At 72.2% G+C, this 56737-nt stretch carries 55 protein-coding genes (1 of these 55 only partly in view); 24 read left to right on the top strand and 31 right to left on the bottom strand.

Annotation, left to right across the window (positions count from 1 at the left end):
• Positions 1–48: 48 nt before the first annotated feature.
• The 6 genes from OG811_RS17050 (at position 49) to OG811_RS17025 (ending at position 2909) form a co-directional block, all read left to right on the top strand.
• Positions 49–933 carry a helix-turn-helix domain-containing protein gene (locus tag OG811_RS17050; RefSeq protein WP_406067036.1) on the top strand — a complete coding sequence of 295 codons (885 nt, stop codon included), beginning with the start codon at positions 49–51 and terminating at the stop codon, positions 931–933.
• Positions 926–1120 carry a DUF397 domain-containing protein gene (locus tag OG811_RS17045; protein WP_406067035.1) on the top strand — a complete coding sequence of 65 codons (195 nt, stop codon included), beginning with the start codon at positions 926–928 and terminating at the stop codon, positions 1118–1120. The genes OG811_RS17050 and OG811_RS17045 overlap by 8 nt, the downstream gene beginning before the upstream one ends.
• Positions 1121–1207: 87 nt before the next feature.
• Positions 1208–1468 (top strand): hypothetical protein, encoded by a 261-nt coding sequence (locus OG811_RS17040; RefSeq protein ID WP_406067034.1) that lies wholly within the window; start codon positions 1208–1210, stop codon positions 1466–1468.
• Positions 1465–2175, top strand: coding sequence for a hypothetical protein (locus OG811_RS17035; protein ID WP_406067033.1), 711 nt, complete (start codon positions 1465–1467; stop codon positions 2173–2175). The genes OG811_RS17040 and OG811_RS17035 overlap by 4 nt, the downstream gene beginning before the upstream one ends.
• Positions 2123–2554, top strand: coding sequence for a hypothetical protein (locus tag OG811_RS17030; protein WP_405426603.1), 432 nt, complete (start codon positions 2123–2125; stop codon positions 2552–2554). Before OG811_RS17035 ends, OG811_RS17030 begins: the two co-directional genes overlap by 53 nt.
• A 91-nt stretch (positions 2555–2645) precedes the next feature.
• Complete coding sequence (locus OG811_RS17025; protein ID WP_405426605.1) at positions 2646–2909, top strand: hypothetical protein; 264 nt, start codon at positions 2646–2648, stop codon at positions 2907–2909.
• 284 nt (positions 2910–3193) lie between these two features.
• Here OG811_RS17025 and OG811_RS17020 read toward each other — a convergent pair whose 3' ends face one another.
• From OG811_RS17020 to OG811_RS17000, 5 genes are all read right to left on the bottom strand, one after another.
• Positions 3194–3730, bottom strand: a complete 537-nt coding sequence (locus OG811_RS17020) for a hypothetical protein (protein ID WP_406067032.1) — start codon at positions 3728–3730, stop codon at positions 3194–3196.
• Positions 3731–3867: 137 nt separating this feature from the next.
• The gene (locus OG811_RS17015) at positions 3868–4323 is read right to left on the bottom strand and encodes an RNA-guided endonuclease InsQ/TnpB family protein (RefSeq protein WP_406075767.1); all 456 of its coding nucleotides are present in this window, start codon (positions 4321–4323) and stop codon (positions 3868–3870) included.
• A gap of 41 nt (positions 4324–4364) precedes the next feature.
• Complete coding sequence (locus tag OG811_RS17010) at positions 4365–6050, bottom strand: SulP family inorganic anion transporter (RefSeq protein ID WP_406067031.1); 1686 nt, start codon at positions 6048–6050, stop codon at positions 4365–4367.
• The gene (locus OG811_RS17005) at positions 6047–6385 is read right to left on the bottom strand and encodes an ArsR/SmtB family transcription factor (RefSeq protein ID WP_406067030.1); all 339 of its coding nucleotides are present in this window, start codon (positions 6383–6385) and stop codon (positions 6047–6049) included. Before OG811_RS17005 ends, OG811_RS17010 begins: the two co-directional genes overlap by 4 nt.
• A 208-nt stretch (positions 6386–6593) precedes the next feature.
• The gene (locus OG811_RS17000) at positions 6594–9044 is read right to left on the bottom strand and encodes a glycoside hydrolase family 2 protein (protein WP_406067029.1); all 2451 of its coding nucleotides are present in this window, start codon (positions 9042–9044) and stop codon (positions 6594–6596) included.
• Between the two features lie 125 nt (positions 9045–9169).
• Here OG811_RS17000 and OG811_RS16995 point away from each other — a divergent pair, with 125 nt between their 5' ends.
• Positions 9170–10189, top strand: a complete 1020-nt coding sequence (locus OG811_RS16995) for a LacI family DNA-binding transcriptional regulator (protein WP_406067028.1) — start codon at positions 9170–9172, stop codon at positions 10187–10189.
• A gap of 18 nt (positions 10190–10207) precedes the next feature.
• On the opposite strand, the gene OG811_RS16990 is transcribed toward OG811_RS16995, so the two are convergent.
• A complete protein-coding gene (locus OG811_RS16990; protein WP_406067027.1) occupies positions 10208–12592 on the bottom strand; it encodes an EAL domain-containing protein in 2385 nt (794 codons plus the stop codon).
• A 221-nt stretch (positions 12593–12813) separates the two neighbouring features.
• Here OG811_RS16990 and OG811_RS16985 point away from each other — a divergent pair, with 221 nt between their 5' ends.
• Complete coding sequence (locus OG811_RS16985; RefSeq protein ID WP_406067026.1) at positions 12814–13206, top strand: PH domain-containing protein; 393 nt, start codon at positions 12814–12816, stop codon at positions 13204–13206.
• On the opposite strand, the gene OG811_RS16980 is transcribed toward OG811_RS16985, so the two are convergent.
• On the bottom strand, positions 13200–14126 hold the full coding sequence (locus OG811_RS16980; protein WP_406067025.1) for a 2-hydroxyacid dehydrogenase: 927 nt from the start codon (positions 14124–14126) through the stop codon (positions 13200–13202). The genes OG811_RS16985 and OG811_RS16980 overlap by 7 nt on opposite strands.
• A 186-nt stretch (positions 14127–14312) precedes the next feature.
• Between OG811_RS16980 and OG811_RS16975 the strand changes: the two genes are divergently transcribed.
• The 3 genes from OG811_RS16975 (at position 14313) to OG811_RS16965 (ending at position 19039) form a co-directional block, all read left to right on the top strand.
• Positions 14313–16130, top strand: coding sequence for a GAF domain-containing SpoIIE family protein phosphatase (locus OG811_RS16975; protein WP_406067024.1), 1818 nt, complete (start codon positions 14313–14315; stop codon positions 16128–16130).
• Positions 16131–16222: 92 nt separating this feature from the next.
• A complete protein-coding gene (locus OG811_RS16970) occupies positions 16223–17395 on the top strand; it encodes a PQQ-dependent sugar dehydrogenase (RefSeq protein ID WP_406067023.1) in 1173 nt (390 codons plus the stop codon).
• A 60-nt stretch (positions 17396–17455) separates the two neighbouring features.
• Positions 17456–19039, top strand: coding sequence for a metallophosphoesterase (locus OG811_RS16965; protein WP_406067022.1), 1584 nt, complete (start codon positions 17456–17458; stop codon positions 19037–19039).
• 22 nt (positions 19040–19061) lie between these two features.
• Here the strand turns inward: OG811_RS16965 and OG811_RS16960 are convergent, their stop codons facing one another.
• The 6 genes from OG811_RS16960 to ligA all read right to left on the bottom strand — a co-directional run bounded on the left by OG811_RS16960 (position 19062) and on the right by ligA (position 30067).
• Positions 19062–21425 carry a transketolase-like TK C-terminal-containing protein gene (locus OG811_RS16960; RefSeq protein ID WP_406067021.1) on the bottom strand — a complete coding sequence of 788 codons (2364 nt, stop codon included), beginning with the start codon at positions 21423–21425 and terminating at the stop codon, positions 19062–19064.
• A gap of 87 nt (positions 21426–21512) precedes the next feature.
• A complete protein-coding gene (gene gatB, locus OG811_RS16955) occupies positions 21513–23012 on the bottom strand; it encodes an Asp-tRNA(Asn)/Glu-tRNA(Gln) amidotransferase subunit GatB (RefSeq protein ID WP_406067020.1) in 1500 nt (499 codons plus the stop codon).
• Positions 23013–23025: 13 nt separating this feature from the next.
• Positions 23026–24501, bottom strand: coding sequence for an Asp-tRNA(Asn)/Glu-tRNA(Gln) amidotransferase subunit GatA (gene gatA, locus OG811_RS16950; protein WP_406067019.1), 1476 nt, complete (start codon positions 24499–24501; stop codon positions 23026–23028).
• A 76-nt stretch (positions 24502–24577) separates the two neighbouring features.
• Positions 24578–24883 (bottom strand): Asp-tRNA(Asn)/Glu-tRNA(Gln) amidotransferase subunit GatC, encoded by a 306-nt coding sequence (gene gatC / locus OG811_RS16945; protein WP_406067018.1) that lies wholly within the window; start codon positions 24881–24883, stop codon positions 24578–24580.
• 158 nt (positions 24884–25041) lie between these two features.
• Positions 25042–27774: an EAL domain-containing protein gene (locus OG811_RS16940; RefSeq protein WP_406067017.1), complete on the bottom strand. Its 2733-nt coding sequence runs from the start codon at positions 27772–27774 to the stop codon at positions 25042–25044.
• A gap of 157 nt (positions 27775–27931) precedes the next feature.
• A complete protein-coding gene (gene ligA / locus OG811_RS16935) occupies positions 27932–30067 on the bottom strand; it encodes an NAD-dependent DNA ligase LigA (RefSeq protein WP_406067016.1) in 2136 nt (711 codons plus the stop codon).
• Positions 30068–30298: 231 nt separating this feature from the next.
• Between ligA and OG811_RS16930 the strand changes: the two genes are divergently transcribed.
• Positions 30299–30907: a type II toxin-antitoxin system PemK/MazF family toxin gene (locus OG811_RS16930; protein ID WP_406067015.1), complete on the top strand. Its 609-nt coding sequence runs from the start codon at positions 30299–30301 to the stop codon at positions 30905–30907.
• A gap of 272 nt (positions 30908–31179) precedes the next feature.
• Here the strand turns inward: OG811_RS16930 and OG811_RS16925 are convergent, their stop codons facing one another.
• From OG811_RS16925 to OG811_RS16905, 5 genes are all read right to left on the bottom strand, one after another.
• The gene (locus OG811_RS16925) at positions 31180–32190 is read right to left on the bottom strand and encodes an ADP-ribosylglycohydrolase family protein (RefSeq protein WP_406067014.1); all 1011 of its coding nucleotides are present in this window, start codon (positions 32188–32190) and stop codon (positions 31180–31182) included.
• A gap of 30 nt (positions 32191–32220) precedes the next feature.
• Positions 32221–32586, bottom strand: coding sequence for a VOC family protein (locus OG811_RS16920; RefSeq protein WP_406067013.1), 366 nt, complete (start codon positions 32584–32586; stop codon positions 32221–32223).
• Between the two features lie 36 nt (positions 32587–32622).
• The gene (locus OG811_RS16915; RefSeq protein ID WP_406067012.1) at positions 32623–33627 is read right to left on the bottom strand and encodes a methionine synthase; all 1005 of its coding nucleotides are present in this window, start codon (positions 33625–33627) and stop codon (positions 32623–32625) included.
• A 48-nt stretch (positions 33628–33675) separates the two neighbouring features.
• Positions 33676–34749, bottom strand: coding sequence for a tRNA 2-thiouridine(34) synthase MnmA (gene mnmA / locus OG811_RS16910; RefSeq protein ID WP_406067011.1), 1074 nt, complete (start codon positions 34747–34749; stop codon positions 33676–33678).
• A 321-nt stretch (positions 34750–35070) separates the two neighbouring features.
• Positions 35071–36246, bottom strand: a complete 1176-nt coding sequence (locus OG811_RS16905) for a cysteine desulfurase family protein (RefSeq protein WP_406067010.1) — start codon at positions 36244–36246, stop codon at positions 35071–35073.
• A gap of 100 nt (positions 36247–36346) precedes the next feature.
• Here OG811_RS16905 and OG811_RS16900 point away from each other — a divergent pair, with 100 nt between their 5' ends.
• Entirely contained in the window at positions 36347–36481 is a 135-nt protein-coding gene (locus tag OG811_RS16900) for a hypothetical protein (RefSeq protein ID WP_406067009.1), read from the top strand.
• A 263-nt stretch (positions 36482–36744) separates the two neighbouring features.
• Here OG811_RS16900 and OG811_RS16895 read toward each other — a convergent pair whose 3' ends face one another.
• The 4 genes from OG811_RS16895 to OG811_RS16880 all read right to left on the bottom strand — a co-directional run bounded on the left by OG811_RS16895 (position 36745) and on the right by OG811_RS16880 (position 39892).
• Positions 36745–37704 carry an electron transfer flavoprotein subunit alpha/FixB family protein gene (locus OG811_RS16895; RefSeq protein ID WP_406067008.1) on the bottom strand — a complete coding sequence of 320 codons (960 nt, stop codon included), beginning with the start codon at positions 37702–37704 and terminating at the stop codon, positions 36745–36747.
• Between the two features lie 14 nt (positions 37705–37718).
• Positions 37719–38498 carry an electron transfer flavoprotein subunit beta/FixA family protein gene (locus OG811_RS16890; protein ID WP_406067007.1) on the bottom strand — a complete coding sequence of 260 codons (780 nt, stop codon included), beginning with the start codon at positions 38496–38498 and terminating at the stop codon, positions 37719–37721.
• Between the two features lie 186 nt (positions 38499–38684).
• Complete coding sequence (locus OG811_RS16885) at positions 38685–39092, bottom strand: hypothetical protein (RefSeq protein ID WP_406067006.1); 408 nt, start codon at positions 39090–39092, stop codon at positions 38685–38687.
• Positions 39093–39094: 2 nt separating this feature from the next.
• Positions 39095–39892 carry a GNAT family N-acetyltransferase gene (locus OG811_RS16880; RefSeq protein ID WP_406067005.1) on the bottom strand — a complete coding sequence of 266 codons (798 nt, stop codon included), beginning with the start codon at positions 39890–39892 and terminating at the stop codon, positions 39095–39097.
• Between the two features lie 42 nt (positions 39893–39934).
• On the opposite strand from OG811_RS16880, the gene OG811_RS16875 reads away from it, so the two are divergent.
• The 3 genes from OG811_RS16875 to OG811_RS16865 are packed head-to-tail and all read left to right on the top strand — an operon-like array spanning position 39935 to position 41070.
• Entirely contained in the window at positions 39935–40327 is a 393-nt protein-coding gene (locus OG811_RS16875; RefSeq protein WP_406067004.1) for a YidH family protein, read from the top strand.
• Positions 40324–40629, top strand: coding sequence for a DUF202 domain-containing protein (locus OG811_RS16870; protein WP_406067003.1), 306 nt, complete (start codon positions 40324–40326; stop codon positions 40627–40629). Before OG811_RS16875 ends, OG811_RS16870 begins: the two co-directional genes overlap by 4 nt.
• Positions 40630–40656: 27 nt before the next feature.
• Positions 40657–41070 (top strand): PLD nuclease N-terminal domain-containing protein, encoded by a 414-nt coding sequence (locus OG811_RS16865; RefSeq protein WP_406067002.1) that lies wholly within the window; start codon positions 40657–40659, stop codon positions 41068–41070.
• Between the two features lie 43 nt (positions 41071–41113).
• Here the strand turns inward: OG811_RS16865 and OG811_RS16860 are convergent, their stop codons facing one another.
• Positions 41114–42736, bottom strand: a complete 1623-nt coding sequence (locus OG811_RS16860; protein ID WP_406067001.1) for an acetolactate synthase — start codon at positions 42734–42736, stop codon at positions 41114–41116.
• Between the two features lie 120 nt (positions 42737–42856).
• The gene (locus tag OG811_RS16855) at positions 42857–43630 is read right to left on the bottom strand and encodes an enoyl-CoA hydratase/isomerase family protein (RefSeq protein WP_406067000.1); all 774 of its coding nucleotides are present in this window, start codon (positions 43628–43630) and stop codon (positions 42857–42859) included.
• Positions 43631–43728: 98 nt separating this feature from the next.
• Here OG811_RS16855 and OG811_RS16850 point away from each other — a divergent pair, with 98 nt between their 5' ends.
• Both OG811_RS16850 and OG811_RS16845 read left to right on the top strand, forming a co-directional pair.
• Positions 43729–44208 carry a DUF6232 family protein gene (locus OG811_RS16850; protein WP_406066999.1) on the top strand — a complete coding sequence of 160 codons (480 nt, stop codon included), beginning with the start codon at positions 43729–43731 and terminating at the stop codon, positions 44206–44208.
• Between the two features lie 433 nt (positions 44209–44641).
• Entirely contained in the window at positions 44642–45124 is a 483-nt protein-coding gene (locus tag OG811_RS16845; protein WP_406066998.1) for a DUF6232 family protein, read from the top strand.
• Positions 45125–45174: 50 nt separating this feature from the next.
• On the opposite strand, the gene OG811_RS16840 is transcribed toward OG811_RS16845, so the two are convergent.
• Both OG811_RS16840 and OG811_RS16835 read right to left on the bottom strand, forming a co-directional pair.
• Positions 45175–46071: a ribokinase gene (locus OG811_RS16840; protein WP_406066997.1), complete on the bottom strand. Its 897-nt coding sequence runs from the start codon at positions 46069–46071 to the stop codon at positions 45175–45177.
• Between the two features lie 24 nt (positions 46072–46095).
• Positions 46096–46938 carry an ABC transporter ATP-binding protein gene (locus OG811_RS16835; RefSeq protein ID WP_406066996.1) on the bottom strand — a complete coding sequence of 281 codons (843 nt, stop codon included), beginning with the start codon at positions 46936–46938 and terminating at the stop codon, positions 46096–46098.
• Between the two features lie 131 nt (positions 46939–47069).
• On the opposite strand from OG811_RS16835, the gene OG811_RS16830 reads away from it, so the two are divergent.
• Together OG811_RS16830 and OG811_RS16825 are read left to right on the top strand one after the other, a co-directional pair.
• Entirely contained in the window at positions 47070–48077 is a 1008-nt protein-coding gene (locus OG811_RS16830; protein WP_406066995.1) for an ABC transporter ATP-binding protein, read from the top strand.
• Positions 48074–49087 carry an ABC transporter permease subunit gene (locus tag OG811_RS16825; protein ID WP_406066994.1) on the top strand — a complete coding sequence of 338 codons (1014 nt, stop codon included), beginning with the start codon at positions 48074–48076 and terminating at the stop codon, positions 49085–49087. Before OG811_RS16830 ends, OG811_RS16825 begins: the two co-directional genes overlap by 4 nt.
• Positions 49088–49207: 120 nt before the next feature.
• Here OG811_RS16825 and OG811_RS16820 read toward each other — a convergent pair whose 3' ends face one another.
• Positions 49208–50383 (bottom strand): ROK family protein, encoded by a 1176-nt coding sequence (locus tag OG811_RS16820; protein ID WP_406066993.1) that lies wholly within the window; start codon positions 50381–50383, stop codon positions 49208–49210.
• A gap of 169 nt (positions 50384–50552) precedes the next feature.
• Here OG811_RS16820 and OG811_RS16815 point away from each other — a divergent pair, with 169 nt between their 5' ends.
• On the top strand, positions 50553–52007 hold the full coding sequence (locus tag OG811_RS16815) for a glycoside hydrolase family 3 N-terminal domain-containing protein (protein ID WP_406066992.1): 1455 nt from the start codon (positions 50553–50555) through the stop codon (positions 52005–52007).
• Positions 52008–52302: 295 nt separating this feature from the next.
• Here the strand turns inward: OG811_RS16815 and OG811_RS16810 are convergent, their stop codons facing one another.
• On the bottom strand, positions 52303–52965 hold the full coding sequence (locus OG811_RS16810) for a GNAT family N-acetyltransferase (protein WP_406066991.1): 663 nt from the start codon (positions 52963–52965) through the stop codon (positions 52303–52305).
• A 171-nt stretch (positions 52966–53136) separates the two neighbouring features.
• On the opposite strand from OG811_RS16810, the gene OG811_RS16805 reads away from it, so the two are divergent.
• Positions 53137–53331, top strand: coding sequence for a DNA repair protein (locus tag OG811_RS16805; RefSeq protein ID WP_406066990.1), 195 nt, complete (start codon positions 53137–53139; stop codon positions 53329–53331).
• 182 nt (positions 53332–53513) lie between these two features.
• The gene (locus tag OG811_RS16800; RefSeq protein ID WP_406066989.1) at positions 53514–54029 is read left to right on the top strand and encodes a hypothetical protein; all 516 of its coding nucleotides are present in this window, start codon (positions 53514–53516) and stop codon (positions 54027–54029) included.
• A 10-nt stretch (positions 54030–54039) separates the two neighbouring features.
• On the opposite strand, the gene OG811_RS16795 is transcribed toward OG811_RS16800, so the two are convergent.
• Positions 54040–54765, bottom strand: a complete 726-nt coding sequence (locus tag OG811_RS16795) for a Clp protease N-terminal domain-containing protein (RefSeq protein ID WP_406066988.1) — start codon at positions 54763–54765, stop codon at positions 54040–54042.
• A gap of 146 nt (positions 54766–54911) precedes the next feature.
• The gene (locus OG811_RS16790) at positions 54912–55376 is read right to left on the bottom strand and encodes a carboxymuconolactone decarboxylase family protein (RefSeq protein ID WP_406066987.1); all 465 of its coding nucleotides are present in this window, start codon (positions 55374–55376) and stop codon (positions 54912–54914) included.
• A 151-nt stretch (positions 55377–55527) separates the two neighbouring features.
• Here OG811_RS16790 and OG811_RS16785 point away from each other — a divergent pair, with 151 nt between their 5' ends.
• Positions 55528–56391: a sigma-70 family RNA polymerase sigma factor gene (locus OG811_RS16785; RefSeq protein ID WP_406066986.1), complete on the top strand. Its 864-nt coding sequence runs from the start codon at positions 55528–55530 to the stop codon at positions 56389–56391.
• Between the two features lie 3 nt (positions 56392–56394).
• On the opposite strand, the gene OG811_RS16780 is transcribed toward OG811_RS16785, so the two are convergent.
• Positions 56395–56737, bottom strand: the 3' portion of a protein-coding gene (locus tag OG811_RS16780) for a glycosyltransferase (protein ID WP_406066985.1). Its footprint extends 674 nt past the window's final position; only the last 343 of its 1017 coding nucleotides appear in the window; its start codon lies beyond the right edge, outside the window — the gene reads right to left on this strand; it ends in the stop codon at positions 56395–56397.

Raw genomic sequence — 56737 nt, 5'->3', positions numbered from 1 at the left:
AGAACGGCCGTCGGGATGTTGCAAAACTCAACACGAAGGAGGAGCCGCATGGCCGATGACATGGGCTCGACGGTGCCCCGACGACAGCTCGGCAGGGCACTGCGTGACCTGCGCACCGAGGCGGGGATAACCCTCGACGCCGCCGCCGAGGCGCTGGAGTGCAGCCGGCAGAAGGTGTGGCGGATCGAGAGCGGCCTCGGCTCGGTGCGCGGCGTCGACGTCCGAGCCATGTGCGAGCTGTTCGGGGCGGCGGGCGAGCTGACCCGAGCGCTGATGTCCCTGGCCGGCGAAACCAAAGCCAAGGGCTGGTGGCACGCGTACGGCGATGCCGTCCCCGAATGGTTCGAGCTGTACGTCGGCCTCGAATCCGCCGCGTCGAGAATTCGGTTCTTCAAGAACAGTCTCGTGCCGGGCATTCTGCAGAGCCGCGACTACGCCCGAGGCATCTACCGCATCGATCAGCCCGACATGAGCGAGGACGACCGGGAGCGCGCGGTCGAGCTTCGTCTGCAACGGCAGTCCCTGCTGACCCGCCGCCTGCCGAAGGCCCCGCAGGTGCAGGTGGTGCTCTGCGAGTCGGCGCTCCTCAGGCCGGTCAGCGACTCGGCAACCATGGCAGGGCAACTGCGCCACCTACTGACGACGACCAGCATGCCGAACGTGTCAATTCGGATTCTGCCTCTCGCCGCTGGTCCGCATCATGGCGCTGTCGGCGGTGAGTTCGTCCTGCTCGGCTTCCCGCCCGGCAACAGGAGCACCCCTGAGCCGGACGTGGTCTACAGCGAGTCGTGGACGGGCTCGCTATACCTCGACAGGCCCGCGGAGGTGGCTGCCTACGAAAAGGTCTGGTCGGGGCTGCTTTCGCTTGCCCTTGATGAGGGACAATCGAAGCAACTGATCAATAAGATCACCGGGGAGGTCCACCATGACTGATCTGACCAGCGCCCGTTGGCGCAAGAGCACCCGCAGTGGCGGCAACGGCGGCGAGTGTGTCGAGGTTGCCGACAACCTGCCCAACGTCGTCGCCGTACGCGACAGCAAGGACCCGCACGGCCCGGCCCTCACCTTCACCCCCACCGCATGGGCCACCTTCGTGCGAACGACCCGCATCTCCCTCTGAGGCTTCGGTGGGTGTCTTTGGGCCACCTGGGACACCCACCCGTCGCGGGGGCTGCGCTCGATGACCGGGGTCGGCTAACGTGCGGCAGTGACCATCGGCGATGTCAAGGTGACGATCCGGAAGGGCGATCAAGCGCTCGACAACGCTCGGATGAGCATCGAGAAGGCCAACGCCAGGCTCGCCGATGCGTCAGCGCTGGCAATTGCCACCCTGCATGACAGTAAACGCGGCGAGGCGCAGGAGTCCCGCACAGCACTCCGTGAAGCTGCGGACGAGGTCGAGTTGGTGCTTCGCCGAATCAAGGCGGCCAAGGACCATGCTGCCGCCTACCTCGCCATCATCGGGTGAGCGGAAGCCTCGGCGATGTCGTCGCCCAACTACGTGGCGCCATCGACACCCTCCACAGCGCCGCGGTTGTCGCGCGACGCGCTCAGGCTGACGCGGAAGAAGCCAACGCGCACTACACCCGGGGAGCGCAGGGCAGCGGTCATCCCGAGCTCACCGGCGCTGTGACAGAAAGCAAAACTGCCGCTGAGAAAGCCGGCAGACTCGCCCGCCTGATCAGCGAGGCGGCTGACCGCGTAGGTGCCTATTCCAACGCGGTCGCTCCCGGCTCTGCCCCGAACACGCGACCATCAGACTCAGCCACACCGTCCGGTGAGGATCTACTCGCCGAGACAGTCGAGCGTGAATCCGCACGGAAGAACGTCGCCTCCTTCCTGAGTACGATGACCAGGAAGGCTGAGGACGTCCAGGACAACACCCAGAAGTCGGTGGCGGCGGCCAGGGAAGCGTTCACAATCATCCGAGGCCCACAGGGGCCGTCCGGGGCTCAGCAAGCCGGCACCACAGCTCCGACGGTCGGCCCTACGTTAGGTCAACGCCTCATCAACGAAGCACCGGACGTGGCGGGCCATCTCGTCGTGGTGGGGCTGGTGGCGAGCATCGCCGTCCACCGTTCTGTTCAGTCGATCCGCAAGGGAATAGCGAGGTTACGAGATCGTGAGCGTACGGACCGAGTTCGGCGACCTGATTCGCGCGATGGCACGGCGTGACTGGGGCACGGTAGACCAACTCCTGGACGGGTTGGAGGCTTCCGGATGGCACGGCGGAAATCAGGTGATCGGCGCGGCGTTCGCCATCGCGATCAACGAACGCTTCACCACTGCCCACTCCCCCACCGACGTGGCCCGCTTCGTTAACGAGACGCGCTCGCAGTTCCCCGGCGCGGAGTCGCTGCCCACTCTGGAGATGGAAGGGCTCGTCCGTGCGGCCCTCGGTGAGGTCGGGCTGATCGACAATCTCAGCCCCGAGACCGCCCTCCAAATGCAGATCGTCTTCCTCGGCAAGCTGCTTCAAGACAGTGATCCCACTGAGTTGCAGCTTGAAGAGTTCATCGCCGACGTGGAACGGACGGCCGCCGAGTACCTGTAGCCAGCGGGGCTGCGTACCACCCCCATCTCCGATAGTGTCCGTCCGACCACGCAAACGTGAACTCGTTGCGCGATCGTCAGACGGGGGCGGCATGGCCAGCATCGAGGAAGTCAAGGCGGCGTTGATGCAGGCCGCCGAGCAGGGCAATGCCACGATCAGTCAGATCCGGGCCGCCGCCGAGAACACCGAACAGATGCTGGCCCGACTGCGGGCCATTGCCGCCGGCACCGGCCATCCGACGATCGCCGAAGCCATCGCCCGAGGCGAACAAAGCAAGCAGCGCCTGGCCGAAGCCATGACCCTCGTGCAGGGCAGCTCGGAGGCGGCACGTCGCTACATCAGCGTCCTCGGCTGAGCACCGACCACCACGATGAGCGTTGACGAGGTCGAGGCTTAGTTTCCGCTTCGCCAATCCGCCCGGTGTCGGCGGCCCTGCACACGTACACCTCAATGGCCACCTCAGCCAGCGACAGCGCTTACCGTCGCGTCCCGGAGTAACGATCCGCGCCCGCGGCCCCTCGGGTGCCCTGGTCGGTCAGGTGCTGGCCGCCGCCCGCGCCTGACCCGCCGCGCGCTCAGACGAGCGGTGGGCCTGGAGGAGCCTTTCCTCTCCCTTCAGGTCCGCCGCTCGTGCCAGCCTCAGTAGGCGACCAGGGCGATGAGCAGCGAGGACACCGCGAAGATCAGGAGCACGCCGCCGGTGCCGAGCCCGACCACCGCACTCACCGCCACGGCGCGGGCCCGGGCCACCGGGACCGCCGCGACCGCCACCACGGTGACCAGCGCGGCGACCACGTGAATCAGTGGGTAGTCGATCAGCGCCGCCACCGGGAAGAGGTGCACGCCCACGACAAGGGCAATCCAGGGGGCGGTCAGCTCAGGGCGCTTCAGCAGGGCGAGCAGCCCGGCGCCGACGGCGGCAGCGCCGAACTCGATGCCGACGACGATGCCGAAGGTCGGGCTGGTGTCGGCATCGAACGCCGTACCGTCCGACCAGTGACGCCAGGCGAGGAGGCCGCCGGCCGCCGCCGTGAGTAGCGAGAGAACCGAACCGGCGATCAGCACCGGCCGCCACGGCTTCGGGGGCGCTTCCTGGGCCCAGCCGAACCAGGTGGTGGCGAAGAACCCGAAGACGAACGCCGTCGCCGCCGCGTCTCGGACATGTTCGGTGATCATTTGCGCTCCCCGGGGTGCCGCCTGGGCTCGACGTCTGTCTTCGCCTCTTCGGTCGGCCGCGCTGTGAAGCGACGGCCACGGCGGTAGATCATGCCTTGACGTCCTCTCCGCCCTGAAGGGCGGGGGATTCCGGTCTGCTACACCCCCGAAGGGGCAAGCTCCCGGCGGGTTACCGCTTCCCTGCGCGGTGCCGGCACGGATGCCGGTCTTACCTGCGCTCCACGGTCGTTGAGGTCCGCCCGTCCGGCGGCCCTGATGTTCCTGGCGGCGTTCACATCCCGGTCGTGACGGCTGCCGCACGGGCAGACCCACGTCCGGACGTTGAGCGTCATCTTGTCGTTTACCCGCCCGCAGTCCGAGCACATGCGGGTCGACGGGAACCACCTGTCCACCCTGGCGAAGGTTCGCCCGTACCGGGTGGCCTTGTACTCCAACATCGCCGTGAACTCAGCCCAGCCAGCGTCGTTCACCGACTTCGCCAACCGTGTCCGACCAAGACCGGACACACACAGGTCCTCGACGTACACCGCTTGGTTGTCGCGGATGATCGCCGTGGACGGCTTATGCTGCCAGTCCCGCCGAGTGTCGGCCACCTTCGCATGCGCGCGGGCGACCTTCACGCACTTCTCAACCGTTACGTCCGGCCAGCCGGGCCGCCGGTCACGGAGAGCGCAGCCGTGCGGGCGTGCCGGATCGCGGTCGGGGTGTCGGGAAAGACCAGCCCCTCGCGGCGTAGGTCGGCAGCCACTCCGAGGGTGGCGAGCACCTGGTCGTGGGCGGGGGTGACGCCGGAGAGCAGGACGGTGATCCCACGTCCGCGCAGCCGTCGGATCGCGTCGCCGAGGACGTGTGCGCCGGTGGCGTCCATGGTGGTCACCCGGGACATCCGCAGGATGACCACTCGAACGTCGGCGACCTCGGAGAGTTCGAGCAGAAAGGTGTGCGCCGCGGCGAAGAAGAGCGGTCCGTCCAGCCGGTACGCGACGATGTGTTCGGTGAGCAGCGCATATTCCTCGGCGCTGTGTGCCCCGGGGTCGAGGGGCACCTGTTCCAGCCGGGCGCTGCGGGCCACCGCGCGCAGGGCGAGGACCACGGCGACGCCGACGCCGACCGCGACGGCGGTGACGAGATCCCAGATCACGGTGACGGCGAAGGTGAGAACCAGCACGACCGCGTCGCCCCGGGTGGCGCGGGCCAACGCCCACAGCGAGCCGGCCTCCACCATTCGGACCGTGGTGGCCAGCAGCACACCAGCCAGGGCGGCGAGCGGGATCCGACCGACCAGCGGCGCGGCGGCCAGCACGATCGCGGCGAGGGCGACGGCGTGGGTGAGGGCGGACAGCTTCGAGGCCGCGCCAGCGCGGACGTTCACCGCCGTACGGGCGATGGCGGCGGTCGCCGGAATGCCACCGAAGAGCGGGGCGGCGAGGTTGGCCAGCCCTTGACCGAAGAGTTCCCGGTCCGGGTCGTGCTGCTCGCCGACGGTCATGCCGTCGGCGACGGTGGCAGAGAGCAAGCTCTCCAAGGCGGCGAGCGCGGCGACCGCGAGCGCACTGGGCAGCAGCACGCCGAGCGCGCCGAGGTCGAGGAAGCCGAGGGACGGTGCAGGCAGGCCCTGCGGCAACGCGCCGATCCGAACCAGTTCGACCGGGACGACCTCGGCGAGGACGGTGGCAGCCCCGACGCCGAGCAGCGAGAACGGCAGGCCGGGCCGCCACCGGGCGCCCAGCAGCATCAGCGCCGCGACGGCGAGGGCCACCGCGAGCGCGGCCGGCCGCGGGTGTACGACGAAACGGACGACCGCGTCGGCGGCGACGGCCCAGACCTTCTCCCCGTGCGCGTCGGTGACGCCGAGCGCGGCGGGCACCTGTTGCAGGGCGATGACCACGGCGATGCCGGCGGTGAAGCCCTCCAGCACCGGGGTGGGCAGGTAGCGGACATATTTGCCCACACGGGCCAGGGCGAGCGCGATCAGCACCAGACCGGCCATCGCCCCGACCATGAGCACCCCGCTGGCTCCGAATTGCTGCACCACCGGCACCAGCACCACGGTCATGGCCCCGGTCGGCCCGGAGACCTGGAGGTTGGAGCCGCCGAAGACGGCGGCCACCGCGCCGGCGATCACGGCGGTGATCAGCCCGGCCTGGGCGCCCAACCCGGAGGTGACGCCGAACGCCAGGGCCAGTGGCAGCGCCACCACCGCCACGGTGAGCCCGGCCAGCAGGTCCCGGCGTGGTGAGCGGCGGACGGCAGCCCAGTCGGCCCGGCCGGGCAGCAGCCCGAGGAGCCGCTCGCCGGCGACAGGAATGGCGCCGCTCACCGGTCCCCGCTCGTCGCACGCAGCTCGTCGAGGAGGGCGTCCCGGTTGGTCAGAACCGCGCCGAGGATCCGTCGACCGGCGGCCAGCAGGTCGGCCACATCCGGGGTGCTGAGCGCGTACATAACGAGGGGACCGTCACGGTGTGAGGTGACCATGCCGGCGCGGCGCAGCACGGCGAGCTGCTGGGAGAGATTGGAGGCCTCGACCTCGATCACGGCGAGCAGGTCGCGGACCGGCTTCGGGCCGTCCTGGAGCAGTTCGAGGACCCGGATGCGCACCGGGTGCCCGAGGGTGCGGAAGAGTTCCGCCTTCGCCTGGTACAGCGGGACTGACATGAGCACCCCTCCCAATCGATACGAAGACTTTAGCACTTGAAGAAGTCTTCAACACGATGCCAAACGGTGACCCGGGTCGGTCCAGCGATCTTGCAGGTTCGGTCGCCGTTTTGCGTGACATGCCCCTTAGACGGGGGCAGAAAGTGCAAGATCGCGCAGGGTGCGCGGTATTGCGTGCGGTGGCACGCTCAGCGCACTTTCTGTGCGGCTAGCAACGTCTGATGTCGTTGACGCAGCGCAGCACCGGTCGGGCGGTGAGAGCTGCGGCGTCCAGCGGGGCGTCGGCACGCACGGTGAAGGTCGTCGACTCGCCTGGCAGCAGGGTGACCAGGGCGTTGTCGACGGAGGCCGTCGGGTCCAGCCGGTCGGCGAAGAGGATCAGGTCGCGCAGCACCGTGCGGGCGGTGACCCGGACCTGCTGCCCGCCGTCGACCCGCTCGACCGCCGCGTCCCAGGCCGCCGACGGCCAGTCCACGTCCCGATCCTCGGCAAAGAACCAGAGCGCCCGCTCGGCGCTCTGGCCCGCCTCGGCGACCAGCAACTCACGCCGGGCCTGCTCCGGCCGGCTCAGCTCCGCCGGCAGCGCCAGCGTCACCGCCGAGTACGCCGGAACGGCCAGCTCCATCGTCGTCTTCGCCCGTGGTTCACCGGTGAGGGTCAGCCGCGTCACCGAGACCGACGCCCGCCAGGCCGCGCCGCCGTCGTTGACCGCGACAAGGGCCAGGCCGCCGGCGCGGGGCTGCACGGTGAGCAGCCGATCGGCGTACGCGTGGCGCAGCGCGTACCACAGGGGTTTGCGGCGGCCGTCGCCGTCGACGGCCGACCAGGAGGTGACCGGCCAGCAGTCGTTGAGCTGCCACACGATGGTGCCCGCGCAGACGCCCCGGTGTGAACGGAAGTGCTCCACCCCCAGCTGGATCGCTCGGGCCTGGTTGAGCTGCGTCAGGTAGTGCCAGTCGTCGAAGTCCGCCGGGGCGGGCAGATGCGCGTCCAGGCCCCGCTGGAGCTTCGCGTCACCGTCGGCTGCTTTCTGGTGGTGGGCCATGCCCGGCGAGTCGTGCGCCAGGGGTTCGTCGCTCAGTGCCCGACGCAGGGTCGCGTACGCCGGTGGGCCCTGATAGCCGAACTCGGCGACGAAACGCGGCACGTGTTCGCGGTACCTGGTGTAGTCGTCGGTGTTCCACACGTCCCAGATGTGGGTGGTGCCGTGCGCCGGGTCGTTGGGGTGGATCGCCTCGGTGCCCGACCAGGGGCTGCCCGGCCAGTACGGGCGGGTCGGGTCCAGCTCGCCGACGATCCGGGGCAACACGTCAAGGTAGTAGCCATGTCCCCAGGTGCGCCCGGCAAGGGGCGCCTGCCAGTCCCAGTCGTGCCAGCCCCAGATGTTCTCGTTGTTGCCGGTCCAGAGCACCAACGACGGGTACGGCGCCAGTCGGGTCACCTGCTCGGCGGCCTCGGCGGCCACCTCGCTGCCGAACGGCCCCTCCTCCGGGTAGGCCGCGCAGGCGAACAGGAAGTCCTGCTGAACCAGCAGTCCGCGCTCGTCGGCGAGGTCGTAGAAGTCCGCCGACTCGTACCGGCCACCGCCCCAGACCCGCAGCAGGTTGATGTTGGCCGCTGCGGCCTGGTCGAACCGCTCGGCCAGCCGGTCCCGCGTGATCCGGGTGGGGAACACGTCGTCCGGGATCCAGTTGACCCCGCGTACGAAGACCGGGACGTCGTTGACCGACAACACGAACGGGGTGCCGTGCTCGTCCGCTGTGGTGTCCAGTCGCACCGAGCGGAAGCCGATCCGGTGCGACCAGCTGTCGAGGGTGTCGCCGTGCGGTGCGCGCAGGGTCACCTCGATCGGGTGGCGCACCTGTTCGCCGTACCCCCGAGGCCACCACAGCGCGGGCTCGCGGACGGTGAGGGTCAGAACGGCCCTGCGCTGCCCGGCTGGGATGACCACGTCGGCGCGGGCACCGGCGACGGCGGCCCGGACGGTCAGCGGGACGTCCGCGACCCGCTCGACCTCGACGTGCAGCTCGACACGGCCGTCACGGCCGTCCAATGTGACCAGTGGGCGGACGGTGGCCAGCCGGGCGGTGGACCAGGCATGCAGGCCGATCTCCTGCCAGATGCCGGCGGTGACCAGGGTCGGCCCCCAGTCCCAGCCGAAGTTGCAGGCCATCTTGCGGATGAAGTGGAATGGCTCCGGGTAGGCGTTGGGCCGGTCGCCGAGCCGCTCCTGCTGCGCCTCGGCGTAGCGGTACGGGGAGTCGAACGCGACGACCAGGTCGTTGTCGCCGTCGCGCAGCAGCGACCGGACGTCGAACCGGTAGCCGCGGTGCATGTTCTCGGTGCGACCGACCTCGACGCCGTTGATGGTGAGCGTGGCCACGGTGTCCAGGCCGGCGCAGACCAGGTCGACCCGGTCGTGGTCGCCGGGCGGGCGCCGGAAGCTCGTCCGGTAGTTCCAGTCGGTGCGCCCGATCCAGGCCAGTGCCAGCTCGTTGTCGTCGAGGTAGGGATCGGGGATCAGCCCGGCGTCGAGCAGGTCGGTGTGCACGCAACCGGGCACGGTCGCCGGCACAGCCTGCCCGGCGATCTCGACCGGCACCAGCGCTCCGGGTGCCGCCCGCAGGGTCCAACCGTCGTAGAGTGCCTGTCGGCTCAAGATTTCACCGCACCTTCTGCATCGAAAGACGTTGACTGAACCGAATAAGCTAAGCCACCGTACGGTTCGACTTCAGGACTGTCAACGGTCGGTTGACGCCCCCGCGCCAGCAAAGGAGCACGCCGGTGAAGCGGCCGACCATCGCCGACGTGGCCCGACGCGCCGGGGTGTCCAAGGGCGCCGTCTCGTACGCGCTGAACGGGCAGCCCGGCGTCTCCGAGGCCACCCGGCAGCGCATCCTGAGCATCGCCACGGAGATCGGGTTCAGCCCGAGCAGCGCCGCCCGCGCCCTCTCCGCCGCCACCGCCGGGGCGGTCGGTCTGGCCCTGTGCCGACCGGCCCGGATACTCGGCATCGAGCCGTTCTTCATGGCGCTGATCAGTGGTGTCGAGGCCGAACTCTCCGCCCGCTCGTACGCGCTGACCCTCCAGGTGGTGGCCGACCACGACGCCGAGATCGCGGTCTACCGGCGCTGGTGGGGCGAACGTCGGGTGGACGGCGTGCTCGTCTGCGACCTGCGTACCGACGACCGACGCATCCCCGCACTCGAGCAGCTGCAACTGCCGGCGGTGGTGATCGGCGGGCCCGGTGGCACCGGTGAACTGGCCAGCGTCTGGTCCGACGACACCGCCGCGCTGACCGAGACGGTGGAATACCTGGTCGCGCTCGGGCACCGGCGGATCGCGCGGGTCGCTGGCCTGCCCGACCTGCGGCACACCAAGATCCGCACCGACGCCTTCGCGGCGGTCTGCCAGCGGCTCGGCCTGGTCGACGCGGCCACCGTCTGGTCCGACTACACCGGCGAGGAGGGCGGTCGGGCCACCCGCCGGTTGCTCAGCTCCACCCACCGGCCCACCGCGGTCATCTACGACAACGACGTGATGGCCATCGCCGGGCTGTCCGTAGCCCAGGAGATGGGGCTCACCGTGCCGGGCAATCTGTCCATCGTGGCCTGGGACGACTCGCCGCTGTGCCGCCTCGTGCATCCGCCGCTGACCGCGCTGGGCCGAGACATCCCGGCGTACGGCGCGCACGCCGCCCGGCAACTGCTCGCCGTCATCGCCGGACAACCCGCGAGCCGGGTGCAGGACGAGACGCCCCACCTCACACCGCGCGGCAGCACGGCACCACCCCGGGAAAGGTGAACCGGTTAACCTGTCAGCTCAGCGGGACGCCGACGGAAACTCCTCGAAGTACGCCTCGACCCGCTCAGCGGTCGCCGGGCGGGCCAGCGCGAACCCCTGCCCATACCGGCAGCCGCCCCGACGCGCCCCCTCGACCTGGGTCGACGACTCCAACTCCTCGGCGACGATCTCGACGCCCAGCCGCTCGCCGACGTTGACCACCACGTCGATCAGCGGCGGCTGCCCGTCCGGCCGCACGCCCACCAACTCCGGGCCCACCTTGAGCAGGTCGATCGGCAACCGGCGAAGCTGAGCCAGCGAGGCGTGCTCGGCCCGGAAGTCGTCCAACGCGGTGCGTACGCCCAGCGACCGCAGCCCGGCCAGCCGGGCCACCACGGTCGGCAGGTCACCCGCGACCCTCGGCTCGCTCACCTCCACCACCAGCCGCTCCGGCGGCACCCCGTACGCGGCCAGCACCGCCGCGGCCCGCTGGACGAAATCGGGGGTGATCAACTCCCGGGTCGTGACGTTGACCGCCATCCACAACTCCCGGGCACCCACCGACCAGTTGGACAACTGCCGGCAGGCCCGATCCAGTACCCACCACTCCAACTCGCCGACCAGGTCCAGGTCCTCCGCGACCGGCAGCAGCTCGGCCGGGAGCACCGTGCCGAGCACCGGGCTGCGCCAGCGCAGCAGCGCCTCCGCCCCCACCGGCTGCCCGTCGGCCAGGTCGACCACCGGCTGGTAGACGAGATCCAACTCGCCGCGCGCCACCGCACCGGGCAGCTCGCGTTCCAGATCGAGTCGGCGAACCAGCTGTTCCTCCAGGAACGCGTCGTACCACTCGACCCGATCCCGGCCCAGCTGCACGGCCCGTCGTCGGGCCAGCTCGGCCTGACGGAGCACGTCCGCCGGCCCAGCGCCGCTCACCTCGGCCAACCCGATGCTCGCCTGGACTCGCAGCTCCGCACCGGCCAGCCGGTAGGGCGGGGTGAGCGCGGTCAACAGCCGGGTGCCCAGCGCGTACGCCAGCATCGGGCTGGCGGCGGTGACCACGGCGAAGCCGGCAGCCGTGCACCCGGTGACCAGGTCGTCGGATGCGATGACCGCGCGGGCGCGATGCACCGCCTCGGCCAGCACGTCCTCCCGGGCCGTCGGGCCGATCCCGTCGGTGCCGTGCAGGTCCACCAGCAGCAGCGCACCGGTCGGCTCCGGCACGTCGCCGATCGCGGCGAGGGCGTCCAGCAGGGCCGCCCGGTCGCCCGGACCACCGCCTCCCGCCGGAACGGGCCGCTGGTTGAGCGCCGACCAGGCGGCGTCGTCATCAGACGACCAGGTCGAGCCGCCACCGTTCGCGGTGGCCAGGTCACCGGCACGGCCGGCATGGCCGTGTTCGGGCGGCGGGGGTGGAGGATCCGACGTACCCAGCCAGCGTGGTTGCGCCGCACGGCGATGCCGGATCGCGGCGCCGGCACGTCGGCGATGCGCCGCGCGCCGTTCGGGGATGCGCGGATCACCTGCGCGCAGCAGTTCGCGCAACACCAGCGGTGGCACCGCCGCCAGGGCCAACAACACGCTCGTCCGATCCGGGGCGTGGCCGGCGCCCAGGTGCAGACCCGTCGCCAGCAACAGCACCGCCGCTGGCAGCACCGACCGGGGCCAGGCCGCCGCGATCGGCTCCGCCGGCTCCGCGTCGCCCACGTCCGCCGCGTCGGCCGCACCGACCGCGACGAGCAGCATCCCGAACACCAGCGGGGGTACGGCCAGCAGCGTCGCCCGCCCAGCCGGCAGCGTGGCCAGCAGCACCAGCCCGCCCAGGGTGAGCAGGACGCCGCCCCGGCACACCGCCGCGCCCGAACGTCGCCGTGGCCCCGCGAACGCGTTGAGCGCGGCCATGCCCAACCCGCCGAGCGCCAACGCGGCGACCAGCCGGGCCGGGACCGGCAGGCCGTCACGGGGCAGCAGCAGCCAGCCGGCGAGGGCCAGACCGACGGCCGGGCCGGTCGACTCGACCAGCCAGCGCAGCCGGACCCCGGCCGACGACCGCGCCCGGCCGGGGAGCCGGCACAGGCCGGTCACGGAGAGAGCCGCCACGACCAGCGACCCGGCCAGCACGGCGACGGTGTGCCCGATGTCGGCGAGGGGCAGCACGACGGCGGCGAGACCAGCCGCCACCACCGCCGTGTCGAGCAGCACGCCCGCCGCACGCGGTGACGGATCGGCGGGGCGCCGGGTGGCCAGCCGGGAGAGTCGCACCCCGGCGAGCGTGGCGCCGGCCCCGGCGGCCAGCGCGATCACCACCGAGGTCGGGATCAGGCCGGCGGCACCAGCGAGCAGGAGCAGCGCCACCGCCGTGGACGTGGCGGCCTCCGGTGCCGCACGGCGGGGGACGAGGACGCGGAACGGATACGCGAGGAGCACGGCGGTCGCCTTCGTGAGGGGGCACGGGGGCGGTGCGACGGTGCGGGACATCGGACGGTGCGGGTCCGCTGTTCCCCAAAATTGGGTAACGATCGACGGCCGAATCGGTTACTTGTCGGTCAGCTGGAGGAGACAACGACCTGTGTCACTGTACGGCGTACCGCACGCTCGCGGCACCGCCCGCCGCGAGCCGAACCGGCCGGGGGTGGGATCATCGGAGGGTGAGTAAGCCCGACACGGTCCGCTTCCGGTACAACCAAGCCATCCTGGTCGCCGCGGTCATCGCCTTCTTCGGTGCCCTGCCGCTGGCCAACGCCCGGACCTACCTGCTGCCGGTGCTGCTCGTACCGCTCGCCGTCGCGGTGTGGGCCTGGCGGGCCGGCACCGACGCCGACGCGCGGGAGCTGCGCGTACGGGCGCTGGCGGGGCAACGCCGGATCGACTGGGCCCAGGTCCTCGAGCTGGCCACCGACGCGCGCGGACGGGCGGTCGCCCGGCTCGACGACGGCCAGCAGCTCACGCTGCCGGCCGTCCGCGGGGAGGATCTGCCCCGGCTGATCTCAGTCACCGGCCAGGCGCTGCACCACGACGCGGCCGAGTCCCCCGGTCAGTAGCCGTCGACCACCGTGTTGATCAGCGGCTGCCCGGCGGCGAACCGGCGTACCTGATCGCCGACCAGTCGGTAGGCCCGCGGCAGTAGGCCGCGCACCGACCCGGCCACGTGCGGGGTGAGCAGCACGTTCGGCATCGCCCAGAGCGGCGAGTCGGCGGGCAGCGGCTCCGGGTAGGTGACGTCCAACGCCGCCGAGATCCGACCGGTGCCCAGCTCGGCGACGAGCGCCTCGGTGCGCGCCACCGGCCCCCGGGCGGCGTTGACCAACAGCGCCCCGTCCGGCATCGCGGCCAGGAAATCCTTGTCGATCAGACCGCGGGTCTGGTCGGTGAGCGGCACCAGCACCACCACCACGTCCGCCTCGGGCAGCAGCCGGGGCAGTTCCTCGACGGCGTGCACCCCCTGCTTGGGGCGGGCCGACCTCGCGACCAGGGTGAAGCTCACCTCGAAAGGCGCGAGCCGGTCGCGCACCGCGGTGCCGATCGAACCGGCTCCGATGATGAGCACCCGCTTGCCGGTCAGCTCGTCGGTCGGGGCGTTCCCCTCGAACGCCCAGCGCCGCTCGGCCTGCGCCCGGACGAACGCCGGGAACGCCCGCAACTGAGTGAGGATCGCGGTGACGACCCACTCGGCAGTCGACGGGTCATGCACACCACGGGCGTCGCAGAGCGTGACACCCGGCGGCGTGCGGCCGGCCCACGCGTCGGCCCCGGCGGAGAGCAACTGCACCACCGCGAGGTCGGGCAACTGATGGAGCAACGCCGTCGCGTCCGTCCCGCTCAGAAACGGTGGCACCCAGACGCGGACGTCGGTCACGTCCGACGGCAACTGGTCGGCACGCTCGACAACCTCCACCGTCACGTCCGGGGGCAGCTCGCCCAGGAGGTTCAGGCCGGCCTGGTGCGGGATCCATACCTTCACGTCCGCCGACGATAGTCCCCGACGCGGCAGCTGGCGCGGGCACGGCGGCGAACCGACGTCCCGGGGGATGGCGTGCCGAGCCGGGGCGGGCGAGACTCAGCACACCGATGTTCGACCCGGGCCTGGACGAGGTATAACGAAGGGTCGTAGGGCCGGTCGGCCTCCGCCCCGGCAGACAGGTGCTCGATGACCGACGGCTCCCCCGCCACCGCCCGGCGTCCGATCGCCCCACCTGCGGCGCTCAGCGACCCGGCGCGGCTGCGCGCGCTCGCCGACACCGGGCTGGACGCCGCCCCGGACGAGGCGTTCGACCGGTTCGCCCGGCTGGTCAGCGACCTGCTGGACGTGCCGGTCGCGCTGGTGTCCCTGGTCTCTGCCGACCGGCAGTTCTTTCCGGGCGCGGTCGGGCTGCCGGAGCCCTGGTCGGAGCGACGGCAGACCCCGCTGAGCCACTCCTTCTGCCAGCACGCGGTGGACACCGAGGTGCCGATGGTGCTGCCGGACGCCCGGCTCCACCCCCGCGTCCGGGACAACCTGGCCATCGACGACCTCGGCGTGGTCGCGTACGCCGGGATGCCGCTGACCGACCTCTCCGGCCGGGTGCTCGGCTCGCTCTGCGCCATCGACAGCAAGCCCCGCGCCTGGACCGCCGCGCAGCTGCGGACACTGGCCGACCTGGCAGCCGCCTGCTCGTCGGAGCTGCGACTGCGGATCGCGCTCGACGGCGCGCAGGAGGCACGGCGCCGGGTCGTGCAGGCGCATGAGCGACTGGAGCTGCTGGCCGGGGTGAGTGAGACGCTGGCCGGCACACTGGACGTGGGCACCGCGCTGCGCCGGCTCGCCGCCACCATGGTTCCGTTGCTCGCCGACTGGTGCCTGCTCACCCTGATCGGGCCGACCGGCCTGCCCCGCGAGGTGGTCTCGGTGCACCGCGACCCGACCCGGGCGGCGGACGTCGACCGCTTCGGTGAGCTGCTGCGCACCGGGCTGAGCCCAGAGTCGATGATCCGGGCGGTGCTGCGGACCGGCCAGCCCCGGCTCGGCGGCGTGGCGTCCCTGGCCGACGTGACGAGGGGCACCACGCACCCGGAGATGGCGTCGATCGCCGGTCGCCTGGGCATCGCCTCCTACCTGAGCGTGCCGGTGCCGGGCGCCGGCGGCACCGTGCTGGGCGCAATCACCCTCGTCAACGGCTCGCTACGTCAGCAGTTCGACGACCGCGACCTGCTCACTGCGGTCGACATCGGCCGCCGGGCCGGCCAGGCCATCGGCAACAGCTCGATGTACGGCGAGCAGCGGCACGTCGCCGAGGTTCTGCAACACAGCATGCTGCCGCGGCTGCCGGCCCTGAGCGAGCTGGAGCTGGCGGCCCGCTACCAGCCGGCGGCCGACCGGGTGGAGGTGGGCGGTGACTGGTACGACGCCTTCGTCCAGCCCGACGGCGACGTGATCGTGGCAATCGGGGACGTGGCCGGTCACGACATTGAGGCGGCGGCGAGCATGGGCCAGCTGCGCAACCTCGTGCGGGGCAACGCCTTCGGCCGGCCGGACACGGTCGGGGCGCTGATGAGCAACCTGGATGGTGCGATCCGTGGCCTGCGGCTGCCGATCGCAGCCACCGCGACCCTGGTCCGGATCTGTCCGCAGAGCGCCGGTGTCCACGCGGTGACCTGGTCCAACGCCGGGCACCCGCCGGCCCTGGTGGTTCGCGCCGACGGGGCGGTCGAGGCCCTGGAGGCGACGCCGGAGCCGCTGCTCGGCCTGGCCCGGCCGTCGCCGCGGACCAGCCAGTCGACCAGCCTGGCCACCGGCGACACCCTGCTGCTCTACACCGACGGGCTGATCGAGCGACGGGACCGATCCATCGACGAGGGGCAGGCCGAGCTGGCTGACCGGCTGACCGGCGCCGACACGCTACCCCTCGACGAGCTGTGCGACCTGCTGCTCGCCTCGATCCACCACCGCGAGGACGACACCGCACTGCTGGCCGTACGGGCGCGGTGAGCGGTCCACCGGGGACCAGTCGCCGGGGTGACCGGCGCCCGTCGGATCCCGACGGGCCCGGCCGGGCCGTTCGGCGGGCTACCCTGGGCCGAGTGAGAGCCCGTCCCCCGTACCCTCGCACCCGCCGCCTCCGCGTGGCCCTCGCGGCGTCCTGCGCGGCGCTGCTGTTCGCCTCCGGTTGCAGCTTCGGCGAACCGGAGCCCGACCCGGCCGGTGAGCCGCCCAACCTGCCCACCCCGTCCGCGTCGGCGGGCCCCGGCGGTGCTGGCCAGCAGGCGGTGGCCACCGTGCTCGCCAAGGGTCTGCGGGTGCCCTGGGCCATCGCCTTCCTGCCGGACGGCGGCGCGCTGGTCACCGAACGGGACAACGGCCGGATCCTGCAGGTCGGCCCCGAATCCGGGCCGGACGGCCTGCAGGTCCGCGCGGTGCAGACGATCCCCGACGTGGCGGCGGCGGGTGAGGGCGGCCTGCTCGGCATCGCCGTCTCCCCCGGCTACGCCCAGGACCGGACGGTCTTCGTCTACTACACCGCGGAGCAGGACAACCGGGTCGCCCGGCTGCAACTCGGCGGGCAGCCCACCCCGATCCTCACCGGCATCCCCAAGGCCAACGTGCACAACGGTGGCGGGCTGGGCTTCGGCCCGGACGGGCAGCTCTACGTCAGCACGGGTGACGCCGGTCAGCGCCCCCTCTCCCAGGACGTCAAGAGCCTCGGCGGCAAGATCCTGCGGATCACCCCGGACGGCAAGCCCGCCGCCGACAATCCGTATCCCGGTTCCCCGGTCTGGTCACTGGGCCACCGCAACGTCCAGGGCTTCACCTGGGACGCCGCCAAGCGGATGTACGCCGTCGAGTTCGGCCAGAACACGTGGGACGAGATCAACCAGATCACCAAGGGCGGCAACTACGGCTGGCCCGAGGTCGAGGGCCGGGCCGGTGACAAGCGGTTCACCGACCCGATCACGCAGTGGGCGACCACGGACGCGTCCTGCTCCGGTCTGGCCGCCACGGACCGGCTGCTGGTCACCGGCTGTCTGCGCGGCAAGCGCCTCTGGGTGCTGGAGCTGACCGACACCGGCACGCTGCTCGGTCAGCCCAGTGAACTGCTCACCAACCGGTACGGCCGGCTGCGCGCGGTGGCCGCGGCACCGGACGGGTCGCTCTGGGTGAGCACCTCCAACCACGACGGGCGGGGCAACCCGGCGGGCGACGACGACCGACTCCTGCGGGTGGTCTTCGCTGGCGGCGACGGCGGCCGGAGCTGACGTTCGTCACCATCCGTTCAGGTTTACCAAGATCCTCCGACGGGCAGGTCAGAATTCAGCATGGACGGGCAGCGCGACGAGCAGCACGACGACGCTGGTGACCGGGGCGACCCGGTGACCAGCGGTGATCGGCCACGCCCGACGGGCTGGCGGGTCGGGTCCTGGGGCCCGCTGCGCCGCATCGGGCTGATCGTCGCCGTCCTCGCCGTGGCCCTGGCCGGGGCGGTGCTGGGGGTGCTGGCGGGCGGTCAGGTGGACACCGACATCGGGCCGTTCCGGGCCAACCTCAGCATCTCCCCCGCCCGTGACGGCGGCACCACCGTCGACATACCGCCGCTCGGCGCGCTGCTGCTCGACAGCCACGACGGGCCGACCCACCTCACCGTACGGCTGGGCGCCCTCGACCAGAGACGCACCGAGGCGCTGCTCGACGACCCCGCCAGCATCAGCCGGGCCAGCCAGAGCGCCGTGGAGGACGTCCGCTCCGGTGTGATGCGGCTCGGCCTGCAGACTCTCGGCGCGTCGGTGCTGGTCACCCTGATCCTGGCCGGGCTGATCTTCCGTAACGTCCGACGGACCGCCTGGGCGGGCGGGCTGGCGCTGCTGGTCACCGCCGGCAGCCTCGGCACGGCGGCGGCCACCCTGCGTCCCCAGGCGATCGAGGAACCACGCTACGAGGGGCTGCTGGTCAACGCGCCGGCCATCGTCGGTGACGCCCGCCGGATCGCCAACGACTACACGAAGTACGCCGAGCAGTTGCAACGCCTGGTCGGCAACGTCAGCCAGCTCTACACCACGGTGTCGGCGCTCCCGGTGTACGAGCCGGCCCCGGGCACCACCCGGGTCCTGCACGTCTCCGACATGCATCTCAACCCGACCGGCTGGCAGCTGATCCGGACGGTCGTGGAGCAGTTCGGCATCGACGTGGTGGTCGACACCGGGGACATCACCGACTGGGGCAGCGAGCCGGAGGCGTCCTTCGTCGGCTCGATCGGTCTGCTCAAGAAGCCGTACGTCTTCATTCGGGGCAACCACGACTCGGGTCGGACCGCCGCCGCGGTGGCCCGGCAGCCGAACGCGATCGTGTTGAACAACTCGACGACGACCGTCGCCGGGCTGACCATCGCCGGCATCGGCGACCCGCGCTTCACCCCGGACAAGAACACCTCCCCCGCCGGCAGCGGGCTGACCCAGCAGGTCGCCGACCAGGTGATCGGAGTCGGCAACCAGCTCGCCGCGACGGTCCGCAGCTCGCCGCAGCCGGTCACCATCGCTCTGGTGCACGACCCGGCGTCGGCCGCACCGCTCGCCGGCACCTGCCCACTGGTGTTGGCCGGGCACACCCACGCCCGGCAGATCTCCAAGCTGCCGCAGGCGCCCGGGCAGCAGCCCACCACGCTGATGGTGGAGGGCTCCACCGGCGGCGCCGGGCTGCGCGGCCTGGAGGGCGAGAAGCCGACCCCGCTGTCGATGAGCGTGCTCTACTTCGACCAGCAGAAGATGCTCCAGGCGTACGACGACATCACCGTGGGCGGCACCGGGCAGGCCCAGGTCAACCTGGAACGGCACGTGGTGGAGAGCCCCATTGCCGCAGCGCCCCCCTCGGGCACCCCGACGACACCGACCCCGACCCCGACCGGCTGAACGCGGGCCGGGGAATCGGGGGTCAGCGCAGGGCGATGGCGGCCAGGGCGGCGTTGACGATGCTGCCGGGCAGCAGGTCGTGCAACTCGTACAGCTCGGCGACGGTGCCGGACTGGCCGAACTCGTCCACCCCGAGTGGCACCGCCGGCGCGCCGACCGCCGAGCCGAGCCAGGCCATGGCATGCGACGCGGCGTCGTGCACGGTCACCACCGGCACCCGATCGGCGAACGCGGACCGCAGCGCGCCCGGCACGCTGGGCACGGTGGCCGTCCGCACGCCCTGACGCAGGGTGCGCTGCCAGGCCCGGTAGAGCCGATCCAGCGAGGTCACGTCGACCACGTGCGCGGCGACGCCCTCCTCGGCCAGCTCCGCCGCGGCGGTCAGCACCTCGGGCAGCACCGCGCCGGAGGCGGCCAGCTGCACCACCGGGGCGTCGGCCAGGTGCGGGTACGCCTGATGCGCGTCGACCAGCCGGTACGCCCCGGCGACCACCTGTCGGCGCAGCACCGCGTCGCCGAGCCGGGCCCGGGCCGCCTCGAACGGCGCCTGGTCCAGTGGGCGGGTGCTCAGCCGGAAGTAGTACGCCCCGTCCTCGGCGGGCGCGGCGGTGGCGGCCGGGGCCGACCCGCCGGCGATCTGCCCGAGCGCGTCGCAGAGCAGCCAGTCCAGGCTGCCGGCGTACGCCGGCTCGACGAAGGTCACGCCGGGCAGCTCCAGGCCGACCGAGGCGGTGATGGTGGACTGGTGGGCACCACCCTCGGGAGCCAGGGTGATGCCCGACGGGGTGCCGGCCACCACGAACCGTGAGCCGGAGTACGTGCCGTACAGGAACGCGTCGAGGCCCCGCAGCACGAACGGGTCGTAGACCGTTCCCACCGGCAGCAGCGGCTGCCCGGACAGGTCCCAGGACAGACCCAGCTGGCCGAGCAGGAGGAACAGGTTCATCTCCGAGATGCCCAGCTCGATGTGCTGCCCGGAGGGGCTCTCCGTCCAGCGCAGCATCCGGTCCTCGGTCCAGGATCGCTGCTCGGTGGGGGCGAACACCCCGGTCTTGTTGATGAAGCCGGCCAGGTTGGTGGAGGTGGCCACGTCCGGGGCGGTGGTCACCAGGTAGCGGCCCACCTCCCGGACCCGAGCCAGGTCCACCAGCACCCGACCGAAGACCTCCTGCGTGGAGATCGGCTTGGTTGCGCGTACTCCCGTGCTTTCCGGGACGGTGACCCCCAGCGCGCGCTCGCGGGGCGCGCGGGACAGCGCCTCCCGACGGGCGCCGGCGTGGATCCCGGCCGGTGACGCCGGGTCGAGGCGGTCCCATTCGGTCTCGCGGGTCAACCCCTGCGCGGCGCGCAGCGTGTCGACCTGCTCCGAGCTGAGCAGGGCGGAATGGTTACGCGGATTGCCGGCGATGGGCAGACCCCACCCCTTCACGGTGTACGCGAAGACGACGCTGGGCCGGTCGGTGACCGCGTCGCACTGGGCGTACGCGTCGAGCATCGCCTGCAGGTCGTGCCCGCCCAGGTCGGTGACGAGCGGGCCCAGCTCCTCGTCGGAGACGTCGACGATCAGCTCGTCGATGCCGGCCGGTGCGCCGTCCAGGAACTGCTTGCGCAGCACCGGGCCGGCCAGCCCGAACAGCGACTGGTACTGCTCGTTGGGCATCGCGTCGATCCAGTCGCGCAGCGCCTCGCCACCGGGTCGGGCGTACGCCTCGGCAAGCCGACGGCCGTACTTGACCTCCACGACGTGCCAGCCGGCCGCCTCGAACTGACCCCGCCACTGGTTGATCCGGATGCCCGGCACCACGCGGTCCAGCGACTGGCGGTTGAAGTCCACCAGCCACATGACGTTGCCCAGCCCGGTGGTGGCGGGGTCGGCGACCGCCTCCCAGATGTTGCCCTCGTCCAGCTCGGCATCACCGATCAGCGCCACGAACCGGGAGTGCGGGCGGGCACCGAAATGCGCGTCGACGTACCGCCGGGTGGCGGCGGCGAAGAGCGGCGCCGCCGCGCCCAGACCGACCGAACCGGTGGAGAAGTCCACCTCGTCCGGGTCCTTCGTGCGCGACGGGTACGACTGGAGGCCGCCACGGGCCCGCAGCCGGGGCAGGTAGGAGCGGTCCAGGTTGCCGAGCAGGTACTGGATGGCGTGGAACACCGGGGACGCGTGCGGCTTCACCGCGACCCGGTCCTCGGCGGCCAGATGCGCGAACCAGAGCGCGGTCATCGCCGTGACCATGGACGCGCTGGACGCCTGGTGGCCACCGACCTTCACACCGTCGCCGGTGGCCCGGTCGTGGTTGGCCGCGTCCACGATCCGGGTGGCGAGCCAGAGCACCCGCCGCTGGATCTCGCCGAGGACATCGAGGTCGTGGTCGTGCTGGGTCACGCTGGCTCCATCCAGGCGTCGCCGTTGACGCCCTCGCGAGGGGTGCGGATCACGCCGCCCGAGGCGGCAGGGGGTGCGGTGTGCCGATCAGCCCTGGACGCCGAGGCGCTCCAGGATCAGCTCACGCAGGGTCTTCGCGTCGGCCTGACCGCGGGTGGTCTTCATGACCGCGCCGACCAGCGCGCCGACCGCAGCGACCTTGCCACTGCGGATCTTGTCGGCGATGCCCGGGTTCGCGGCGATCGCCTCGTCCACGGCCGCGGTGAGCGCGCCGGTGTCCGAGACGACCTCCAGGCCCCGGCTGGTCATGATCTCGGTGGGCGAGCCCTCACCATCGACCACGCCCTCCAGCACCGTGCGAGCCATCTTGTCGTTGAGCTTGCCGGCATCGACCAGCCCCTGCAGCTCGGCGACCTGGGCGGGGGTGGCACCGATCTCGGCCAGCTCCACGCCGCTCTCGTTGGCCCGACGGGACAACTCACCCAGCCACCACTTGCGGGCCGCGGCCGGAGTGGTGCCGGCGGCCACGGTGGCTTCGATCAGCTCGACCGCGCCCGCGTTCAGCACCGACTGCATGTCCAGGTCGGACAGGCCCCACTGCTGCTGCAGCCGACGCCGGTGCACCCGGGGCAGCTCCGGCAGAGCGGCCTTCAGCTCGACGACCCAGGCCGGGTCCGGGGCGAGCGGCACCAGGTCCGGCTCCGGGAAGTACCGGTAGTCGGTGGCCGTCTCCTTCGAGCGCCCGGAGGTGGTGTCGCCGGTGTCCTCGTGGAAGTGCCGGGTCTCCTGGGTGATCCGGCCCCCCGCGTCGAGCACCGAAGCCTGCCGCAGCATCTCCGAGCGGACCGCCCGCTCCACCGAGCGCAGCGAGTTGACGTTCTTGGTCTCGGTGCGGGTGCCCCACTCCTGCCCCGGCAGGTTGAGCGAGGTGTTCACGTCGCAGCGCAGCGAACCCTCCTCCATCCGCACGTCCGAGACGCCGAGGGTGCGGATCACGTCCCGCAGCTCGGTGACGTACGCCTTGGCCACGTCGGGGGCGAGCGCGCCGGTGCCCGGGATGGGCTTGGTGACGATCTCGACCAGCGGAATGCCGGCCCGGTTGTAGTCGACAAGCGACTCGGTCGCGCCGTGGATGCGGCCGGTCGCGCCACCGACGTGCAGCGTCTTGCCGGTGTCCTCCTCGAGGTGCACCCGCTCGATCTCGATCCGCACCGTCTCGCCGTTGACCTCGACGTCCAGGTAACCGTCGACACAGATCGGCTCGTCGTACTGGCTGATCTGGAAGTTCTTCGGCATGTCCGGGTAGAAGTAGTTCTTCCGCGCGAACCGGCACCACTCGGCGATCGAGCAGTTCAGTGCCAGGCCGATCCGGATGATCGCCTCGATGGCCGCCTTGTTGGCCACCGGCAGCGAGCCGGGCAGGCCCAGGCACACCGGGCAGACCCGGGTGTTCGGCTCGCCGCCGAAGTCGGTCGGGCAACCACAGAACATCTTGGTGTTCGTGCCCAGCTCGACGTGGGTCTCCAGGCCGATCACCGGTTCGTAGCGCGCGACAACCTCGTCGTACGCGGGCAGCGTCGTCGTCATCTGGGCTCCTGCCTCACAGTGCCGGTGGGGTGAACGTGCCGATGGCGGACTCCAGCGCGGCGGCCACCCGGTACATCCGGTCGTCGGCCATCGTCGGAGCCATCACCTGCAGGCCGACAGGCAGCCCCTCAGAGATGCCGCAAGGCACCGAGATGCCCGGCCCGCCGTACAGGTTGGTCGGGATGGTGTACAGGTCGGCCAGGTACATCTGGTACGGGTCGGCGGTCCGCGCGCCCATCGGGAACGCCACCGACGGGGTGGTCGGCGAGATCAGCGCGTCGACCCGCTCGAACGCGGCGGTGAAGTCCCGGGTGATGAGCGTCCGAACCTTCTGCGCCTGCCCGTAGTACGCGTCGTAGTAACCCGACGACAGCGCGTACGTGCCGATCATGATGCGGCGCTTGACCTCCGGGCCGAAACCGGCCTCGCGGGTCAGCGACATGACCTCCTCCAGCGACCGGTTGCCGTCGTCGCCGACCCGCAGGCCGAACCGGACGCCGTCGAACCGGGCCAGGTTGGAGGAGCACTCGCTCGGGGCGATCAGGTAGTACGCCGGCAGCGCGTACGAGAACGTCGGGCAGGACACCTCGACGATCTCCGCACCCAGCTTCGCGAGGGCGTCCACCGCCTCGCGGAACGCGGCCATCACGCCCGGCTCGGCGCCCTCGCCGACGAACTCGCTGACGATGCCGAGCCGTACGCCGGTCAGGTCACCGGTCGCGCCGAGCCTGGCCGCAGCCACCACGTCCGGCACGGGCTGCGGGATGGAGGTGGAGTCGCGCGGGTCGTGCCCGCCGATCACCTGGTGCAGCAGGGCCGCGTCGAGCACCGTACGCGCGCACGGGCCGGGGGTGTCCAGCGACGAGGAGAACGCGACCAGCCCGTAACGGGAGGTGCCACCGTAGGTGGGCTTCACGCCGACGGTGCCGGTGACCGCGCCGGGCTGGCGGATCGAGCCGCCGGTGTCCGAGCCGATCGCCAGCGGCGCCTCGTACGCGGCCAGCGCGGCCGCGCTGCCACCACCCGAGCCACCCGGAATCCGGCTCAGGTCCCACGGGTTGTGCGTCGGGCCGTACGCCGAGTATTCGGTGGAGGAGCCCATCGCGAACTCATCCATGTTGGTCTTGCCGAGCATCACCGTGCCGGCTTCGCGCAGCCGCTGCACGATCGTCGCGTCGTACGGCGGGCGCCAGCCCTCCAGGATCTTCGACCCCACGGTGGTCGGCACGCCCCGGGTGGCGAGCACGTCCTTGACCGCGACCGGCACACCCGCGAGGGGGCCCAACTCCTCGCCGGCGGCCCGGCGCTCGTCCACCGCGCGGGCCGCGGCGAGCGCGCCGTCGGTGTCCACGTGCAGGAAGGCGTGCACCCGGTCATCGACCGCGGCGATCCGGTCCAGGTGCGCCTGGGTCACCTCGACGGCGGAGGTCTCGCCGCCGGCGACCAGGGCCGCGATCTCCGTCGCGGTCATTCTGGTGAGATCGCTCATGCCGTCACTCCGCTTCGCTCCGCGACGCCATGAGGCACCAGCGCGCTGCATCGATGATTCGCTCGCTCACGCTCGCTCATGAGGCCACATCCTCGCTCAGGATCCGCGGGACGCGGAACCGCTGGTCCTCGGCGTCGGGCGCGCCGGACAGCGCCTCCTGCGGGGTGAGGCACGGCGTGACCACGTCCTCGCGCAGGATGTTGGTCAGCGGCACCGAGTGTGAGGTCGGCGGAATGTCCGCGGCGGCGACCTCACCGACCTGGGCGACGGCTTGGAGGATCACGTCGAGCTGGCCGGCGAACATGTCCAGCTCCTCCTCAGTGACGGCGAGCCGCGACAGGCGCGCCAGGTGCGCGACCTCCTCGCGGGAGATGGCGGCCATCCGTGCCCCCTTCTGATGTCCTGCTGGTCGGGCGGTGTGCCGGCCGCGCGATGGGTGAAGCGTGACGCGCGGTGACCGGAGCGAGTCTATTGTTCCGCTCCGGTGCCGCGTCCCCGACTCCCCCCTTCGCCGGCCCTCGTGCCGTGTTGGCGGGCGGGTCAGCGGGTGGGTCGACGCGCCGCGTCCGACTGCGGGTGCCCGCCGGTCGGGCGAACCGGTCGGTACCGGGCCAGCCAGGTGACCAGCTCCTCGGCGGGCATGGGCCGGGCGTAGAACCAGCCCTGAGCGGCGTCGCAGCCGGCGGCGTGCAGCATCCGCCAGGTCCGTTCGTCCTCGACGCCCTCGGCGACCACCCGCAGCCCCAGAGCGCCGGCCAGCTCGATCATCGACCGGACGATCGCCGCGTCGTCGGCGTCGTCCGCCATGCCGAGCACGAACGAACGGTCCACCTTCACCTCGGACAGCGGCAACCGCCGCAGGTGCTGCAGGGAGGAGTAGCCGGTGCCGAAGTCGTCCAGCGCGATGGCCACCCCGATCCGGTGCAGCCGCGAGATGGTCGCCAGCACCCGGCGCGGGTCAGCCATCAACGCACCTTCGGTGATCTCCACTTGCAGCCGCTCGGCCGGCACCCCGTAGCGGGCCAGTCGGTCGGCGATCTGGTCGGCGATCTCGCCGGTGTGCAGGTCGCGCACGCTGACGTTCAGTGCCGCGCGCAGGCCGATGCCGGCCGCCGACCACTTGGCGAGCTGCTCGACCACGTCGTCGACCACCCGACGGGTGAGCAGCCGCATCACCGCGCTCTGCTCGGCGACCCGGATGAGTTCCTCCGGGTCGACCATGCCCCGCCGCGGGTGCCGCCACCGCAGGAGGGCCTCGACGCCGACCACCTCGCCGGTCGCGATCGCGATCTGCGGCTGGTAGTACATGGTGATTTCCCCGGCGTCGTCGGCCGGCTCACCGTCCGCGTGCGCCCACCCGGTCGGTTCGAGCGGTTGCCCTGGTTTGCCCGGCCCGACGTCACTCCGAGACCCGGGGCCGCCGTCGCCCGTCGCGGCCACCGCGCTTCCGTTCGGTGCCCACCGACCGTTCCCGCCCCCGACGCGCCGCCCCCGGGCCGGGCCCGGACGGGTGCCGGTGACCGTGGCACGGGTGTTGCGCCCCCGGATCGGGTCGGCACCGGTGGCGATCCGGTTGATCAGCTCATCGGCGTGCATCAGCTCGGCGTCGTTGCGCCGGCGGCGTCCCCACCACCGGCCGCCGGCCCGCGCCGCCGCGGCGATCACCGACGCCGGGTCCGCGTGTGGCGCGGCCTCGGCCGGGGCACCGGTGGGCAGCGCCGCCCCGTCACCGCCGCGCACCTCCGCCGTCACGGCGAGGGGTACGTCGACCGTCCGCTTTGCGTCGGCCACCTCGCCCGGCACGCCGTCCCGGCCGTTCCCGTCGCCCTGCTCGGCGTGCTGGCCCTGCTCGGCGTGCAGGCCCTGCTCGGGCGTGCCCTCGGTGTGCTCGGCGTGCAGGCCCTGCTCGGACGCGCCCTCGGTGTGGCGCTGACCCGCCGGCTCGGCGTCGAACAGCTCGGCCGACGGGCTGGACTCCAGCACCCGGCGCAGGTCGGCGAGGAGGCCGAGTCGCTCGGCGGAGTTGTGGTCGGACTCCGGCGCGTAGACGGCCACCGTGTCGTTGCGGTGCTTGGCGTCGTACATCGCCACGTCGGCGTGGCGCATCAGGGTGGCGAAATCCTCGCCGTGCTCCGGGAAGAAGGCGATCCCGATCGACCCGCCCACGTCCAACGGCAGCCCGTCGAGGGGCACCGGCTCGGCCAGTGCCTGGACCACCCGGTCGGCCAACTCCCGCGCCTGACCGACGTCGGTCAACCCGGTCATCACGATGGCGAACTCGTCGCCCCCGAGCCGGGCGATCATCTGCGGTCGGGGCTGCACCTCGGTGAGCCGGGCGCTGACCTCGACCAGCAGCCGGTCGCCCACGGCGTGCCCGAGGGCGTCGTTGACGTTCTTGAAGCGATCCAGGTCGATCAGCAGCAGCGCCAGCTGCCCGTCGGGTTCGCCGCGGGCCGTCCGCTCGGCGTGCAGGTGCACCTGCTCGGCCACCTCGACCAGCAACGCCTTGCGGTTGGGCAGCCCGGTCAGCGGGTCGGCGGCGGCGAGGTGCTGCTGCTCGACGGTCAGCCGGGCCATCCGGTAGACGGCGAAGAGCGGCACCAGCACCAGCGGGATCAGCGCCGCGCTGACACGCGCGGCGGCGACCAGCACCGGGGCGAGCAGCAGCAGCGAGCCGGTGGAGAGCAACTCGAAACCGAGGCCCTGGCGGAGGGTGGGCCACCACCGGTCCCCGAAGCGCAGCCGCACCGCCCAGCTGACCAGCCCGTAGTTGACGACGAACCAGGCCAGCGTGGCGCCGCCGACGGCAGCGAGGTCGGTCCAGTGCAACCGCCCGCCGGAAAAGATGGCGCCCGGCCCGAGCTGGATCACCCCGTACGCGGCGGCGAGGGCGCACGCATACTGGCCGACGTTGAACGCCGTCCGCCACGGTGCGTGCCGCATCCGCCAGCCCGAGACGACCACCCCCAACGCCTGCACCACCACCGCCGGGCCGAGGCCCCAGCCGAGCAGGATCGCGAAGGTGAAGCAGGTGGACGGGTACACCGCGGAGGTCTGCCGACGCCCCGGCGGGACGAACGGGCGCGCGTCGCAGACCACGGCGAGCACCGCCATCGTCCAGAACGCCACCGGCAGCCGGGACACCTCGCCCGGGAGCGTCGCGAGTGGAACGGCGGCGGTCAGCGCGGCGACCGCCAGGATGCCAGCGACGAAGGTGGCGAACGGTGCGACCCGTCCCGGGGGGAGCGAGTTGCGTGGATCGGCGACCTCCACCACACCTCCCGACCGACAGTCGGCGTGCCGGTGCGCACGCCGTGACCCAATGAAACGCCCTCGGCCCCCGGTTTCCCGGTATGACAGTCACGAATCGGTCGTAGTCGTAATTAAGTTGGTATACGCGGCCAGTCGCCGCGTCAAGCCCTCGGCGGGATCAGCCGGCCAGCTGAGCGACTTCCCGTGCGGCGTCCGGACCCGCGTCCAGCAGCAACCGGAACCCGTCCTCGTCGAGCACCGGCACCTTGAGGCTGACCGCCTTGTCGGCCTTGGACCCGGGGTTGTCCCCCACGACCACGAAGCTCGTCTTCTTGGAGACCGACCCGCTGACCTTGCCACCCCGGGTCTGGACGGCCTCGGCGGCCTGGTCCCGGGAGAAGCCGGCGAGCGTGCCGGTCACCACCACGGTCAGCCCCTCCAACGGGCGCGGCCCCTCGTCGACCGCCTCCTCGGCCATCCGTACGCCTGCTTCGGCCCACTTGCGGACGACCTCGCGGTGCCAGTCCACGGCGAACCACTCCCGGATGCTGGCCGCGATGGTCGGCCCGACCCCGTCGACAGAGGACAGCTCCTCCTCGCTGGCCGCGTCGATGGCCTCCATCGAGCGGAAATGCCGAGCGAGCGCCTGGGCGGCGGTGGGCCCGACATGCCGGATGGAGAGCGCCACCAGCACCCGCCACAGGTCACGCTCCCGAGCCACCGCGAGGTTGTCCAGCAGCTTGACCGCGTTGCTGCCCAGGCTGCCGTCCTTGTTGATGAAGAACGGGGACCGGGACAACTGCTCGGCGTCGAGCTGGAAGAGGTCACCCTCGTCCGCGATGGTCTCCGCGTCCAGCAGGGCGGCCGCGCCCTTGTAGCCGAGCGCCTCGATGTCGAAGGCACCGCGACCGGCGAGGTGGAACACCCGCTCGCGCAGCTGGGCCGGGCAGCTGCGGGTGTTGGGGCAACGGATGTCGATGTCGCCCTCCTTCGCGGGCGCGAGCGGGGTGCCGCAGGCCGGGCAGCTGGTTGGCATGACGAACGGACGGGCGTCGGCGGGCCGCAGGTCGACCACCGGGCCGAGCACCTCGGGGATCACGTCGCCGGCCTTGCGCAGCACCACCGTGTCGCCGATCAACACGCCCTTGCGCTCGACCTCACGGGCGTTGTGCAGGGTGGCGAGCGCGACGGTGGAGCCGGCGACCCGCACCGGTTCGAGCACGGCGAACGGAGTGACCCGCCCCGTACGCCCCACGTTGACGTCGATGTCGAGCAGCTTGGTGGTGACCTCCTCCGGCGGGTATTTGAAGGCGATCGCCCAGCGCGGGGCGCGGCTGGTCGAACCGAGCCGACCCTGGATGGAGACCGGATCGACCTTGACCACCACGCCGTCGATCTCGTGCTCGACGTCGTGCCGGTGCTCGGCGTAGTAGGCGATGTATTCCGCCACCCCGGCCAGATCCGGCACGACCCGCCACCGGTCGCTGGTCGGCAGCCCCCACGCTTTGAGCGCCGCGTACGACTCGGACTGAGCGGTCGGCTGGAACCCACTGCGGGCGCCGATGCCGTGGACCACCAGGCGCAGCGGCCGGGACGCGGTGACCCGTGGGTCCTTCTGCCGCAGGCTGCCCGCAGCGGCGTTGCGGGGATTGGCGAACGGTGCTTTGCCCTGCTCCACCAGACTCGCGTTGAGATCGGCGAAACCGGCGATCGGGAAGTAGATCTCGCCCCGGACCTCCACCAGCTCGGGGATGACCGGGAAGTCGGCCGAGGGAGTGAGCTGGCCGGGCACGTCCCGGATGCTGCGCACGTTGGCGGTGACGTCCTCACCGGTGCGGCCGTCACCCCGGGTGGCCGCCCGGACCAGCCGGCCCGCCTCGTAGGTCAGGTTGATCGCGAGCCCGTCGACCTTCAGCTCACAGAGGTAGGGCACCAGGCCACCGGCGTCCCGCTCGACCCGCTCGGCCCACACTGCCAGCTCCTCGTCGGCGAAGGCATTGTCGAGCGAGAGCATCCGCTCGGCGTGGGTGACCGGGGTGAAGTCGGTCGAGAACGTGCCGCCCACCCGCTGGGTCGGCGAATCCGGCGTACGCAGAGCCGGAAACTCCTCCTCCAGTGCCTCCAGCTCGCGTAGCTGCCTGTCGAACTCGGCGTCGGCGATGGTCGGCGCGTCCAGCACGTAGTAACGGTATTGATGCTCGGTCAGCTCACGGCTGAGCGTGGCGTGCCGCTCCCGCGCCTGCGGCGTCGGCTCGGCGCCGGCCGCCGCCTCCTGAGCCGGGCTGACCTGCTGACCGACCTGTTCCTCGGACACCCCGCCACCTTCGGACACGCCTGCGACCTCCCTGATCACGCTACTCCGGCACGGTATCGGGCCGGTGGGACAATCCGTCGCCCACCCGCGTCGGAGGCGACGTCACCCTCCGCCGAGTCCCCGTGATCATCTGATGCTCGGCAGTCGTCGACGGGGCGGTCCGGCTGCCGCGGTGTGGTTGGCGGGCGGCACGGGCGGCGGCGTGCGAGGATCGCCGGACGATGGCGGCCGGTGGGCCGCAGGGAGGCGGAGGTAGCGATGCCGGACGCGCTGCTCTGGGCGGTGGCGATCCTGCTGGCGGTTGCCGCTGGCTGGGTGTGGAACAGCTGGCGACATCGCATCGCGAACCGGCGCCCCGGAACCCGGCCGGGTCGGGGCACCACCTCCCGCACCGGCGGCCGTCGTCCGGCGCCGCCCCGGCCGCGCGGCGCCGAAGGCTCGACCGCCAAGCCCCGCTCGCGCGACACCGATCGGCCGTCCGTCAAGCCCCGCCGGAGCGACGCCGATCGGCACGGCGACGCCCCGGCACCCGGCGAGATCTGGTGGGCCGACGTCCCGTACGCCGACGGCACCGGGTCGAAGGTGCGTCCCTGTCTGGTGCTGCGCGCCGACTCCCGGGGCGCCGACGTCCTGAAGATCACCAGCCAGGACAAGAGCGACCGGGACGACCACGTGCGGATCCCCACCCGGGACTGGGATCCCGACGCCGAACACGACAGCTACCTGAGCCTCACCGAGCCGGCCCGGATCAGCTCGGCCGCCTTCGCCGATCGCGCCGGCCGATGCGACGCCGACCTGTGGCGGCGCGTCCGCAGCCTGCGCCACCTGCCCACCAGCTGACCCGGCACGGCCAACCCGGCACGGCCAACCCGGCACGGCCAACCCGCCACGGCTGGGCCACTCGTGGCCGACCCCTGGCCGCGATCGACCCGGGTTGCCAGAGACCGGGGTATCCAGGCCCAGGAACACCCCGCCTTTCAGGAAACCAAGTCGATCACGGGCCAGCGCCGGCCACGAGCGGTCGGCCACGATAGGTCAGGCCGGCCACGGCAGGTCAGGGCGGGTCGACGTCGGGCACGGCAGGTCGGCTAGGGCGGGTCGGCCACGGCGGGTCAGTCCCAGGCGGCGCCGAGCGTGGCGAGCTGGTCCGCGTACTCGATGCGGTCGACCCAACCGGATGGCCAGGCGGCCATCCCGAGGGCCGCGCCCACGAAGGCGCCGGCCAGGGCCGCGATCGAGTCGGAGTCGCCGGCGGTGGTCGCGCCCCGGGCCAGTGCCGCTACCGGGTTGTCGGCATGCCGTACGGCGCAGAGCAACGCGGTGGCCAGCGCCTCCTCGGCCACCCAGCCCTCCCCGGTGGCCCGGCACGGGTCACCGCCGTCGTCCGGCTCCCCCAGCGCGGCCGTCAGTCGGCCCAGCGCCAGCAGGCACTCGTCCCAGCCTCGGGCGATGAACTCCTCCGCGCTGCGGACCCCGGGGCGCTGCCAGAGGTCACCCAGCCACTGCTCCCGGTACACCAGGCGCTGGGCCAGCGCCCGTTCGGTGAGAATCGCGGGAAGCTCGGGCAGCGAGGCGCCCATGCGTAGCGCGAAGACCGCGTACGCGGTGAGCTCGCTGGCGGCCAGCCCGGTCGGGTGACCGTGGGTCAACCCGGCCTGCAGCTGGGCCAATCCGGCCAGCGTGTCCAGGTCCACGTCGAGCAACCCGACCGGGGTGACCCGCATGTTGGCCCCGCACCCCTTCGACCCGGCCACGGTCGCCTCCTGCCAACGCAGCCCACGGCTCAGCTCGGCGCAGGCGCGCAGGCAGGTCATGCCCGGGGCACGGTTGTTGTCCGGGCTGACCGCCCAGGCGACGAAGCGTCGGCGCAGCAGCGGCTCCACCACCTCCGGGGTGAGCGAGGAAGCCTCCTGCAGCGCCCAACCCACCGCCAGCGCCATCTGGGTGTCGTCGGTGACCAGCGCAGGCTCACCGGACAACTCACGCGGACCGGTCGGGCCGTACCGGTGCTCGATTTCGGCGACGGTCAGGAACTCGGTCGGCTTGCCCAACGCATCACCGTAGGCGAGGCCGAAGAGCGAGCCGGAGGCACGCAGCGCGGAGGTGTGGATCACCGCGGCCATGATGCCCGGCCGCCGTGATCCACGCCAGGCTCAGTCCCAGCAGAGGCAGAATGGGTGGCCGGCCGGGTCCGCGTAGACCCGGAAACCCTCACCCTCACCGGGCAGCCGCCGAGCGCCGAGCGCGAGCGCGGCCTTCTCGGCACTTTCGATGTCGTCCACCGTCACGTCCAGGTGGAACTGCTGGGGGCGCTCCGGATCCGGCCAGGCCGGCGGGCGCAGGTCGAGCGCCTGCTGGAAGGCGAGGCGCGGCTGGTGCCCGGGAGGGCCGCCGAGCACCACCCAGTCGTCGTCGAAGTCACCCTCGGAGAGAGGCACACCGAGCAGTTCGGCGTAGAACGCCGCCAGCGCCCGCGGATCCGGGCAGTCGATAACCACTGAACGCAGCTGTCCAATCATGACCGTCATCCTGCCCACCGGGTACGACAGGAAACCTCAGTCCTCGGCGAAGCGCCGCCCGGCGTCGCGGCACGCCGCGAGCACCGCCCGCGCGTACTCCGGAGTGGCACCGGCGAGACCGCAGGCCGGGGTGACCACCACCTGCTCGGCCAACTGTCGACGAGGGAAGCCGAGGCGGTCCCAGACCTGGCGTACCCGATCGGCGATCTGCGCGGAGGTCGGCGCGCCACCGGCCGACGGCGGCCGGGTCGGCGCGGCCCCGGCCAGCAACCCGAGGCCGGCGTCGATCGCCTCGCCCAGCGGGTCCAGCTTGGTGACCAGGTCGAGGTCGAGGGCGACCGCGACGGCGCCGGTGGAGCGGATCAGCTCCAGCGGCACGTCCGGGGCGCAGCAGTGCACCACCGTCGGCACGCCGACCGCCTCGACGACCGTGCGCAGCAGCGCGGCCGCGTCCACCGGATCGACCGCCCGGTACGCGCCCAGCCCGCTCTCGGTCGGCACCCGCCCGGCCAGCACGGTCGGCAGCGACGGTTCGTCCAACTGGAGCAGCACTGACGCCCGGGGCAGCCGCCGGGCCACCGCCGCGACGTGCGCGCGCAGCCCCTCGGCGAGGGAGCCGGCCAGATCGCGGACCGCGCCGGGGTCACGCAACAGGCGGCCACCGATCGGCAACTCCAGAGAGGCTGCCAGCGTGAGCGGGCCAGCGGCCTGCACCTTGATCGGCCCGGCGTACTCCTCGGCCTGTTCGGCGAGCTGGTCCAGGTCGCGTTCCATCAGGTCGCGGGCCCGGCGCAGGTCGCGGCCCGGACGCGGGGCGACCTGCCACCGCCCGGCGTACACCTCGACGGGCAGCTCGACCAGCAGCCCGGCGCTGCGGCCGATCAGGTCGGCGCCGGGACCACGCGCCGGCAGTTCGGGCAGGTGGGGCAGCTCGGGAAGCTCGCCGAGGACCACCCGCTGGGCCTCGGCGATGTCGGTGCCGGGCAGCGAACCAATTCCGGTTGCCGCGCCGGCCGGCCAGGGCCACGCCTGATCTGTCACGGCCGAAGGCTATCCCGGCGTACGCCAGGCTGTGCGGCGACCGCGCGGTCAGCCGCTGATGGTCGCCGAGCCGAGGACCACGTCGCCGGCCGGGTCCGGCCGGTACGCCACCACGGCCTGGCCGGCGGCGACGCCGCGTACCGGCCGGCGCAGCTCGGCGTGCAGCAGGTCGCCGTTCAGGGCGACGGCCGCCGGCACCACGTCGCCGTGTGCGCGCAGCTGCACCTCGCACTCGACCGGCGCGTCCGGACGTGCGCCACCGGTCCAGACCGGACGAACGGCGCGGACCTCGGACACCTCCAGCGCCTCGGCGGGGCCGACGGTCACCGTGTTGGTCTTCGGCGTGATGGAGAGCACATAGCGCGGCCGACCGTCCGGGGCGGGCCGGTCCAGGTGCAGCCCGCGGCGTTGCCCCACCGTGTACGCGTATGCGCCGCTGTGACTGCCGACCACCGCGCCGGTGCTGGCGTCCACCACGTCGCCGGGTGCCTCGCCGAGACGGCCCGCCAGGAAGCCGCGGGTGTCACCGTCGGCGATGAAGCAGATGTCGTGCGAGTCCGGCTTGTCGGCCACCGCCAGGCCACGCTCGGCGGCCTCCGCGCGGACCTGCGCCTTGGTCGAGTCGCCCAGCGGGAAGATCGAACGGTCCAGCTGCTCGCGGGTGAGCACGGCCAACACGTACGACTGATCCTTGGCCACGTCGACACTGCGCCGCAGCAGCCCGTCCGGGCCGAGCCGGGCGTGGTGCCCGGTCACCACCGCATCGAAGCCCAGGGCCACCGCCCGGTCCAGCACCGCCGCGAACTTGATCTTCTCGTTGCAGCGCAGGCAGGGATTCGGCGTACGGCCGGCGGCGTACTCGGCGACGAAGTCGTCGACCACGTCCTCGTGGAAGCGGTCGGCCATGTCCCACACGTAGAACGGGATGCCGATCACGTCGGCGGCCCGCCGGGCGTCCCGGGAGTCCTCCAGGGTGCAGCAGCCGCGCGCCCCGGTCCGATAGGTCTGTGGGTTGCGGGCCAACGCCAGGTGCACACCGGTCACGTCATGCCCGGCCGCCACCGCCCGCGCCGCCGCCACGGCCGAGTCAACCCCGCCCGACATTGCTGCCAATACCCTCACCGGCCCACTCCCTTCCCCAACCCAACCCAACCCTATCCACCCCGCCACCTCTCCACCCCACAGCCGCCCCGCCCCCAAACCACCCCACCCCGCCGCCCGCCCCGCCCGCCCGCCCCGCGCCCCGCCCGCCGCCCGCCCCGCCCGCCAGCCTTTCGTCGATCTAGGGCAAATCGTTGTGATCAGAGATCATCCAACGACGATTTGCCCTAGATCGACGGGGCCAGGGCGGGGCAGGCGGGCGGGGCGGGGGCGGGCGGGCGGCGGGGCGGGCAGGGCCGGGGGGCAGGCGGGAGGGCGGGGCGGGGGTGGGGCGGGGCGGGTTTAGCGGGGGGTGCGGAGGGCGGCGGCTCGGCGGGCCCGGTCCACCGCTGCGGGGAGGGCCGCTATCAGGGCGTCCACGTCGGCCTGGGTGCTGGCGTGGCCCAGGGTGAAGCGCAGCGAGGAGCGGGCGCGGTCGTCGTCGGCGCCCATCGCCAACAGCACGTGCGACGGCTGGGCCACGCCCGCCGAGCAGGCCGAGCCCGTCGAGCAGGCGATCCCCTGGGCGTCGAGCAGGAGCAGCAGAGCGTCGCCCTCGCAGCCCGGAAAGGAGAAGTGCGCGTTGCCGGGCAGCCGGTCGTCCGGATCACCGTTGTAGATCACCTCGGGCACCGCCCGGCGGACCCGCTCGATCAGGTCGTCACGGAGCGCGGCCACCCGGGCCGCGTACTCCTGCTGGCCCTTCACCGCCGTCTCGACGGCGACCGCGAAGGCGACGATGCCGGCGGTGTCCAGGGTGCCGGAGCGTACGTCGCGTTCCTGGCCGCCGCCGTGCAGCAGCGGCGTGGCCGCCACGTCCCGGGCGAGCAGCAGGGCGCCCACGCCGGTCGGGCCGCCCATCTTGTGCCCGGTGACGGTCAGCGCGGAGACCCCGCTGGCGCCGAAGTCGACGGGCACCTGACCGACTGCCTGGATGGCGTCGGTGTGGAACGGCACGCCGTGTTCGGCCGCCACGGCGGCCAGCTCGGCGACCGGCTGGACGGTGCCCACCTCGTTGTTCGCCCACATCGCGGTGACCACGGCCACCAGGTCGGCGTGCGCGGCCAACTCGGCGCGCAGGTCCGCCGGGTCGAGCCGGCCGGCGGCGTCCACCGGCAGCCAGCCGACCTCGGCGCCCTCGTGCTGGGCCAGCCAGTCGACCGCGTCCAGCACCGCGTGGTGCTCGACGGCGCTGGAGACCACTCGTCGGCGGTCGGGGCCGGCTCCCCGGCGGGCCCAGAAGATGCCCTTGACCGCGAGGTTGTCACTCTCCGTGCCGCCACCGGTGAAGATCACCTCAGAGGGCCGGGCGCCCAGGACCGCGGCCACCCGCTCGCGCGACTCTTCGACCCGCCGGCGGGCACGGCGACCCGACGCGTGCAGGGAGGACGCGTTGCCGACCTCGCGGGCGGTAGCGACGTACGCCTCCAGTGCCTCATCGAGCATCGGGGTCGTCGCCGCGTGATCCAGGTATGCCATCACCGTTCAGCCTACGGCCGACACCTCGGAGACCGGATGCCGGAGGGGACTCCGGTGAACGGCCCGGCCGTGCCGAGGCGGGACTCCCCGCCCCGGCACGGTGCCGGCGGACGCCACCACCGAGCGGCAGGCGTACGCCGGCGCCGGTGAGCACGTGTCACCAGCTGTTCGCGCCCGTGCCGGCCTGACCGCCGTCACCGCTGGGCAGATCGACGCCACCAGCGGCCAAGGGTGACGCCCGGGTTCTCCAGGACGGGCAATTACCTCCGCATGTGGCGAATCTCCCGCGCGTCCCGGGGTACTACGAGGTCTGGCTCCTCAATCCGACAACAACACCCGCCACTGCGGCGACAGCCTGTTGAGGGGCACCCTGACGGGCTGTTCGGCGGGCCGGATCAGCTCCCCGGCCCGCCGAACAGCTCTTACGACGAAAAGAAGTGGCCGCCCAGAAGGTGGGCGGCCACTTCCTTGTCCTGCGCTGCCGGCGGACCGGCAGGGTCACTTGCGCTTGCGGATCTCCTCGGCGGCCTGCGGGACGATCTTGAACAGGTCGCCCACCACGCCGAAGTCGGCCAGCTCGAAGATCGGTGCCTCGCCGTCCTTGTTGACCGCGACGATGGTCTTCGAGGTCTGCATGCCGGCCCGGTGCTGGATGGCACCGGAGATGCCGAGCGCGACGTAGAGCTGCGGGGAGACCGTCTTGCCGGTCTGGCCCACCTGGAACTGGTGCGGGTAGAAGCCGGAGTCGACCGCCGCCCGGGACGCGCCGACGGCGCCGCCGAGCAGGTCGGCCAGCTCCTCGACCAGCTTGAAGTTGTCGGCGTTGCCGACACCGCGACCACCGGAGACGACCACGCCGGCCTCGGTCAGCTCGGGGCGGGAGCCCTTCTGCTCGGCGACCCGCTCGACGACCTTGGCCAGCTTGTCGGTGTCGGTGACCGACACGGTGAGCTGCTCGATCGCCGGGGTGGCCGCCGCCGGGGAGGGGGTGACCGAGTTGGGCCGGACGGTGACCAGCGGCAGGCCCTTGGTGACCTTGGACTTGACGATGGTGGAGCCGGCGAAGGCGATCTGGGTGGCGGTGCCGTCGGCGTCCAGGCCGACCACGTCGGTCAGGATGCCGTTGTCGAGCTTGACGGCGAGCCGGGCGGCGATCTCCTTGCCCTCCTGGGCCGAGGCCAGCAGCACGGCGGCCGGCTGCACCCGCTTGACCAGCTCGGCCAGCACGGTGGCCTTGGGGGCCACCAGGTAGCCGTCGATCTCGTCACCCTCGGCGGCGTAGATCTTCTCCGCGCCGTACTCGCCCAACTTGCCGCTCAGCGCCTCGGCGGCGCCAGCGCCGCCGAGCACCACCGCGCTCGGGGTGCCCAGCTCGCGGGCGAGGGTGAGCATCTCCAGGGTGACCTTCTTGACGCCGAATTCCTTGGTGGCTTCGACGACGACGAGAACCTCAGACATGTCCAGACCCGCTCTCACACGAACTTCTCGGTGGCGAGGAACTCGACCAGCTTGACGCCGCCCTCGCCCTCATCGGTGATCTTGGCACCGCCGGAGCGCGGCGGGCGCTTGGTGTGCTCGATGACGGCGCTGGTGGCACCGTCGAAGCCCACCTCGGCGGACGCGACGCCGAGATCGGCCAGGGAGAGCGTCTGCACCGGCTTCTTCTTGGCGGCCATGATGCCCTTGAAGGAGGGGTAGCGCGGCTCGTTGATGGTGTCCCAGACGGAGACCACGGCCGGGGTGGAGGCGGTGACCACCTCGTACCCCTCCTCGGTCTGCCGCTCGACGGTCAGCGTGGCACCGTCGACGGTGAGCTTGCGGGCGCCGGTGAGCGCCGCGACGCCCAGCCGCTCGGCGATCATGTGCGGCAGGACCTGGACCCGGCCGTCGGTGGACTCGGCGCCGCAGATCACCAGGTCGGCACCCAGCTGACCGAGCGCGGCGGCGATCACCTTCGAGGTGGCGACCGCGCACGAGCCGTGCAGGGCGTCGTCCACCACGTGCACGGCCTTGTCCGGGCCCATGGAGAGCGCCTTGCGGATCGACTCGGTCGCCCGGTCCGGACCCATGGTCAGGATGGTGACCTCGCCGCCGTGCGCCTCCTTGATCTTCAGCGCCTCCTCGATGGCGTACTCGTCCATCTCGTTGATCACGTTGTTCGCCGAACCGCGGTCGACGGTGTTGTCGTCATTGCGCAGGTTGCGGTCCGCGCCCGAATCAGGCACCTGCTTGACGAGTACGACGATATTCATCGCGCTTCGACGACCCTCCTGTGTGGTGATGCGATTCGCTCGCCCGGTATGGGGCGCAGCGTCGCGCGTCGGTCGACGCCAGGTCAACCGTGGGCTGCTGTGCAGTTGCCCACGGGCAATGTTACCTGTCAGTAGGTTGCGCTCCCGAGGCACACCGAGTGACACAGCTCACCGACCGGCGGCCGGTCAGGTCGGCTCGGCCAACGCACTCCGGATCTGGTCGATGGCCGCCGTCTCGGCGGGCGCAACCCCGTCGTGCGCCCCGGCCACCCGGTCCGCCGCGGTCAACACCACCGAGCGGTACGCCTCCACGTCCTGCGGTGACTTCTCGCCCAGGATCCGCACCGCCTGACGCAGTGCCGGCAGCACCACCGACTCGATCTCCAACTGTGAGTCCCGGGGAAGCCACGGCAGCGGGCCGGTGGTCAGCGCCTCCTTGACCGTTCCGCTGGCGTCGGCGAGCGCGCCGGACGCGGCGATGCTCTCCCGGATCACCCCCAGCATCCCCGGTTCGGCGTTGGAGACCAGCAAGACAGCACCGAAGGCACCGGTCTTGAGGGTCAGCCGCTCCTCGTCCGTCAACCGCTGCTCCATGATCACGGAGTGTAGACGTACGGGGTCGTCGTGGTGATCGGGATGAGGCCGAGTCGCTGGAGGATCGGTCGGCTGTCCTCGGAGGCGTCGACCTGCAACAGCGTCCGGCCCCGCTGCTCGGCCAGCCGCGCCCGGTACGTGACCAGCGCCCGGTAGATGCCCTTGCGACGCCACTGCGGCAGGGTGGACCCACCCCAGAGGGTGGCGAATCCGGTGTTCGACGGGAACCGCACCCAGCCGGCGCTCACCACCGTCTCCCCCGCCTCGGCCACCACCACGGTGATCGAGTGCGGGTCGGCGTCGAGCTCCTTCGCCAGCCCCCACACCAGGTGCGAGCGGTCCGCTTGCCAGACCTCCTCCTCCATGGCGGCGATCCGCTCCAGGTCGGCCCGGGAGGTCACCTCACGAAGGCGTACCCCCTCGGGGGCGACCGGCAGCGCGGCGGCCAACGGGGCGACCGGCCCGACCACGACGGTCTCCCGGTCCTGCGGCACGAAGCCGGCGGCGCGCAGGCGGTCACCCAGGTCGGCGGGTTCGTCGTGCTCGTTGAGCTTCCACTCCACCGACTCGCCGCGCTCGTGGAACAGTTGCACCTGCCGGGCGATCAGCTCGTCCAACGCGTCACCGGTCAATCCGGCGAGGTTGCGGTAGGTGAGGAACCCACCGGCGTCGATCCCGAAGATCCGGACCAGCGGCCCGTCCCGCTCCACCGTCACCCCGGCCGGGACCGGGTCGGGGATCTCCGGGCGGAGTTGGTTGTCGTAGGCGGTACGCAGCGTCAGCACATCGAGATCAGTCACCGATCCAGGCTAAGCGGGAGGGGAAGCGGATAATCTCCCACCGTGTGGGCGGCGATCAGGCGATGGTTCGACCCGGCGGAGCTGGGCTCGGTCGGTGAACGGCCGGATTACCGGTTCTCCCTGGCCAACGAACGGACCTTCCTCGCCTGGCTGCGCACCGGGCTGGCGCTGGTCGGTGGCGGGTTGGCCGTCGCGCAGTTCCTGCCACCCCTGCCGATGGGCCATCTGCGGGAGGTGATCGCGGTCGCACTGCTGCTGCTCGGCGGCGCCGTCGCGATCCGCGCCGTGGACCACTGGGCGCGCACCGAACGGGCCATCCGGCTCGGTCAGGAGCTGCCCGCGTCCCGGTTTCCCGCCATCCTTGCCCTCGCCGTCGGTGCCGGGGCGGTGCTGCTGGTGATCGCGGTGCTGGTCCGGGCGATCGGGGGACGGTGAGCGCCGGACGCGACCCGGGGCTGCAACCGGAGCGGACCCGGCTGGCCTGGCGGCGCACGCTGCTCACGTTGACTGTGGTGACCGCGCTCGCCGTCCGGCTGGCATCGAACGGCAGCCCGGTCGGGGCGCTGGTCGCCGGTGCGGCCGTCCTGATCTGGGGAGCCGTGCTCGTGCTCTGCTGGCCCCGCAGCACCGGCACCGGGCCGGCGCGCACCGGCGGCCGAACCCTGCCCCTGGTCGCGCTGGGCACGGTCGGGCTCGCGCTGCTGGGATTGGTGCTGGCCGTTAGCGGACTGTGGTGATGCGACGAGGTGAGCCATGATGGGTGCATGGCCCGGCTGTACGTTCTCCTCTTCCTGGTGCAGATTGTCCTCGCCGTCTGCGCACTGATCAGTTGCCTCTCCGCCGAGGAGGGCCAGATTCGCGCCCTGCCCCGGATCGCCTGGGTGCTGATCATCTTGTTCTTCCCGCTGGTCGGCTCGATCGCCTGGTTCATCGCCGGCCGGGAGCCCAGTTCCGGCGCCCCCAAGGGCTGGCCGGGCGGCCCCGGCCCCGCCGAGCGGCAGCGCCCCCGCCCCCTCGCCCCCGACGACGACCCGGAGTTCCTGCGTTCCATGCAGGACCGCGCCAAGCAGCAGGACCAGGAGCTCTTCCGCCGCTGGGAGGAAGACCTGCGCCGGCGCGAGGACGACCTCCGCCGCGACGGTGAGCCGCCACGCGAGGGTGACCGCCCGGAGGTGTGAGCGAGCCGCCGCCGCCCGCTGGGGCGACGGCGGCGGGTGCGACTCAGGCCAGGTTCGACGACCGGGGGTACGCGTCGGTCGGGTCGGTGAGCACGTTGACCAGGTACGGCACTCCGGCGTCGAACGCCCGTTGCAGGGCCGGACCCAGATCGGCCGCCTTGGCGACCGTCTCCCCCGCACCGCCGAGCGCGCTGACCACCGTGTCGTAGCGCAGCTCCGGCTGCAGGTCGGCGGCCACGTCGTAGCCGTACATGGCCCGCATCGGGTGCTTCTCCAACCCCCAGATGCCGTTGTTGCCGACGACGATCACCACCGGCAGCTTCTGGCGGACCAGCGACTCGACGTCCATCAGCGAGAAGCCCGCGGCACCGTCGCCCATCAGCACGCAGATCTGTCGGTCCGGGTGACTGACCCGCGCACCCATGGCGTAGCCCATGCCGGTGCCCAGGCAGCCGTACGGGCCCGGGTCCAGCCAGGTGCCGGGCTGCGCCGGCTCCAGGTACCGCCCGGCGTACGACACGAAGTCGCCGCCGTCGCCGATGGTGATCGCGTCGCGGGCCAGCACCCGGCGCAGCTCGCCGTAGATCCGGGCCGGCCGGATCGGGTCGGTCTCGGCGGCCATCTCCGCGGCGTCCCGAGCCTTCGCCGCGTCCTCGGCGACCCGCAGGTCGGCGATCCAGTCGGTGTGGTCGGCCCGGTCGCCGACGTGGTCGGCCAGCGCGGAGAGGATCAGGCGCAGGTCGCCGGCGGGAGCGACGGCCGGCTGCACGTGCGTCGCCCGCTGGGTGGGCGCGTCGACGATGTGCACCACCTTGGCATCGCCGAAGTCACCGAAGCTGAGCCGGAAGTCCAGCGGGGTGCCGACCACCACGACCACGTCGGCGCCGGAGAGCGCGGCCCGGCGGGCCTTGGCGAACGCGAGCGGGTGCTCCGGTGGAAGCGAACCGCGGCCCATGCCGTTGGTGAAGACCGGCACCTGCAACGCTTCGGCCGCCTCGCGCAGTGCCGGGACCGCGTCGCCTGCGTACACGTCGGAACCGGCGATGATGACCGGTCGCTGCGCCCCGGCGATGAGCATCGCGGCGCGGCCGACCTCCTCCGGGTCCGGCACGACCGGGTCGACGCCCGCCACGGCGGGCAGGTCGGCCTCGGCGATCGAGAAGACCGTCTCGAGCGGGAAGTCGAGGAAGGCCGGGCCGCGGTGCGGGGTGAGCGCGGCGTTGAGCGCGGCGCCCACCGCGCGCGGGATGTCGTCGGTGCTGAACACCGTCTCGGCGTGCTTGGTGACCGGGGCGACCAGCGGGAGGTGGTCCATCTCCTGGAGGCTGCCCGAGCCCCAGCGGAACGCCGGTGCCCTGCCCCCGAGCACCAGCACCGGGGAGGCGTTGAAGAAGGCGCTGGTCATGCCCGAGATGCCGTTCGTGACGCCGGGGCCGGCGGTGAGCACGGCGAGGCCCGGACGGCGCTGGAGCTTGGCCACCGCCTCGGCGGCGAACACCGCGGACTGCTCGTGCCTGACGTCGTAGATCGGGAAGTCACTCTTGTACGCGGCGTCGTAGAGCGGGAAGACGTGCCCGCCGGACAGCGTGAACATCTCCCGTACGCCGTGCGCGCGTAGTGCCGCGAGCGCCAACTCGCCGCCGTGACCCTCGATCCGCTCCGTCATGTCGCTCCCATCGTCCGTGGCCGGGATCACAGGTTACCGGCCAGTCACTTGGCGCTGTGACCGTGGTCCCGGCCGCCGGACGCCGCCGAGGTCAGGGCGCCCGGCTGGGAGCTCGACTGGTCAGCGGCCGGTGAAGCCCGGCTTGCGCTTCTCGACGAAGGCCGCCATGCCCTCACGACGGTCGTCGGTGGCGAACAGCGCCGCGAAGAGCTGACTCTCCCAGGCCAGGCCCGAGTTCAGGTCCATGTCCAGGCCGCCGTCGACCGCCAGCTTCGCCGCGCGCAGCGCCTGCACAGGCCCGGTCAGGTACGGAGTGATCAGCGCGACGGCCGTGTCGTACACCTCGGCGGCCGGGGCTACCCGGTCGGCGAGGCCGATCCGCAGCGCCTCCTGCGCGTCCACCATCCGCCCGGACATGATCAGGTCCTTGGCACGGGCCGGGCCGACCAGGCGGGCCAGCCGCTGGGTGCCGCCCGCGCCGGGGATGATGCCCAGCTTGATCTCGGGCTGACCGAGCTTGGCGTCCTCGGCGACCACCCGCCAGTCGCAGGCCAACGCCAGTTCGCAGCCACCACCGAGGGCGTACCCGGTGATCGCGGCGACCACCGGCTTGGGGATCCGGGCGATCGCGCCGAGCGCGCTGGACAGGTTCGCGGCCCGGTCGGCCATGTCCACGTAGGACATGTCCGCCATCTGCTTGATGTCCGCACCGGCGGCGAAGACCTTCTCCCCGCCGTACACGATGACGGCGCGGACCTCGGGGTCGGCGGTGGCCGCCGTGGCGGCGGCCCGCAACTCCTCCTGCACCTGGGTGTTGAGCGCGTTCATCGGCGGCCGCTCCAGCCGGATGGTGCCGATGCCGTCCTTGGTCTCCAGCCGAACGAACTCGCCCACGCTGCCCTCACTTCCTCGTCGAAGTCGCGTGCCAACCTTACGACCCGGCTCGTTTGGGTAAGTAGTGTGGTGTCAGCCCCGTGGGCGGGAGTCCAGCAATGATCACGTATTTCGACGACAGGTCCGTGCAGGTCACCTCCACCACCGTCTCAGTCGACGGCCGCAGCTACGCGCTGGCCGACATCACCATGATCTGGCACCGTCGCGGCACCCGTTCCTGGCGCGTGCTCGTGGGGCGGGGCGCGATCGGCGCCGCACTGGCCGGTCCGCTGGTCGCGGCGATCCTGGGCATCGGCGTGGCGCTCTGGCTGCACCGCTCGCCCACCGTGACGATCGCGATCGTCGGGGCGTCGGTGCTGGTCGGGTTGGCCGTCGGGCCAGTCGCCGATTTCCTCTTCGAACACATGGACCGCTCGTACGCCCGGGGCAGCCGCCAACTGGAGATCTGGGCCCGCTGGCGCGGCCAGCCGGTGCGGTTGCTGCACACCGGCGACGCGCTGCGCTTCGGTCAGATCTACCGGGCGGTGCAGCGCGCGGTCGAGCACAGTCAACCGGCCCGCCCCGGCATCCGCCGCTAGCCACCCCCGGGTCCGGCCTGATCGGCTCGCCCGGCAGCGCCACCGGCTCGCCGCGTCGGTGCAGTTCGTAGAGCGCCAAGGTGCCTGCCTGCCTGCCTGCCAGCCTGTGGGTGCGTGGGTGCGTGGGTGCGTGGGTGCGTGGGTGCGTCGGGGCGGGCGGGCCGGTGCTCCCGACAGTGCCTTTGGAGCTGATGTCGCAAACGAATCGGACGGCAAGCCGGCGATGTCGCGGACGAGCAGGTGAGCCAACGAGCCAACGAGCCGACGAGCCGACGAGCCGACGAGCCGAGCGCGAACACGGGTGATGCCACAAACGATTCAGCTCCAAAGGAGCGCCGCACCACCCCCGCTCCCCGGCCCAGCCTTCGTCGCGGCCCGCCCGACGAGGGCCGAGCGAGGCGCGAGGGTTGCCTGCCGGTGGTTAGGCTTAGTGATGACCCTCTATTACCGGGACGACGCGGTGCAGGTGACCTCCGAGTCGATCCGGGCGGGCGGTCACGTGATCGCCCTGCCCGACGTGACGTTCGTCTGGCACGCGCGGGGGCCGAAGTCCCTCGCCGTACGTGGCCGGGTGCTGGGTCGCGGCGTCCTGGTCCTGCTGCTCTCGCTGCCGCCGCTGGTCGCGGTGGTCTGCGTGCTGTCACTAGCCTGGTCGGCGCAGGATCGGGGCAACTGGAAGCTGGCGCTGATCATCCTCGCTGCCTGCGCGGTGGGGACGTTGGCGTTGACCCCGTTCCTGGAGATCCCCCTCGGATGGTTGGACCGCTCGTACGAGCGCGGCAACCATGTGCACGAGCTGTGGGTGCAGCACCACGGCCGGGAGGATCTGCTGGTGCGCACCCCGGACGCGCTACGGTTCGGGCAGATCTACCGGGCCGTGCAGCGTGCCGTCGAACAGCAGGGGGACCACCGATGACCCCGTCGCGGCGCGGCCCTCAACCTGCCCGCGGCTTGGCGCGGGTGTGGTCAGGCCGGCACGTACAGCTCGTCGATCTCGGCGCGTTGGGGTAGCGCCACCGAGGCGCCGAGCTTGCGTACGCAGGCAGCGCCGGCCGCCGACGCCCAGCGCACCGCGTCGACCAGGTCGCGCCCCTCGCCCCAGCCGACGGCCAGCGCGGCGGTGAACGCGTCACCTGCGGCGGTGGAGTCGACCACGTCGACGCGTACCGCCGGCACGTGCACTTCGGTGCCGTCCCGGTCGACGTACCAGGCGCCCTCGCCGCCGAGCGTGAGCACGGCCCGGGGGGTCAGGTCGAGCAGCGCCCGGGGCTCCTCCCGACCTCGGCCGGTAAGTGCCTGCGCCTCCCCCTCGTTGACGACGAGCACGTCCACGGCGGCGAGCAGCTCGGGCGGGAAATCCCGGGCCGGGGCGGCGTTCAGGATGACCCGGGTGCCGGCGGCGCGGGCGGCCACCGCGGCGGCTGTCACCGTCGGCACCGGGATCTCCAGCTGGGCGACCAGGACGTCCGCCGCGCGCACCGTGGCCAACTCCTCCTCGGTGAGGCCGACCAGCGTGTCGTTGGCGCCGGGGGTCACCATGATGGCGTTCTCGCCCTGGGCGTTGACCATCACCAGCGCCACCCCGGAGGTGCCGTAGACCACGCGCAGCTGGCTGGTGTCCACCCCGGCGGCGGTGATGCGGGCCTTCAGGGTGACGCCGAAGGCGTCCGAGCCGATCGCGCCGAGGAAGGAGCAGGCGGCGCCGGCCCGCGCCGCGGCGATGGCCTGGTTGGCGCCCTTACCGCCGGGCACCATCACGAAGTCGGTGCCGAGCATGGTCTCGCCCCGTCGCGGCAGCTCAGGTGCCATCGCGACCAGGTCCATGTTGGCGCTGCCCACCACGGCGACCTGAGTCTGCGGCACGGTCGTCTCCGCCCTGTCCGGCGCTCAGGCGGCCCGGGCGGTGTAACGATCGCCCGACCGCTCGACCACCAGCGGCAGGCCGAAGGCCTTGGAGAGGTTGTCACCGGTCAGCGTCTCGGCGAGCAGACCCTGGGCGACCACCGCGCCCTCCCGCAGCAGCAGCGCGTGGGTGAACCCCGGCGGGATCTCCTCCACGTGGTGGGTGACCAGCACCATCGCCGGGGCATCCGGGTCGTACGCCAGCTCGGCCAGCCGGGCGACCAGGTCTTCTCGAGCACCCAGGTCGAGCCCGGCGGCGGGCTCGTCGAGCAGCAGCAGCTCCGGGTCGGTCATCAGGGCTCGGGCGATCTGCACCCGCTTGCGCTCGCCCTCGGAGAGGGTGCCGTAGCGGCGCTCGGCGAGGCCGCCGATGCCGAGTTGGCTCAGCAGCGCCCGCGCCCGCGCCTCGTCGCCGCGTTCGTAGCTCTCCCGCCAGCGGCCGACCACCGACCAGGCGGCGGTCACCACCACGTCGCTGACCTGCTCGTCGGCGGGCAGCCGCTCGGCGAGCGCGGCGGTGGAGAGCCCGATCCGGGTACGCAGCTCGTTGACGTCGGTACGGCCGATCCGCTCACCGAGCACGTGCGCGACACCCGTGGTGGGGTGCAGCCGGCCTGCGGCGAGGTTGAGCAGTGTGGTCTTGCCGGCACCGTTGGAGCCGAGCACGACCCAACGCTCGTCCAGCTCGACCCGCCAGGTCAGGTCCTGCAGAAGGGCGGTGCCGGACCGGCGTACACCGACGCCGTCGAGGCTGACCACCAGATCCGGGTCCACGGGGGCGGCGGCAGGCGCGGCGCCGGCAGCGCCGGGGATCAGGTCACCAGTCACCGCACCATCCAACCACGCAGCGACGGGGCGCCCCCCACGGGCGGCGCCTCAGCCATAGGGTGAAGCGCCGTGTCGTTGATCACCACAACCGAAGGACGGCTCATGCCCCATCGAGGTACGGAGCCGCGCGGATGAGCGCGGTCATCGAGATCGAGGGTCTGCGCAAGACCTTCCACAGCATGCGCAACGGCCGGCGGGTGGCCGTGGACGGGTTCGACCTGCTGGTCGAGGCGGGCCAGATCCACGGCTTTCTGGGCCCCAACGGCTCCGGCAAGACCACCACCCTGCGCGCCCTGCTCGGGCTGGTACGCGCCGACAGCGGGCGGATGACCGTGTTCGGCGAACCGTCGCCGGACCTGCTGCCCCGGGTGGCGGGCCAGGTCGGCGCCATCGTCGAGAGCCCCCAGTTCTTCGGCAACTTCACCGGGTACCGCACGCTTCGGTTGTTGGCCCGTGCCGGTGGGGTGCCGGTCTCGCGGGTGGACGAGACGCTGGATCTGGTGGGCCTGCGCGACCGGGGCGATGAGCGGGTGAAGGCGTACTCGCTGGGGATGAAGCAGCGCCTCGCGGTGGCGTCCGCGCTGCTGAAGGACCCGAAGTTGCTCATCCTGGACGAGCCGGCGAACGGGCTGGACCCGGCGGGCATCCGGGAGATGCGGGACCTGATGCGGTCGCTGGCGGCGACCGGGGTGACCGTGCTGGTGTCCAGTCACATCCTGGGCGAGATCCAGCTGATCTGCGACCACGTCACGATCATCTCGCGGGGGCGGCGGGTGGCGTCCGGCCGGGTGGACGAGGTGCTGGCGGGTCACGACCGGCACGAGTTCCTGGTGCGGGTGGCCGAGCCGGAGCGCGCCGTCGAGCTGCTGCACGCGGCCGAGCTGACGGCGGTCGTGGACGGCGGGGCGCTGGTGGTGAGCGGGGTGAGCGACCCGACGGTGGTCAGCCGGGTGCTCGGCGAGCAGGGGCTGTGGGTGGGCGAGCTGACGCCGCTTCGGCCGGATCTGGAGAGCGTCTTCCTGGAGCTGACGGGCGCGTCCGAGCATCCGTCGGTCCCCCGGCAGGTCGAGGACTCGGCGCTGCCGTACGACGATCAGGGCGAAGCTGTGATCAATCTCGATCGGGGAGTGGACGCGTGAACCTGGTTCGTGCCGAGTTGGAGCGGCTGTCCGCGCGTCGCTTCGTGCAGCTCATGGTCGTCCTGCTGGCGTTGGCGTTCGCCGTCACCGCGGCGACCACGCTGGCTGGCTCCCACAAGCCGAATGCGGACGAGCTGAGCTCGGCGCGGGCGCAGGCCATCCAGGCGCGGGAGAACATGGAGGCCACGCACCAGGAGTGCCTGGCCCGCCAGAACGGCGCGATCCCCTCGAGTGACGTGGGCGATTACTTCCCCGCCGACTGCTCGGAGCTCGACCCCATCCGGCACGACCGGCTGCCGATCGCGGCCGATTTCCTGCCGGGGGTGTTCAGCTTCGGCCAGCAGGCCCTCCCGCTGCTCTACTTCCTCATCGCGTTCCTGGTGCTGTTCGGGTTTCTGGTCGGCGCCTCCTACATCGGTGCCGACCTGAACTCCGGTGGCGTGGTGAACCTGCTGCTGTGGCGACCGCGCCGGTTGACGGTGCTCGCGGCCAAGTTGGGCACCCTGCTCGGCACGGTGCTGGTTCTGGCCCTGCTGGCGTCGCTGGCCTACCTCGCCACGTTCTGGGTGATCGGGCAGACCGCCGGGCTGGCCGGCCATTTGAACGGCGAGTTCTGGCGCTCGCTCGGCGCGGTGCACGGACGCGGGCTGGTGCTGGTGCTCCTGGCCACCGCGCTGGGCTTCGCCATCGCCACGCTGGGTCGGCACACCTCGGCGGCGCTCGGCGCGCTCGCCGCGTACGCGGTGGTCTGGGAGTTGGGCGCCCGGCTGGTTCTGGAGATCATCGACGCCCCGAACTCGGACCTGTTCATGCTCTCCAGCCACATCGGGGCGTGGCTCTCCGGCGGAGCGCGGTTCTACGACGAACAGCTCTGCAGGGGCAGCACCGGCTCCTACTGCGACGGGTTTTACACGCTGGCCTGGGGACCGGCACTGCTGGTGCTGCTCGTGCTCACCGGCGGGCTGACCGCGGCGGCGTTCGCCGTGTTCCGCCGACGCGACCTGATCTGAGGCCTCGCCGGGCCGCCCGTCCTGTCACGGGCGGTCCGGCGGACCAGAGCGTCAACGGCAAGAGCTTGCAGGTATCTGGCTGGCGATGAAATATTTCTTCACATGACCGCCGCAGCGGGCTCAGCCGACGGTGGAGCCGAACACCTCGTCGCGCACGGCGTCCAGTGCGGTGCGCAACGCGCCGTGCAGGATCGGCTCCTCGGTCAACCCGGTCGGCACCACCCGAGGTTGGACCAGCGTGATCGCGGCGACCTCCTGCTGCACCCGGTCGGCGAGCGCAGCACCACCGGCCTGGCCCACCTCGCCGGCGAGCACGACCAGCGGCGGGTCGAGCACCACGCAGGTGCTGGCCACGCCGAGCGCGAGCCGGCGGGCCAGCTCGTCGAGCATCGGACCGCCGTCGGCGCCGGCCGCGACGGCTGCGCGGACCGCCTCGGCGGCGTCGGCGTCCGGGTACCCGTGCTCGCGGGCCACCGCGCGCACCGAGTCCGCGCCGATCAGCTGCTGGAAGGCTGGCTTGGCGCGGCGGGAGACGTCGCGCGGGATGGGCGCACCGGGCACCGGCAGGTAGCCGATCTCACCGGCCGCGCCGCTGCTGCCATGGTGCAACCGTCCACCCAGCATGATCGCCAGGCCGACACCGGCGCCCACCCAGACCAGCACGAAATCGGCCAGCCCCTGCGCGGCGCCGGACTGCGCCTCGGCCACCGCGGCCAGGTTGACGTCGTTCTCGAAGACCACCGGGGTGTGCAGGTCGTCCCGCAACGCGGCGAGCAGGCCGCTGTGCCAGCGCGGCAGGTTGAAGGCGAAGGTGATGTCGCCGGTGCCCGGGTCGACCAGGCCCGGCGTGCCGAGCACGATCCGCCGTACGCTGCTCAGCTGCGCGTGGGCGCTGCTCGCCGCCTGCACCACGGCGTTGTGCACCACGCCCACCGGGTCGTCGGTGTCCCGGGTCGACTGCTCCACCCGGCCGATGACCGCACCAGTGATGTCGGCGCACGCGGCCACCACCCGGTCCGGCCCGACGTCCACGCCGACCACATGCGCGCTGCCTGGGCGGACCGCATAGAGCTGGGCGTTCGGCCCCCGCCCGCCGGCCTGCTCGCCGACCCGCGCGACGAGGCCGCGCTCCTCCAACCGCTCGACCAGTTGCGAGGCGGTGACCTTCGACAGCCCGGTCAGCTCGCCAAGCCGGGCCCTGGTCAGCGGGCCGCGTTCGAGGAGCAGTTCCAGCGCGGCACGGTCGTTGAGCGCCCGCAACAGGCGGGGGGTGCCGGGCAGCCGGGTCGCACTCATGACACGTCCTCTAGTTTTAGTAAACTTTGCTAACTGTAAACTGCCCTGCGAACGGGTAGCCGTAGCGTATCGGCCACCCGGAGCTGGGGCGCTCGGCCGACTCGGCAGGGCGAACACCACCACCGGTACGACGTTTCGCACCCGCTGGGCACCGAAGGGGGAAGATCACGTGGGGCTGGATCCAGGACTGCGCCGGCTGGCGTTGGGCACGCTGCTCGCCGCGTACCCGGGACCGGTCCCACCGGACTGGGCTGTTGACCTGCTGGCCGACGGGCTGGCCGGGCACACCCTGTTCGGCACCAACGTGCACGACCCCGCACAGGTGGCGGCGAGCACCGCCGCGCTGCGCGCCGTCCGGCCCGATGCGCTGATCGCCATCGACGAGGAGGGTGGCGACGTGACCCGGCTGGCGCACGCCACCGGCAGCCCGTACCCCGGAAACGCCGCCCTCGGCGCGATCGGCGACGTGGCGCTCACCCGTCTGGTCTACCAGTCGATCGGCGCCGAGCTGGCCGCGCTCGGCATCACCGTCAACCTCGCCCCGACGGTGGACGTCAACACCGCCGACGACAACCCGGTCATCGGCACCCGGTCCTTCGGCGCGGATCCGGTGCGGGTGGCTGCCCACTCGGCCGCCGCCGTGACCGGGTTGCAGGCCGCCGGAGTGGCGGCCTGCGCCAAGCACTTCCCCGGGCACGGCGCCACCGTCTCCGACTCCCACCACGAGCTGCCCACCGTGGACGCTCCGCTGGGCCTGCTCCGCCAGCGGGACCTGCCGCCGTTCGCGGCGGTCGTCGCCGCCGGGGCGCGTGCCGTGATGACCGCGCACATCCGGGTGCCGGCACTGACCGGCGCCGAACCGGCCACCTTCAGCCGGGCCGTCCTGGTCGACCTGCTCCGCACCGAGTACGCCTTCACCGGCGCCGTCATCACCGACGCGCTGGAGATGAAGGGCGCCGCGGTGGCTGCCGGCGGAGTCGGGCCGGCCGCGGTCCGGGCCCTGAGCGCGGGCGCCGACCTGCTCTGCATCGGTGCGAAGGTCGACGCCGAGCTGGTCGAGCGGGTGGCCGCCGAGATCGTCGACGCGCTCGCCGACGGCCGGCTCGCGAGGGCGCGGGTCGAGGAGGCGGCCGGTCGCGCCGCCGACCTCGCCGCCTGGACCCGGGCCGCCGTCAGGTCGTCGGCCACCGGAGACACCGAGCTGGGGTACGCGGCAGCGCGCCGAGCGGTCCGGGTGGACGGGGTGCTCGCCGGCCTGGACCGGCCACTGGTGGTGCAACTGCACACCGAGTCGACGATCGCCGAGGGCCGGGTGCCGTGGGGTCTCGGTCCACACCTGAACGGGACGCCGGAAATCCGGGTGATCGCCGCCGACACCGACCCGGCGACGCTGCGCGGGTTGGCCGGTGACCGTCCCATCGTGCTGGTCGGGCGGCACCTGCACCGGCTGCCCGGCGGCCCGGACCTGGTCGCCGGGCTGGCTGCCCAGCATCCGGTGACCGTGGTGGAGATGGGCTGGCCGGCACAGTGGCGCCCGGCAGGCGTCCGCGCCTTCGTCACCACCTACGGCGCGAGCCACGCCAACGGTCGCGCGGCAGCCGAGGCACTGGGCCTGGCCGACTGAGCCGCGTCCAGGGCCGGACCAAGACCCGCCAGTTGATCGACGGGGTCGTGCCACTGGTCACTGGCCCGGCCGGCACCCTCAACCAGCGAAGCAGCAGGTCAAGTCCACTTTTCGACACTCCGAACCGACAGCTCGGACCTTGCCCCGAGCCTGTTCGATACGTAGCGTGATCGACACGTGCCGGCCCGTGCAGAGCGCGGCCGGTACACCCGAGACCGGGGCCTGGGGGAGGTTGCGGACCGTGGATCCGGCCCGGCATCCACGGTCCGCGTTCATTGCCGGTTCGGTGGCCCGCTCAGCGCGGATAGACCCCGTACGCGCGCCACCCCCGGTCCGGAAAACCGGCCGCGGCGGCGACCCGGGCCGAGGCGTGGTTGTCCCGCTCGTGCAGATAGGTGGGCACCGCACCCTCGTCGAGCACCCGCCGCGCCGCCTGTGCCACCAGTCGGCGGGCGAGGCCGCGCCCCTCGGCGGCGGCAACGGTGCCGACGGCCAACTCCTGCCCGTACGCGTCGTGCCGTTTGATCCCGGCACCGGCCAGGTAGGTGCCGTCCGGGTCGCGGACCACCAGCACCGGCCGGTCGAAGAGCCGCAGCCAGGGCGGCAGCCCGGGAGCCGTCGGCTCGGTCCACTCCCCTACGTCGGGCAGCGGCGCGGGTGCCACGCTCCACCGGAAGGGGCCGTCGTGCACGCACCAGTCGGGCAGCCCGACCGCCTCTGGCAGCGCGGCGAGCAGCCGGTCCGTCGAGCGCCCGGCCAGCGCGCGGATCGCCGCAACCCGGTCCGGCGCCACGGAGAGCACGGCGCTCTGCCCGGTGTCCACGGCGAGTGCGGGGCGAAGCCGGCCGTCCCAGGCAGGTTTGGCCCGCCGGTACGAGGCGACCACGTGCAACCCCGGCCCCGCCGGCCACTGGCCGAGCCAGGTGGCCAGGTGCAGTTGGAGTCGCCGGTCGAGCATGCGCACCTCCCCCGTCACCCGGCCGTCGTGGATCACCGTACGCCGGGCGGCCCGGCCAGGCGGACGATCCTCCAGGGCCCGGAGCGGGCCGGGGGTTCAGGAACCAGGTGAATCGATCGACCGTCATATCTATTTCCATACCTGGACACCTTTGTTTGGGACGGTAGGGCCATGCCGATTCAGCCGAACGACCGCTACCACCAGGACCCCGAGCGACTCTGGCGGGCAGGAGAGACCGCCGAGGGCATCCCTCCCCAGCCCCGCTACCGGATCCCGCGCGGGGCCGGCGCCGACGTCCTGCCGTGGGCCGGGCTGAACAAGCTGCCTCCCGCCAGCTCCAGTCGACACCGCCTGAACACTCACTGACGCACCACGACCGGATCACCGCCGTCACCGGCCAACCCACCGAGTGGGTGGCCCCGAAGGGCAGTCTCTGAGTTCATCCGGGCAGCGACACACCGGAGGAGGTCCAGCGGCGGCTTTCGCACACCTGTCGGGTAATTTCTTGTGGTCCGGCATCCCGGCCTACGACAGGAGAAGCTCCGCGCATGGGCAAGAAGACGATCCACGTCTCCGACTTCACCGGCACGGTTCTGCAGCAGGACGACGAGGTGGTCCGCATCGTCGTGCTGGAGCACCCGGACCTGGTCGCCGGGCCCGTGCAGTTGGACGCCACCCCGGGCGAGGTGGAAAACATCGACGATGCCGCCCTGGACGTGGCGGTGGTGGAGATCCACGACCGGCACGGCGGCGGTGAGCCCCGTCGGGTGGTCCTGACCGCCAGCGAGTTCGACGCGATGGCCACCGACGTGCCGATGGCGCAGCTGCTGAGGACGGCCGAGCGGGTTCGCCCGCCCAAGGCCCGCAAGAGCGCCGAAAAGATCGACTACGGCACGTTGGAGCACGCCGGCAAGCCGCACCGGGGTCGGGTCACCGAGGAGGAGGCCCGACTAGTGCGCGAGCAGCTCGACGAGGTCAACAAGCGCCTCGCCGACGCGGGCGTGCGCCAGATCGACCCGGCCGATCCGGAGCACGCCCTGCGTTACGGCTTCCCGACCCCCTGACTGTAAGAGGTCACTTCTGCGCGACCGCGGCGGCGAGGGCGACGGACAGGTCGGCCTCGACCGCCGCCTTCTCCAGGCCAAGGTTGGTGAGCACGCCCGCGCCGTCCTCCTGCTCCAGCAGGGCGAGCAGGATGTGCTCGGTGCCGATGTAGTTGTGCCCGAGGCGCAGCGCCTCCCGGAAGGTCAGCTCCAACGCCTTCTTGCCGCGCGCGTCGTACGGAATGAGGTCCGGGACCTGGTCGGCCGACGGCGGGAGGGCGGCACCTACCGTCTCCCGCACCGCCTCGGGAGTGGCGCCCCGACCAGCCATCACCTTGGCGGCCAGCCCTTCCGGCTCGGCCAGCAGACCCAGCACCAGGTGCTCGGGGCCGATCTCGGCGTTTCCGCTGGCACGGGCCTCCTCCTGCGAGGCCATCACCACGTTGCGGGCCCGGGGGGTGAATCGGCCGAAGCCGTCGTTCGGGTCGAGCGCCGCGTCGGTCGGCTTCGGCACGAAGCGCTTCTGGGCGGCCTGCTTGGTGACCCCCATGCTGCGACCGATGTCGGTCCAGGAGGCGCCCGAGCGCCGGGCCTGGTCGACGAAGTGCCCGATCAGGTGATCGGCGACCTCGCCGAGGTGATCGGCGGCGATGACCGCGTCGGTGAGCTGGTCGAGCGCGTCGGTGTGCACCTTCTTGATCGCCTGGATCAGGTCGTCGAGCTTCACGGTGTTGCTCATCTGGCTGGGATCCGTCATGCGTCAACCGTAAGTTGACGCACCCCTTTCGTCAACCTTGAGTTGACGATCGCTTCAAAGTTGAGCACTTGACGCTCGGCAGTCAGCGAGGGCCCGCGCCAACTGCCGAGCAACAAGTGATCACGCTCGGGGTATCAACGGCCTGATCAGCCCCACGTCTGCGGGGCCGGCTGACGGGTGGTGGCGTTGATCCGGTTGAAGAAGTTGGCGGTGGCCACCCAGAGCACGATCGCGGCAAGCTCCTTCTCGCCGAAATGCCGGGCCGCCTCCGCCCAGATGTCGTCGGGCACGGCGTCGGCCCGGTCGGCGAGCCGGGTGGCGGCCTCCGCGAGCGCGAGCGCCGCCCGCTCGGCCTCGGTGAAGTACGGGGTCTCCCGCCAGACGGCGACCGCGAACAATCGCTCCTCGGTCTCACCGGCCTTCCGGGCACTCCGGGCACCCGCGTCGACGCAGGCACTGCATCCGTTGATCTGGCTGGCCCGCAGGTGCACCAGCTCCAGAGTGCTGTCCGGCACCCCGGCCGAATGCGCGGCCTTGTAGAGCAGATTGATCGCCTTCACGGCGTCCGGCAGCAGGTTGGCGGGGTTCTGGATGCGCGGTTCGATGACCATTCCTATCGTTCCGTCCTGTTAGGCTGCCCGGCGTTCGTCGCGGCGCGACGTCCCGGTTGCTGTCACTGGGATGTCGCAGGCCGAGCCGACGGCGTGACAGATATGGCGGCGGTCACAGGACGACTCACCTGCGTCCGGGGGTGGAGAGGTCATGAGCGAGGCCGACCAGTTGGCCCGACGCTTCGAGGAGGACCGGCCACGGCTGCGGGCGGTGGCCCAGCGGATGCTGGGCTCCGGCGCCGAGGCCGAGGACGCCGTCCAGGACACCTGGCTACGGCTCAGCCGGGCGGACTCCGCCAGCATCGACAATCTGCCCGGCTGGCTGACGACCACCGTCGGCCGGGTCTGTCTGGACCGGCTGCGCACGCGAAGCGCCCGGCCGGAGCAGCCGTGGGACAGCCCCGGCCCGGAGCCCGACCCGACGGGCGACGGGCCGGTCGACCCGGAACGGGAGGCCCTGCTGGCCGAGTCGGTCGGGCGAGCGCTCCTAGTCGTCCTCGACACCCTCGCGCCGACCGAGCGGTTCGTGTTCGTACTGCACGACATGTTCGCGGTTTCGTTCGAAGAGATAGCCACCGTGGTCGACCGCACCCCGACCGCCGTCCGCCAGATCGCCAGCCGGGCTCGACGCAGGGTGCACCAGGACGGGACGGTCCGGGAGGCCGATCCGGCCCGCCAGCGGCGGGTGGTCGAGGCGTTTCTCGCCGCCTCTCGCGAGGGCCGCTTCGACGACCTGGTCAGTCTGCTGGACCCGCACGTCGTCATGCGCGCCGACGCGGTGGCCGCGACCCTGTGGCCGGCCGTCGAGACGCGCGGCTCGGCCGCCATCGCCGGCTTCTTCAACGGCCGCGCCCAAGCGGCCGTGCCGGCGTACGTCGACGGGTTGCCCGGTGCGGTCGTGGCACTCGGCGGCGGCGTCCGGATCGCGATCAGCTTCATCGTCACCGACCGAATCATCGGCATCGAGGTGGTGGCCGATCCGGCGCAGCTCGCGACACTGCTGTTCGCGGACTGAGGTTCAAGCGGTCTCGGCGTACTCCGGTAGCCGGCGGGCGACGGCGGCGGGTGCGGGCATGCGGGCGATCTCCTCGGCGATCACGCGGGCCGCGTCGCGATGCTCGGCGTTGCCGTGCTGCGGCAGCAGCCTGTGGACCTGCTCGGCGATGGCGTCCGCGTTCACCTCGTCGGGAAGGAGACGCAGGGCGGCACCCGTGGCGCTGACCGCGTCGGCGTTGGCGAACTGGTCGGCCCCCTGCGGCAACAGCATCTGCGGTACGCCAACCGCGAGCGCGCCGAGGGTGGTGCCGCTGCCCCCGTGGTGCACGACGGCGTCGACGTGCGGCAGCAGCTCCGCCTGCGGC

The sequence above is a fragment of the Micromonospora sp. NBC_01638 genome (assembly GCF_045209745.1).
GTDB lineage: Bacteria > Actinomycetota > Actinomycetes > Mycobacteriales > Micromonosporaceae > Micromonospora.
Note: the sequence above shows the minus strand (reverse complement) of the source record. Positions and strands in the feature narration are given on the sequence as shown.

Bases quoted from the DNA above. Each gene is read 5' to 3' on its own strand.
- gatA (WP_406067019.1), bottom strand. From the start codon at position 24,501: ATGAGCGATCTCACCAGAATGACCGCGACGGAGATCGCGGCCCTGGTC.
- OG811_RS16810 (WP_406066991.1), bottom strand. From the start codon at position 52,965: ATGCTCGACCGGCGACTCCAACTGCACCTGGCCACCTGGCTCGGCCAG.
- OG811_RS17020 (WP_406067032.1), bottom strand. From the start codon at position 3,730: ATGATCACCGAACATGTCCGAGACGCGGCGGCGACGGCGTTCGTCTTC.
- gatB (WP_406067020.1), bottom strand. From the start codon at position 23,012: ATGACGACGACGCTGCCCGCGTACGACGAGGTTGTCGCGCGCTACGAA.
- OG811_RS16885 (WP_406067006.1), bottom strand. From the start codon at position 39,092: ATGGAGCAGCGGTTGACGGACGAGGAGCGGCTGACCCTCAAGACCGGT.
- OG811_RS16845 (WP_406066998.1), top strand. From the start codon at position 44,642: ATGACCCTCTATTACCGGGACGACGCGGTGCAGGTGACCTCCGAGTCG.
- OG811_RS16800 (WP_406066989.1), top strand. From the start codon at position 53,514: ATGGGCAAGAAGACGATCCACGTCTCCGACTTCACCGGCACGGTTCTG.
- OG811_RS16920 (WP_406067013.1), bottom strand. From the start codon at position 32,586: ATGATTGGACAGCTGCGTTCAGTGGTTATCGACTGCCCGGATCCGCGG.
- OG811_RS16860 (WP_406067001.1), bottom strand. From the start codon at position 42,736: ATGACGGAGCGGATCGAGGGTCACGGCGGCGAGTTGGCGCTCGCGGCA.
- OG811_RS16905 (WP_406067010.1), bottom strand. From the start codon at position 36,246: ATGGCATACCTGGATCACGCGGCGACGACCCCGATGCTCGATGAGGCA.
- OG811_RS17045 (WP_406067035.1), top strand. From the start codon at position 926: ATGACTGATCTGACCAGCGCCCGTTGGCGCAAGAGCACCCGCAGTGGC.
- OG811_RS16975 (WP_406067024.1), top strand. From the start codon at position 14,313: ATGACCGACGGCTCCCCCGCCACCGCCCGGCGTCCGATCGCCCCACCT.
- OG811_RS16790 (WP_406066987.1), bottom strand. From the start codon at position 55,376: ATGGTCATCGAACCGCGCATCCAGAACCCCGCCAACCTGCTGCCGGAC.
- gatC (WP_406067018.1), bottom strand. From the start codon at position 24,883: ATGGCCGCCATCTCCCGCGAGGAGGTCGCGCACCTGGCGCGCCTGTCG.
- OG811_RS17025 (WP_405426605.1), top strand. From the start codon at position 2,646: ATGGCCAGCATCGAGGAAGTCAAGGCGGCGTTGATGCAGGCCGCCGAG.
- OG811_RS16850 (WP_406066999.1), top strand. From the start codon at position 43,729: ATGATCACGTATTTCGACGACAGGTCCGTGCAGGTCACCTCCACCACC.
- OG811_RS16965 (WP_406067022.1), top strand. From the start codon at position 17,456: ATGGACGGGCAGCGCGACGAGCAGCACGACGACGCTGGTGACCGGGGC.
- OG811_RS17005 (WP_406067030.1), bottom strand. From the start codon at position 6,385: ATGTCAGTCCCGCTGTACCAGGCGAAGGCGGAACTCTTCCGCACCCTC.
- OG811_RS16805 (WP_406066990.1), top strand. From the start codon at position 53,137: ATGCCGATTCAGCCGAACGACCGCTACCACCAGGACCCCGAGCGACTC.
- OG811_RS16895 (WP_406067008.1), bottom strand. From the start codon at position 37,704: ATGTCTGAGGTTCTCGTCGTCGTCGAAGCCACCAAGGAATTCGGCGTC.
- OG811_RS16925 (WP_406067014.1), bottom strand. From the start codon at position 32,190: ATGGCCGCGGTGATCCACACCTCCGCGCTGCGTGCCTCCGGCTCGCTC.
- OG811_RS17050 (WP_406067036.1), top strand. From the start codon at position 49: ATGGCCGATGACATGGGCTCGACGGTGCCCCGACGACAGCTCGGCAGG.
- OG811_RS16830 (WP_406066995.1), top strand. From the start codon at position 47,070: ATGAGCGCGGTCATCGAGATCGAGGGTCTGCGCAAGACCTTCCACAGC.
- OG811_RS16785 (WP_406066986.1), top strand. From the start codon at position 55,528: ATGAGCGAGGCCGACCAGTTGGCCCGACGCTTCGAGGAGGACCGGCCA.
- OG811_RS16820 (WP_406066993.1), bottom strand. From the start codon at position 50,383: ATGAGTGCGACCCGGCTGCCCGGCACCCCCCGCCTGTTGCGGGCGCTC.
- OG811_RS16795 (WP_406066988.1), bottom strand. From the start codon at position 54,765: ATGACGGATCCCAGCCAGATGAGCAACACCGTGAAGCTCGACGACCTG.
- OG811_RS16865 (WP_406067002.1), top strand. From the start codon at position 40,657: ATGGCCCGGCTGTACGTTCTCCTCTTCCTGGTGCAGATTGTCCTCGCC.
- OG811_RS16890 (WP_406067007.1), bottom strand. From the start codon at position 38,498: ATGAATATCGTCGTACTCGTCAAGCAGGTGCCTGATTCGGGCGCGGAC.